Annotated in this window: 39 protein-coding genes (2 of these 39 cut by a window edge); 10 read left to right on the forward strand and 29 right to left on the reverse strand. The window is 75.6% G+C overall.

From position 1 onward, the window contains the following. The 8 genes from ACFYWL_RS03990 to ACFYWL_RS04025 all read right to left on the reverse strand — a co-directional run. Positions 1-66, reverse strand: partial view of a TauD/TfdA family dioxygenase gene (locus ACFYWL_RS03990; RefSeq protein WP_386967028.1) — the beginning only. It extends 951 nt beyond the left edge of the window; only the first 66 of its 1,017 coding nucleotides appear in the window; the start codon lies at positions 64-66; the stop codon falls past the left edge of the window. Continuing rightward, on the reverse strand, positions 63-1,160 hold the full coding sequence (locus tag ACFYWL_RS03995) for a TauD/TfdA family dioxygenase (protein ID WP_386967031.1): 1,098 nt from the start codon (positions 1,158-1,160) through the stop codon (positions 63-65). The genes ACFYWL_RS03990 and ACFYWL_RS03995 overlap by 4 nt, the downstream gene beginning before the upstream one ends. Further along, on the reverse strand, positions 1,157-4,447 hold the full coding sequence (locus ACFYWL_RS04000; RefSeq protein ID WP_386967034.1) for an amino acid adenylation domain-containing protein: 3,291 nt from the start codon (positions 4,445-4,447) through the stop codon (positions 1,157-1,159). The genes ACFYWL_RS03995 and ACFYWL_RS04000 overlap by 4 nt, the downstream gene beginning before the upstream one ends. A gap of 466 nt (positions 4,448-4,913) precedes the next feature. Further along, the gene (locus tag ACFYWL_RS04005) at positions 4,914-5,480 is read right to left on the reverse strand and encodes a GNAT family N-acetyltransferase (RefSeq protein WP_386967036.1); all 567 of its coding nucleotides are present in this window, start codon (positions 5,478-5,480) and stop codon (positions 4,914-4,916) included. A gap of 142 nt (positions 5,481-5,622) precedes the next feature. Further along, positions 5,623-6,036: a type II toxin-antitoxin system Phd/YefM family antitoxin gene (locus ACFYWL_RS04010; protein WP_386967038.1), complete on the reverse strand. Its 414-nt coding sequence runs from the start codon at positions 6,034-6,036 to the stop codon at positions 5,623-5,625. A gap of 56 nt (positions 6,037-6,092) precedes the next feature. Continuing rightward, complete coding sequence (locus tag ACFYWL_RS04015; RefSeq protein WP_386967041.1) at positions 6,093-17,117, reverse strand: MupA/Atu3671 family FMN-dependent luciferase-like monooxygenase; 11,025 nt, start codon at positions 17,115-17,117, stop codon at positions 6,093-6,095. Further along, the gene (locus ACFYWL_RS04020; RefSeq protein WP_386967044.1) at positions 17,114-18,406 is read right to left on the reverse strand and encodes an MFS transporter; all 1,293 of its coding nucleotides are present in this window, start codon (positions 18,404-18,406) and stop codon (positions 17,114-17,116) included. The genes ACFYWL_RS04015 and ACFYWL_RS04020 overlap by 4 nt, the downstream gene beginning before the upstream one ends. A 94-nt stretch (positions 18,407-18,500) precedes the next feature. Further along, positions 18,501-19,046, reverse strand: coding sequence for an RNA 2'-phosphotransferase (locus ACFYWL_RS04025; protein ID WP_386967047.1), 546 nt, complete (start codon positions 19,044-19,046; stop codon positions 18,501-18,503). Between the two features lie 102 nt (positions 19,047-19,148). On the opposite strand from ACFYWL_RS04025, the gene smpB reads away from it, so the two are divergent. Then, positions 19,149-19,637, forward strand: coding sequence for an SsrA-binding protein SmpB (smpB, locus tag ACFYWL_RS04030; protein ID WP_074479328.1), 489 nt, complete (start codon positions 19,149-19,151; stop codon positions 19,635-19,637). Between the two features lie 29 nt (positions 19,638-19,666). Here the strand turns inward: smpB and ACFYWL_RS04035 are convergent, their stop codons facing one another. Next, a complete protein-coding gene (locus tag ACFYWL_RS04035; RefSeq protein WP_386967050.1) occupies positions 19,667-20,866 on the reverse strand; it encodes an RtcB family protein in 1,200 nt (399 codons plus the stop codon). A 104-nt stretch (positions 20,867-20,970) separates the two neighbouring features. Further along, the gene (locus tag ACFYWL_RS04040; protein WP_386967053.1) at positions 20,971-21,369 is read right to left on the reverse strand and encodes a hypothetical protein; all 399 of its coding nucleotides are present in this window, start codon (positions 21,367-21,369) and stop codon (positions 20,971-20,973) included. A gap of 182 nt (positions 21,370-21,551) precedes the next feature. Here ACFYWL_RS04040 and ACFYWL_RS04045 point away from each other — a divergent pair, with 182 nt between their 5' ends. Then, positions 21,552-22,343 carry an alpha/beta hydrolase gene (locus ACFYWL_RS04045; RefSeq protein ID WP_386967055.1) on the forward strand — a complete coding sequence of 264 codons (792 nt, stop codon included), beginning with the start codon at positions 21,552-21,554 and terminating at the stop codon, positions 22,341-22,343. Here the strand turns inward: ACFYWL_RS04045 and ACFYWL_RS04050 are convergent. From ACFYWL_RS04050 to ACFYWL_RS04075, 6 genes are all read right to left on the reverse strand, one after another. Continuing rightward, entirely contained in the window at positions 22,335-23,141 is an 807-nt protein-coding gene (locus tag ACFYWL_RS04050) for a M15 family metallopeptidase (RefSeq protein ID WP_386967057.1), read from the reverse strand. The two genes, ACFYWL_RS04045 and ACFYWL_RS04050, sit on opposite strands and share 9 nt — an antisense overlap. A gap of 110 nt (positions 23,142-23,251) precedes the next feature. Continuing rightward, positions 23,252-23,998, reverse strand: a complete 747-nt coding sequence (locus ACFYWL_RS04055) for a peptidylprolyl isomerase (RefSeq protein WP_386967762.1) — start codon at positions 23,996-23,998, stop codon at positions 23,252-23,254. 107 nt (positions 23,999-24,105) lie between these two features. Next, positions 24,106-24,996 (reverse strand): DMT family transporter, encoded by an 891-nt coding sequence (locus ACFYWL_RS04060; RefSeq protein WP_386967060.1) that lies wholly within the window; start codon positions 24,994-24,996, stop codon positions 24,106-24,108. Then, entirely contained in the window at positions 24,993-25,757 is a 765-nt protein-coding gene (locus ACFYWL_RS04065; protein ID WP_386967062.1) for a polysaccharide deacetylase family protein, read from the reverse strand. Before ACFYWL_RS04065 ends, ACFYWL_RS04060 begins: the two co-directional genes overlap by 4 nt. Next, positions 25,739-26,926: a glycosyltransferase gene (locus tag ACFYWL_RS04070; protein WP_386967064.1), complete on the reverse strand. Its 1,188-nt coding sequence runs from the start codon at positions 26,924-26,926 to the stop codon at positions 25,739-25,741. Before ACFYWL_RS04070 ends, ACFYWL_RS04065 begins: the two co-directional genes overlap by 19 nt. Positions 26,927-27,048: 122 nt before the next feature. Continuing rightward, positions 27,049-28,287: a D-alanyl-D-alanine carboxypeptidase family protein gene (locus ACFYWL_RS04075; RefSeq protein ID WP_386967066.1), complete on the reverse strand. Its 1,239-nt coding sequence runs from the start codon at positions 28,285-28,287 to the stop codon at positions 27,049-27,051. Positions 28,288-28,649: 362 nt separating this feature from the next. Between ACFYWL_RS04075 and ACFYWL_RS04080 the strand changes: the two genes are divergently transcribed. Beyond that, positions 28,650-29,843 (forward strand): hypothetical protein, encoded by a 1,194-nt coding sequence (locus ACFYWL_RS04080; protein ID WP_386967068.1) that lies wholly within the window; start codon positions 28,650-28,652, stop codon positions 29,841-29,843. A 256-nt stretch (positions 29,844-30,099) separates the two neighbouring features. Continuing rightward, a complete protein-coding gene (locus ACFYWL_RS04085; RefSeq protein ID WP_386967071.1) occupies positions 30,100-32,373 on the forward strand; it encodes an ATP-binding cassette domain-containing protein in 2,274 nt (757 codons plus the stop codon). Positions 32,374-32,435: 62 nt separating this feature from the next. Here ACFYWL_RS04085 and ACFYWL_RS04090 read toward each other — a convergent pair whose 3' ends face one another. The 7 genes from ACFYWL_RS04090 to ACFYWL_RS04120 form a co-directional block, all read right to left on the reverse strand. Next, positions 32,436-33,977, reverse strand: coding sequence for a DNRLRE domain-containing protein (locus ACFYWL_RS04090; protein ID WP_386967073.1), 1,542 nt, complete (start codon positions 33,975-33,977; stop codon positions 32,436-32,438). A 58-nt stretch (positions 33,978-34,035) separates the two neighbouring features. Continuing rightward, positions 34,036-36,234, reverse strand: coding sequence for a hypothetical protein (locus ACFYWL_RS04095; protein ID WP_386967075.1), 2,199 nt, complete (start codon positions 36,232-36,234; stop codon positions 34,036-34,038). Then, positions 36,231-37,646 carry a phospholipase C gene (locus ACFYWL_RS04100; RefSeq protein ID WP_386967078.1) on the reverse strand — a complete coding sequence of 472 codons (1,416 nt, stop codon included), beginning with the start codon at positions 37,644-37,646 and terminating at the stop codon, positions 36,231-36,233. The genes ACFYWL_RS04095 and ACFYWL_RS04100 overlap by 4 nt, the downstream gene beginning before the upstream one ends. Beyond that, positions 37,643-39,286 (reverse strand): glycosyltransferase family 39 protein, encoded by a 1,644-nt coding sequence (locus ACFYWL_RS04105; protein WP_386967080.1) that lies wholly within the window; start codon positions 39,284-39,286, stop codon positions 37,643-37,645. The genes ACFYWL_RS04100 and ACFYWL_RS04105 overlap by 4 nt, the downstream gene beginning before the upstream one ends. Continuing rightward, on the reverse strand, positions 39,283-41,745 hold the full coding sequence (locus ACFYWL_RS04110) for a glycosyltransferase (RefSeq protein WP_386967083.1): 2,463 nt from the start codon (positions 41,743-41,745) through the stop codon (positions 39,283-39,285). Before ACFYWL_RS04110 ends, ACFYWL_RS04105 begins: the two co-directional genes overlap by 4 nt. A gap of 436 nt (positions 41,746-42,181) precedes the next feature. Then, positions 42,182-43,576, reverse strand: a complete 1,395-nt coding sequence (locus ACFYWL_RS04115; RefSeq protein WP_386967086.1) for a hypothetical protein — start codon at positions 43,574-43,576, stop codon at positions 42,182-42,184. 238 nt (positions 43,577-43,814) lie between these two features. After that, positions 43,815-44,426 (reverse strand): hypothetical protein, encoded by a 612-nt coding sequence (locus ACFYWL_RS04120; RefSeq protein WP_386967088.1) that lies wholly within the window; start codon positions 44,424-44,426, stop codon positions 43,815-43,817. Positions 44,427-44,957: 531 nt separating this feature from the next. Between ACFYWL_RS04120 and ACFYWL_RS04125 the strand changes: the two genes are divergently transcribed. The 3 genes from ACFYWL_RS04125 (at position 44,958) to ACFYWL_RS04135 (ending at position 48,007) form a co-directional block, all read left to right on the forward strand. After that, positions 44,958-45,350, forward strand: a complete 393-nt coding sequence (locus tag ACFYWL_RS04125; protein WP_386967090.1) for a hypothetical protein — start codon at positions 44,958-44,960, stop codon at positions 45,348-45,350. Continuing rightward, positions 45,347-46,009 carry a nucleotidyl transferase AbiEii/AbiGii toxin family protein gene (locus ACFYWL_RS04130; RefSeq protein ID WP_386967093.1) on the forward strand — a complete coding sequence of 221 codons (663 nt, stop codon included), beginning with the start codon at positions 45,347-45,349 and terminating at the stop codon, positions 46,007-46,009. Before ACFYWL_RS04125 ends, ACFYWL_RS04130 begins: the two co-directional genes overlap by 4 nt. A 186-nt stretch (positions 46,010-46,195) precedes the next feature. Continuing rightward, the gene (locus ACFYWL_RS04135) at positions 46,196-48,007 is read left to right on the forward strand and encodes a bifunctional metallophosphatase/5'-nucleotidase (RefSeq protein ID WP_386967096.1); all 1,812 of its coding nucleotides are present in this window, start codon (positions 46,196-46,198) and stop codon (positions 48,005-48,007) included. A gap of 48 nt (positions 48,008-48,055) precedes the next feature. Here the strand turns inward: ACFYWL_RS04135 and ACFYWL_RS04140 are convergent, their stop codons facing one another. The 3 genes from ACFYWL_RS04140 to ACFYWL_RS04150 form a co-directional block, all read right to left on the reverse strand. Beyond that, positions 48,056-49,129, reverse strand: coding sequence for a WD40 repeat domain-containing protein (locus ACFYWL_RS04140; protein ID WP_386967099.1), 1,074 nt, complete (start codon positions 49,127-49,129; stop codon positions 48,056-48,058). Between the two features lie 6 nt (positions 49,130-49,135). Further along, positions 49,136-49,936, reverse strand: coding sequence for a hypothetical protein (locus ACFYWL_RS04145; RefSeq protein WP_386967102.1), 801 nt, complete (start codon positions 49,934-49,936; stop codon positions 49,136-49,138). A gap of 207 nt (positions 49,937-50,143) precedes the next feature. Beyond that, positions 50,144-51,307, reverse strand: coding sequence for a geranylgeranyl reductase family protein (locus ACFYWL_RS04150; protein ID WP_386967104.1), 1,164 nt, complete (start codon positions 51,305-51,307; stop codon positions 50,144-50,146). A 154-nt stretch (positions 51,308-51,461) separates the two neighbouring features. On the opposite strand from ACFYWL_RS04150, the gene ACFYWL_RS04155 reads away from it, so the two are divergent. Together ACFYWL_RS04155 and ACFYWL_RS04160 are read left to right on the forward strand one after the other, a co-directional pair. After that, positions 51,462-51,698, forward strand: coding sequence for a hypothetical protein (locus tag ACFYWL_RS04155; RefSeq protein WP_007071258.1), 237 nt, complete (start codon positions 51,462-51,464; stop codon positions 51,696-51,698). Beyond that, positions 51,674-53,149, forward strand: a complete 1,476-nt coding sequence (locus tag ACFYWL_RS04160; RefSeq protein WP_386967765.1) for an MFS transporter — start codon at positions 51,674-51,676, stop codon at positions 53,147-53,149. Before ACFYWL_RS04155 ends, ACFYWL_RS04160 begins: the two co-directional genes overlap by 25 nt. Positions 53,150-53,230: 81 nt before the next feature. On the opposite strand, the gene ACFYWL_RS04165 is transcribed toward ACFYWL_RS04160, so the two are convergent. From ACFYWL_RS04165 to ACFYWL_RS04175, 3 genes are all read right to left on the reverse strand, one after another. Beyond that, positions 53,231-53,914, reverse strand: a complete 684-nt coding sequence (locus tag ACFYWL_RS04165; RefSeq protein ID WP_386967107.1) for a hypothetical protein — start codon at positions 53,912-53,914, stop codon at positions 53,231-53,233. A gap of 17 nt (positions 53,915-53,931) precedes the next feature. Next, the gene (locus ACFYWL_RS04170) at positions 53,932-55,719 is read right to left on the reverse strand and encodes a DUF4012 domain-containing protein (protein ID WP_386967110.1); all 1,788 of its coding nucleotides are present in this window, start codon (positions 55,717-55,719) and stop codon (positions 53,932-53,934) included. An 87-nt stretch (positions 55,720-55,806) separates the two neighbouring features. Continuing rightward, the gene (locus ACFYWL_RS04175; protein WP_386967113.1) at positions 55,807-57,066 is read right to left on the reverse strand and encodes a glycosyltransferase family 4 protein; all 1,260 of its coding nucleotides are present in this window, start codon (positions 57,064-57,066) and stop codon (positions 55,807-55,809) included. 114 nt (positions 57,067-57,180) lie between these two features. Here ACFYWL_RS04175 and ACFYWL_RS04180 point away from each other — a divergent pair, with 114 nt between their 5' ends. Further along, positions 57,181-57,671, forward strand: the 5' portion of a protein-coding gene (locus ACFYWL_RS04180) for a low molecular weight phosphatase family protein (protein ID WP_386967116.1). 64 nt of this gene lie beyond the right edge of the window; 491 of the gene's 555 nt are visible here — the first part of the coding sequence; it begins with the start codon at positions 57,181-57,183; the stop codon falls past the right edge of the window.

The raw sequence follows: 57,671 nt of genomic DNA on the forward strand, positions 1-57,671 counted from the left end.
CACCCGCCGGGTGACCGGCGCGGCGGCGGGCGCGGTGCCGCGCCGACGCGGCCCCGGCCCGCTCACGACCGGCCCCCGGCGGTCGCCGCCGCCGGCGCGCCGTCGCCCGCCCGCGCCCCGTCGGGCGGGGCCGCCGTCAGCTCGGGCGCGGTGACCGGGTCGGACATGGCGGTGAGGATGCGCCGGGGCGGGGTGAACGGCTCCCGGGCGTGCGCGGCGAGCATGTTCTCCACCAGCAGCACGTCGCCGCGCCGCCACGGGAACGACCGGGTCTCCGCCGCGTACGCGGCCCGCAGCTCGGCGAGCACGTCCGCGCCGATCGGCGTGCCGTCGCCGTACGCGGTCTGGTAGGGCAGGTCCTCCTCGGCCAGCGCCCGGCGCAGCCCCGCGCTGACCTCGTCGGGCAGCGACGTGACGTGGAAGAACAGCGCGTGGTTGAACCAGGTGCGCTCCCCCGTCACCGGGTGCTCGCGCACGGCGGGCCGGACCTGCCGGGTGCGCAGCTGCTCCTCGCCCACCCACTGCGCCTCGATGCGGGCGCGGGCGCAGTATGCCTCGACCTCGGCGCGGCTGTCGGTCTGGAACGCCGTCTGCCAGGACAGGCTGATCCCGGGCAGGTAGTTGCGCTGGTAGCACACGCCGCCCCGGCGCTCGAACCCGGCGACCGTCTCGGGGCGCAGCCGGGCCAGCACCCGCCGGCTGTCGGCCAGCGGCGTCCGCCCGCCCGCGGCGGGCTCGGTCTCGCAGAAGAACACGATCCGCAGCGGCCAGTTCAGCGTGTACGACTGCTCGTTGTGCAACACGATCGGCTGGTCGGCGGGGTGCTCGGTGGAGGTGTAGACGCCCTCGGTGACCTCGCTGCGCGGCGAGGACCGCTCGCCGTAGCTGAGCACGTCGCCGGAGAGGGCGGCCATCGCGGCCCGGAAGTCGGCGGGGCCGGTCACGGCGAAGCCCCGCAGCAGCACGGCGGCGTGCCGGCGGGCCAGCTCGTCGACGGTGTCCCGGTTGCCGGCCAGCCAGGCCGCCAGGTCCAGGTCCGGCACGGTGGCCTCGACCAGGGCCGGCAGCGGACCGCCCGGCCAGTCGGGGCGTACGTCGACCAGGGAACGGTCCCGCCGGCGGCGTCCGATGGCCGACGCCACCCGGCTCTGCTCAGTCATCTCTCGGTCCCCCAGGGGTCGTCGACACACTCGGCGAGGCTGCGTGCGGGGTCGGCCGCCGCCCGGCGGAGCACCCCGACGAAGTCGTGGTGCCACGCCTGCGCGCGGGGCCCGTCGAACAGGTCCGTCCGGTAGGTCCAGAGCGCGTCCAGGTCGCCCCGGCGCTCGTCGAGCCAGCAGGTGAGGTCCAGCCGGGCGGCGTCCGGCGCGAGTTCCACCCCCGCGAGGTCCAGCCCCTGGGCCCCGCGCCAGGTGGCCGCCGGGGCGTTCTGCACGCCGAAGGCGACCTGCACCAGCGGGTTGCGGTGCGGGTGGCGGGCCGGGCGCAGCCGCTCCACCACCGCGTCGAACGGCACACCCTGCCGCTCGCCGGCGAACAGGGCGGCGGCGCGGGCCTCGGCGAGCAGGTCGGCGAAGCCGCGCTGCGGGGCGGGGCGCAGCCGCAGCGGCATCGTGTTGACGAAGCAGCCGACGCTGTCCTCGGCCGCGACGCCGGTCCGCCCGGCGAACGCGGTGCCGACGAGCAGGTCGGTGCGCCCGGTGCGGGCCCCGAGCAGGGCGGCGAACGCGGCCAGCCCGACCATGTAGAGGCTGGCCCGGTGGGCACGGGCGAGCCGCCGCACGGCGTCGGCGGTGGCGGCGTCGACGGTCACCCGCAGGCTGGCCCCCTGCGGGCGGTCGGCGGCGTGCGGAGCGGGCGGGCCGGCCGGGCCGGGCGGAGACGGCGCGGGGGCGGCCGGCGGGACCGCCAGGTCGAGCAGGGTGGGCGCGTCGCGCAGCCCGGCGACCACCTCGTCCAGGGCGCGGCGGCCGGCCGGGCCGGCCAGCCACTCCCGCTGGGCCAGCGCGAACGCCGCCGGCCCCGGCACGGGCCGGGCCGGCCACGGTGGGCGGGGCCGGGTGACCCGCACGGCGGCCTCCCGTTCGCTGTCGTAGCAGCGGCCGAGGTCGCGCACGAGCACGCTGAACGACCAGTCGTCGCAGACGATGTGGTGGGCCACCAGCAGCAGCGCGAAGCGCGGGCGGTCGTCGGCGACGAGGTGCGCGCGCAGCAGCGGCCCGGCGGCCAGGTCCATCGGGGTACGGGCGCTGGCGGCGGCCACCCCGGCGACCCGCCCGGCCAGCGGCACCCCCGGCACGGGCCGCTCCAGGACCAGCTCGACCTGCGGGTCGTCGTGCACCCGCTGGACCGGGCCGGCGTCGGAGCTGGGAAACACGGTGCGCAGCGCGGGGTGCCGGGCGACGACCCGGCGCAGCGCCCGGGCCAGCGCCGCCCGGTCCACGGCGCCGTCCAGCTCGACCACGTAGGACACCAGGTAGGAGGTGTCGGTCGGGTCGAGCTGGTGCAGGAACCACAGCCGGCGCTGCGCCGCCGACAGCGGCGCGGGCCCGTCGGCGACGGGCGGGCCGACACCGGCCGGATCGGTGGCGGGCCGGGCGAGGGCCGGGGGCGGCGGGGCGGCGGTCGACGTGGCCAGGTGGGCGGCGAGGGCGGCCACGGTGGGATGGTCGAACAGCGCGGCCGGCGGCACGGGCCCCCCGGTGACGGTGGCGAGCCGGGCCGCGCAGCGCAGGGCGAGCAGGGAGTCGCCGCCGAGGTCGAAGAAGTCGGCCTGCGGCCCGGCGACCGGCACGCCGAGCACGTCCCGCCAGACGGCGGCGACCTGCCCGACGAGGCCGGCGGCGGCGGGATCGGTGGCGTCGGCGGCGAAAGCGTCGGCGTCGGCCGGGTGCGGCGGGTCGGCCGCCTCCCATTCGGCCGCTTCCCACTGCGGCGACGGCAGGGCCGCCCGGTCCACCTTGCCGCTCGGGGTGGTCGGCATCCGGTCCAGCCACACCACCGTCGCCGGCACCAGCGGGGCGGGCAGCCGCTCGCGCAGCCGGGCCGGCACGTCGTCGCGGCGCGCGCCGACCAGGTAGCCGACCAGGAGCGGGTCGCCGCTGGGCCCGGTGCGCACGGCGGCGGCGGCCTCCCGTACGCCGGGCAGGTCGGCCAAAGCCGCCGCGACCTCGCCCAGCTCGATGCGGTAGCCGCGCAGCTTGACCTGGTCGTCGAGGCGGCCGAGGAACTCCAGTTGCCCGTCGGGGCGCAGCCGGACCCGGTCCCCGGTGCGGTACATCCGCTCGCCGGGGCGGAACGGGTCGCGCAGGAACCGGGCGGCGGTCTCGTCCGGCCGGTCGAGGTAGCCCCGCGCCAGGCCCGCGCCCGCCAGGTACAGCTCCCCCGGGGTGCCGGGCGGCACCGGCATCCCGTCGGCGGCCAGCACGTACGCCCGGGTGCGCGGCAGCGGCCGGCCGATCGGGGGGACGCCCCCGTCGGCGGTGATCTCCGCCCAGGTCGAGTAGGTGGTGTCCTCGGACGGGCCGTAGAGGTTGAGCAGCCGGCGCACCCCGGGACGGGCCAGGACACGGGCGGCCAGGGCCGCGGTCAGCGGCTCGCCGGCCAGGCACACGGTGCGCACGCCGGCTGGCAGGGCGTCGGCGGCGAGCAGCTCGCTCATCGCCGAGGGGACGGTGTTGACCAGGGTGACCGGCAGCGCGGCGGCATCGGGGCCGGCGAGGGCGAGGACGTTGTCGACCAGCAGCACCCGCCCGCCCCAGCACAGCGGGCCGAAGATCTCGAACACCGACAGGTCGAAGCAGACGCTGGTGGCGGCCAGCACGCCGCTCAGTTCCTGCACCGAGAAGGCGGACCGGGCCCAGCCCATCAGCGCCGAGGCGGAGCGGTGTTCGATGGCCACCCCCTTCGGCAGCCCCGTGGAGCCGGAGGTGTAGATGACGTAGGCGAGCCCGGCCGCGTCGGCGTGCGCCTCCGGGCGGTCGGCGGGCGTCGCGGCCGCATCGAGGGTGTCCAGGGGCAGCGCGGCGGGGCCGAAGCGGTCGGCCAGGGCGGCGCGGGTGAGCACCAGCCGGGCGCCGGAGTCCTCGGTCATGAACGCCACCCGCGCCGGCGGGTACGCCGGGTCGAGGGGCACGTACGCCGCGCCGGCCTTGAGCACCGCCAGCAGGGCCACCACCAGGTCGGCGTCGCGTGGCAGGCAGACGCCGACCCGCTCCTGGCCGGTGACGCCGCGCGCCAGCAGGATCCGGGCGAGCCGGTTGGCCGCCTCGTCGAGTTGCCGGTATGTCAGCGCCCGGTCACCGGCGCGCACCGCCTCGGCGTCGGGAGTCCGCTCCACCTGGGCCTCGACCAGACGGTGCAGGCAGACGCCGGTGGGTGGGACGTCGGGGACGCGGGGTGCGCTGGCCCGGCGCACCGGCCCGGCGGGCCGGGCGGAGATGGTCACTTCCGCCCGCGATTCGTCGTGCGCGTGCAGCCAGACACCGAACGGCCCCCAAGATCGTAACGGTACGTGTGCCCTGGATGACCCCTCGGCAGGTCAGCGCCCCGGACTCCTCACGCTGTGCTACTTAAAGCGATCAATCGATTGCTCTCCGCTGAGAGATTCCACGAGCGCCGATGGGAATGCCAAGAGCCCTCCCAACATGTGGGAGATCGGTGGCGGAATGCGAACCAGGCGTTCCACCCGTCGAGCGACCTGCCCGCCGGGCGAGGAGCGTGCTGAGCAGGGTCGATGCTCCGGGCGGGGTCGCCAGCCGCCGGCTGCGCCGGCCCGCGGCTGTCGGGAAGCCGCCACGCCCCCGAAGAGGTCCGGCCGCGCCCGCGCGACCGGCAGGTCGCCGTGCGCTCCCGACCGACAGGTCGCCGTGCGCGCCGGCCGCCCGGTGACGCCCCGGGCACCGGGCGGGCCGTCAGGCCGGCCGCCGCCACTCGTCGGCGAGGACCGACCAGACGTCGATGTCGACGCGCCCGCCCGGCCCGGGAACCGCCTGGCGCAGCGTGCCGTCGCGGCGCATGCCCAGCCGGCGGGCGACGGCGATGCTGCGGGCGTTGCGCGGGTTCGTCCGCCACTCGACCCGGTGGATGCCCCGCTCCCGCACCGCCCAGTCGACGATCAGGCCGGCGGCGCGGGTGATCAGGCCCCGCCCCTGCGCGGCCGGCTCCAGCCAGCAGCCCGCCTCGCACACGCCGAGCGCGGCGTCGAACAAGACGAACATGACCCCGCCGACCAGCGTCGGCTGTTGCGGGGCCGGGCCCGTGAGCCAGATGCCCCAGATCCCGCCGGCATCGCGGGCTTGCGCGTCGGCGTAGCGTTGCAGGACGGCCCGCGCGGACGCGAGGTCGGTGGCCACGAACGACGCCCCCACCCAGGGCGCGATGTGCTCCCGGGCCCGGTCGAGGTGGCCGAGGAACTCCTCGGCGCGCCACGGCTCCAGCGGACGCAGCTCGGCGTCGGCGGTCAGGGGGCGAGCGAACACCGGGCCTCCCGGGGGTGCGGGGCGGGACCGGTCCAGCAGACCATACCCGGGTGTGCGGTCGCACCCGGCCCGCCGGAGGCGGGAACGCACGTCGGTCCGGCGCTCGGGCCGCCGGGGCCGAGCGCCGCCCCACCAAGCGGGGTCAGTCGCGCAGGAGGTCGGCGTGGGCGGCGCGGAGCCGGGCCAGGGCCGGGTCGCTGCCGGGGGCGACCCGGCGGTCGAGCTCGGCCCAGACCTCGGCGAGCGCCTCGGTGACGGCCCGCAGCTCGGCGGCGTGCCGCCGGCTGCTCTGCCGGTGCGACTCCTCGAGGCGGCGGGCCCAGCCCGCTGTCACCGTGGCGAGCCGGTCGGCGTCGGCCCGCGCCTGGGCCGCGCTGCGGGCGGCGGGGGCGGGCACGATCGCGGCGATCGGGCGGGGGTCGCCGTCGCGGGTGACCAGGGTGACCGTGTCGGTCAGCTCGGCCATCGCGATGAGCTGGGTCAGCCGGGTGCGGGTCTCGCGCAGCGACAGGGCACGCGGCGGGGTGGGCTCGTGAGCCAGTGCGGGAGCAGCCATGACTCCATACTGCGACGGGGGTATGACAAGAACCGTCCACGGTGGCCGGTCGGGGTCTACCCGGCCGCCCGGGCGAGGATGTCGACGTACCGGCGGCACCGGCCGGCGACGGTCGGCTCGTCGTACAGCTCCGTTGCGTACTCGACGACGCCGAGCAGGCCACCCCCGGTGGGGGTGAGCATGATCGACCAGTCCCGCCGGGCGCAGTCCAACCCCTGATCGGTGACCTCCGCCGTCAGCCCCGGCAGGCGCAGCGGCGGCATCCCCGGGTTCCAGGTGAACAGCGCCCCGGCGAACGGCGGCGGGTCACCCATCCGCCAGCCGGCGTCCACGGTGGCGTAGAGGGCCGGCAACGGGGCCGGCTGGTGTCGCACCGCGTCCAGGAACGCCGCGTCGAACCGGGCCGCCAGTTCGGTCAGGGGCTCGCCGTCGCGCAGCACCACCCGCACCGGCAGGGTGCCGGTGAACAGGCCGACCACCGCCTCCAGCTCCCGGCGGTCGCGGTGCGCGTAGGGGCAGGCGAGCAGGACGTCACGGGCGCCGGTCAGCTCGCCGACAAGCCGCGCGTAGGCGGCGGCGAGCAGCGGGAACAGCGTCAGGCCCGCGTCGGCGGCGAGCCGGTTCAGCCGGTCGGTCAGCGCGGCCGGCAGCGTGAAGGCGTACTCCGCGCCGACGCCCGAGGGCACGGCCGGACGGGGCCGGTCGGTGGGCAGCGGGACGGCCCGCGGCAGGTCGGCGAGGACGTCCCGCCAGTGCCGCAGCACCTCCGGCGGCACCCCGGCCCGGCGCTGCCGGCGCGCGTGCTCGACGTAGCGCAGGGCCGGGACGCGCTCGGGCGGCGCGCCCGCGTACGCCCGCCCCAGCTCGTCGAGGAGCTGGAGCATCGACCAGCCGTCCCCGCACAGGTGGTGCACGACCATCGACAGCACCCACCGGTCGTCGGTCAGCCGGGCGAGCCGGGCCCGCAGCCACGGCCCGTCGGCCGGGAAGGGCTCCCGGCCGGCCGCCACGCACCACGCCCGCACCGCGTCGGCGTCGGTGGCCGCCAGGTCGACCACGGGCACCACCACCGGGCGGTGGGGCAGCACCTCCTGCGCCGCCCCGCCGTCGCCGGCCACGATGCGGGTGCGCAGCGCCTCGTGCCGGGCCACCAGGGCGTCGACCGCCGCCGTGAGGGCGGGGACGTCGAGCGGGCCGGTGAGGTCGACGCGTACCGCCATGTGCACGGCCGCCGGGTTCGGGGCCTGGCGCTGGCGGTGCCACATCAGCTCCTGCTGGTACGTCGCCGGCGCCCGGCCGGCCGGGTCGACCGCCGCGGCCATCGCCCGCACGCCCGGGCTGCGCAGCACCCGGTCCACGCCGACGTCGACGCCGAGCGCCTCGCGCAGCCGGTTGGCCAGCCGCACCGCGCCCAGGGAGTCGCCACCGGCGGCGAAGTACGAGACGTCCAGCGGCACCCGGGACACGCCCAGCTCCGCGCACCACGCGTCGTGGACGAGCCGTTCCACGCCCGGCTGCGGCTCCTGGCCCGCGGGCGGCGCGGCGGGCGCGGGCAGCCGGGACACGTCGACCTTTCCGGTGTCGCCGACGGGCAGCGCGTCCAGCACCACCCAGGCGCGGGGCACCAGGTGCTCCGGCAGCCGCTCCCCCAGCTCGGCGGCCAGCCGGGCGGCGTGGGCGGCCGGCGGCCCGGTGCCGTCAGCGGTGTCGGCGTCGAGGGCGACGTCGGCGTCCGGGACGACGTACCCGACGAGGTAGGGCTCGGCCCGGTCGTGCCGGGCGACGACGGCGGCCTGCCGTACCCCCGGCAGCAGCGCCAGCGCGGCGGCTGCCTCGCCCGGCTCCACCCGGTGCCCGGCGATCTTCACCTGGTCGTCGACCCGGCCGCGGAACTCGATCGTGCCGTCGCCGCGCAGCCGGACCAGGTCGCCGGTGCGGTACATCCGGGCCCCCGGGTCGGTGGCGAACGGGTCCGGCAGGAACGCCGCCGCCGTCGCGCCGGGCCGCCCCAGGTAGCCGCGGGCGAGGCCGGCGCCGCCGACGTGCAGCTCGCCGACCGCGCCGGCCGGCACCGGCGCGCCGTCGCGGCCCAGCACGTAGAGGCGGCGGTGGTCCACGGGGCGGCCGATGTCGATCGGGCCGGCCCCGCCGGGCGGGACCGGACCGGCGGTGGTGACGATCGCGGCCTCGGTCGGGCCGTAGGCGTTGAGCACCTCGGCCGGATAGCCGGCGGGCGGCCGGCGGCGTAGCTGGCTGCCCCCGACCACCAGGGCCCGGACGGTCGGTGCCGGCGGCACCGCGAACACCAGTTCGGCCAGGGGCGCCGGCAGGAAGGCGACGGTCACCCCGGCCCGCCGCCATTGGTCGACCAGCCGCGCCGGGTCCGCGCGCACCCGCGACGGCACGAGGTGCAGGGTCGCCCCGGCGGCCAGCGTCGGATGGATCTCGGCGAGGTTCGCGTCGAACCCGAGGCCGAGCGCGTGCGCCACGGTGTCCGTGCCGGTGAGGGCCAGGGCGCGGGCGTGCCAGTCGACGACGTCCACGGCGGCGCGGTGCGGCACGCCCACCAGCCGGGGCCGCCCGGTGGAGCCGGAGGTGTAGACGCACCAGGCGAGGTGGCCGGGGCCGGCGGCGTCGACCGGATCGGACAGGGCGGGGTCGCCGGGGCGGTCGACCAGCACCCGCGCCGGCGGTGCGGCCCCGGCGGTCCCCGCCGCGGGGTCGACGGCGTCGACGCCGGCCCCCGGGAACGGGTCGGCGACGTCGGCGGCGGTCAGCAGCAGGCGGGCCCCGCTGTCGGCGAACAGGTCGCGCAGCCGGGCCGCCGGCAGGTCCGGGTCCAGCGGCAGGAAGGCCGCGCCGGCCAGCAACGCGCCGAGCTGCGCCGCGACCAGCTCCGCCCGGCGCGGCAGCAGCACCGCCACCAGGGCGTCCGGGCCGACGCCGTGCGCCGCGACCCGGCGGGCCAGCGCCCGCGCCCGGTCCCGCAGTTCCCGGTACGTCCACCGCCGCTGCCCGTCGACCACGGCCACCGCGTCGGGGGTCCGGTCGGCCTGCCGGAGGAACAGGTCGTGCAGCCGGTCTGCGGCGGGGGCGGGGCGCGGGCCGACCGGCCGGGCGGCGGGGTCGTCGAGCCGGGCGGCCAGCCGGGACAGGGGCTCGCCCGGCGCGCGGGTCAGCACGTCGAGCAGCCGGTGCAGGTGGTCGAGCAGCCGGTCCACGGTCGCCCGGTCCAGCACGTCGGTGCGGTACTCCACGTGGCAGCGCAGCGTCTCGCCGTGCGACAGGTAGACCATCAGGTCGACGGGGGCCTTGGCCAGGCCCAGCGGCAGCGGCTCGGCGGTGACGCCCGGCAGGTCGAAGGCGAATGCAGCCGGGCCGCTCTCGTACTCGACCACCACGTCGAACAGGGGGTGGCGGCCGGCCTCCCGGTGCGGGGCCACCGCCTCGACCAGCGCGTCGAACGGGACGCGGTCGTGCTCGTACCCGTCGGCGGCGGTGACCCGCACCCGGGCCAACAGCTCGCGGAAGCTCGGGTCGCCGGTGAGGTCCAGCCGCAGCGGGAGGGTCCGGACGAAGAACCCGACCAGGCCGGCGGTCCGCTCGTCCCGGCCGCTCGTGCCGGTGCCGATCACCAGGTCGTCCTGGCCGGTGAACCGGGACAGCAGCACCCCGAACGCGCTCAGCAGGGTGGTGAACGATGTGACCCCCTCGGCGCGGCTGAACCGCCGCACCCGCTGCGCCAGCTCGGCGGGCAGCTCGCGGAAGACGCTCTCGCCGGCCGCCGACGGCAGCGCCGGGCGGGTCAGGTCGGAGGGCAGGACGAGGGTGGGCGGGGCCGGGTCGAGCTGGGCCCGCCAGTAGGCCAGGTCCTTGTCGTCGGGCTCGCCCTCGCCGGCCGCCGCCAGCTCCGGGTAGGTCACCGGCAGCGGGGGCAGCCCCGCCGCCACGCCGGCCACCCGGGCCCGGTAGCGGGCCGAGACCTCGTCGGTCAGCACGGCGTACGAGCCGCCGTCGGTGGCCAGGTGGTGGAAGGCCAGCACCAGCACGTGCCGGGTGGCGGAGAAGCGCAGCAGGGTGAAGGCGAACACCGGCCCGTTGGCCAGGTCGAACACCCGGCGGCTCTCGGCGGCCAGCGCGGCGCGGACCGCCTCGTCCTCGTCCCCGCCGGTGTGCTCGCGCACCGGCAGCTCGACCGGCACCCGGTCGCGGACGACCTGCCGGGGCTCCCCGGCGACCTCGGCGTAGTGGGTGCGCAGCGGGGCGTGCCGGTCGACCACGTCGCGCAGCGCGCCCCGCAGCGCGGCGGGATCGAGGGGGCCGACGAGCCGCACGGCCGCCGCCTCGTTGTAGGCGGGCGTGCCCGGGTGCAGCCGCTCCATCAGCCACAGCCGGCGCTGCGCCGACGACAGCGGCGCGATCCGCTCGCCGCTCCGGTGCGGCGGGTCGACACCGGGCGGCCCTGCCGGCACGTCGTCGGGCTCCCGCGCCGGAGCGGCGTCGGTCGGCCCGGCGGGCCGGCGCGGGGTGGCTTGGCGCAGCGCGTCGAGCACCGGCAGGCCGGCCCGGACGGCGTCGGCGGGCAGTCCGAAGTCGACGAAGCAGGCGATCTCGTCGGCCCCCGCGTCGAGCACCGCCTGCACCACGGACCGGCAGCTCTCGGGTGAGCCGATGAGGGCCCGCTGCGCGCAGTACCGCTCGTACGCCCGGGACAACACGAACCGCACGTCCTCGTCGGGGACGCCGGCCAGGTCGATGTTCATGCCGAGGCTGTTGACCACCTCCCCCAGCAGGCGCAACGAGGAGCGCAGGTACGCGCAGAACGGCTCGAACGCCTCGGCGCGGGCCCGCTCGGCGTCCGCGCCGAGGTAGGTGTGCAGCAGCACCACCACGCGACCGCCGGCCGGGTCGAGGCCGTGCTCGGCGCGGGTGCGCCGGTAGAGCGCCACGTTCTCGGCGAGGCTCGCCACGTCCTGCGTCATCAGGTTCGTCACCACGCCGACGTCGCGGCGGGCGGCTTCCCGGTAGCTGTCGGGGTTGCCGACGATCGCGGTGAACACCGGCGGCTCGGGCTGCACCGGGCGGGGGAACAGGCGCACGTCGAGCGCCTCGCCGCTGCCCGAGCGGGCCGGCACCGCGTCCCCGCGCCACAGCCGCCGGACGGTCTCCAGGTGCTCGTACATCACCTGCTTGTGCCGGCCGAAGTGCTCGGGGTGGAAGACGAAGTCGTTGGCGTGCCAGCCGGGCGCGCAGCCCAGCCCGACCCGGCCGCCGGAGAGGTTGTCCACCATGGACCACTCCTCGGCGACCCGGACGGGGTGGTGCAGCGGCAGCACGACCGAGCCGGCGTTGAGCCGTACCCGGCGGGTGCGGGTCGCGAGGGCGGCGGCGAGGACGGACGGGTTGGGAAAGAGGCCGCCGAAGGAGTGGAAGTGCCGCTCGGGCAGCCAGACGGCGTGGAAGCCGTGCGCGTCGGCGAACTCCGCTGCGTCGAGGACGACGGCGTACTTGTCGTCGCGGTCCTGGTCGGGGTAGTCGCCGAAGAAGTAGAGGCTGAAGTCGACGGTCTCCGGCACCGTCGTCGCCGCGCCGGCGGCGGGGCGCGGGCGCGCGGCGGCCGGCGCGGTCGCGGGTGGCGCGGGGGGCGGCGGCGCGGGGGGCAGGGGCGCGGGCGCGGGTGGCGGCGGCGCGGGTGCCGGAGCCGGTGGCGGCGCGGCGGTGGGCGGGTTCGCCGGCAGGCCGGCGGTGGGCGGGTTCGCCGGCAGGCCGGCGGCGACGCCGAGCAGGGCGAGCTGCTGCCGCATCAGGTCGAGCTGCTGCCGGACGACGCCGACCAGCTCGCCCGACGCCGGCCGGGCCTCGTCGCCGGACGGTCCGCCCTCGGCGGCGGGTGGGGACGTTGCCGGCCCCGGGGCGTCCGAACCGGTCGGCGGCGCGGCGGCGGTGATCGCCGCGGCCAGCCGGCGTGGCGTGTCGACGGTGGTGAACAGGTCCCGCACCGGCACCCGGACGGCGAAGTCGCGCTCGATCTCCCGGGACATGGTGATCAGCAGAAGCGAGTCGGCGCCCAGGGCGAAGAAGCCCGCGTCCGGTTCGACCTCGGCGGGGGCCAGGCCGAGCCGGTCGGCCGTCAGGGCGCGCACCCGCTCCAGCACCGCGTCCGCCGGGGCCCCCGGCACCGCCGACGCCGCCGCGTTCGTGCCCGCATCGCCGACGGGGGCAGCGGCCACGCCGGCAGGAGCCGGGGCGGGGGCAGCGGCGACGCCGGCGGGAGCCGGGGCGGGGGCAACCTCCGGGGTGGCCCAGAAGCGGCGGCGCTGGAAGGGGTAGCCGGGCAGCGTCACCCGGCGTCCGCCGTGGCCGTCCACGAGCGCCGACCAGTCCAGCGGCACGCCCGCGACGTGCAGCTCCGCCACGGCCCGCCACAGCCCGGCCGCCGGGTCGAGCCCTCGCCGCTGGGACGGCACCCAGCGCGCCCCCGCCCCGGCCGTCCCGTCGACGGTGGCGGCGACGCCGGCCGCGCCCGCGAGGGCGGTGAGCACGCCGCCCGCGCCCGCCTCGACCACCGTCGCGACCGCCTCGGCGGCCAGGGCGCGGACCGCGTCGTGCCAGCGCACCGGCTCGCGGGCGTGGCGGCACAGGTACACGGCGTCGGGCCGCCAGCCGGGCGGGCGGACCCGGCCGTCGAGGGCGCTGACCAGCGGCAGCCGGGTCGGCCGGAACTCGGTCGCGGCGGCCAGCTCGCGCAGCGGGCCCAGCACCGGCGTGACCGCCGCCGAGTGGAACGCCCGGTCGACCGGGAGCAGCCGGGTCGCCACCCCGATCCGGGCGGCCCGGTCGGCGGCGGCGTCGACGGCGTCGGGCGGGCCGGCGAGGACGTGCTGCGTCGGCCCGTTGACCGCCGCCAGCTCCAGCGGCGACCCGGCGGCCAGCGCGTCCACGGTCGACCGGTCGGCAAGCACCGCCAGCATCGCGCCGGGCGGCAGGTGCTCGGCCATCAGGCGGCCCCGGTGGGCGGCGAGCCGCACGGCGTCGGCGAGGGTCAGCGCGCCCGCGACGACCAGGGCCGCGTACTCGCCGACGCTGTGGCCCAGGACGTGGTCCACGGGCAGGCCCCACGAGCGCCACAGCTCGGCCAGCGCCACCCCGACGACGACCAGCGCCGGCTGGGCGACGTCGGTGGGCCGGCCGGTCGTCGGGCGGTCCGCGCGCAGCAGGGCGACGAGGTCGCCGCCGACCGCCTCCCGGTACGCGTCGGCGGCCTCGTCGAGCACCGCCCGGACGACCGGGAAGCGGGCGGCCAGCGGAAGCAGCGCGTCGCGGACCTCGCCCTGGCCGGGGAAGGCGAGGGCGACCGGCCCGGTGGTGTCCCCGCCGGCCTCGCCCGTCACCACGTCGGCGGGCAGGCCGGCGGCGTGCCGGTGCAGGGCCTCGGCGAGCGCGGCGGTGCAGCCGCCGAGGGCGACGAGCCGGTGGCGCAGGTGCCGGCGGCCGGTGCCGGCGGTGTGCACGACGTCGGCCAGGGCCAGGTCGGGGTCGGCGCGCAGCCGGTCCCGGTGGCGCAGGGCGAGCGCGGCCAGCGCGGCGGGGTCGGCGGCGGAGATGGGGAGCAGCCCGGGGACCCGCTCCGGCCGGTCGGCGGGGCGCGGCAGCGGGGGCGGCGGCTGCTCGACGACGACGTGGGCGTTGGTGCCGCCGACGCCGAGCGCGCTGACGGCGGCGCGCCGGGGCGACCCGGTCGCCGGCCAGTCGGCGGCGACGGTGGTCACGGTGAACGGCCCGTCGGCCAGGCCCAGCGCGGGGTTCGGCCGGGCGAAGTTGACCTGCGGCGGCACCCGGCCGGAGCGGACGGCGAGCACGGCCTTGATCAGCCCGGCCATGCCGGCGCAACTGTCCAGGTGACCGATGTTGGCCTTCACCGAGCCGAGGAACGCCCGCGCGGGCGCGTACGCCTCGGCCAGCGCGTGGTGCTCGACCGGGTCGCCGAGGGCGGTGCCCGTGCCGTGCGCCTCGACGTACCCGATGGAGGCGGCCGGCACCCCGGCGTCGCGCAACGCCCGCCGGACCACGTCGACCTGCCCTGGCACCCCGGGGGCGGTCCAGCCGACCTTGCCCGCCCCGTCGTTGTTGACGGCCGAGCCGAGCAGCACCGCGTGGATGCGGTCGCCGTCGGCCAGCGCCCGGTCCAGCGGCTTGAGCACCACCGCGGCGACCCCGTTGCCGCCGACCGTGCCGTCGGCGTCGGCGTCGAAGGGCCGGCACCGGCCGGACGCCGACAGGATCGACCCGGGGGTGTGCCGGTAGCCGGTGACCTGCGGGACGTGCACCGCCACCGCGCCCGCGACGGCGACGTCGGCGTCACCGGCGAGCAGGGCGCGGGCGGCCAGGTGCACCGCGACCAGCGAGGTGGAGCAGGCGGTCTGCACGGTCACGGCGGGTCCGGTCAGCCCCAGCCGGTACGCGACCCGGGTGGCCAGGAAGTCGGGCTGGTTGCCCAGCGCCGCGCCGATGGCGGTCGCCGGGTCGGCGGAGGCGACGGCCTGCGGGAGCTGGTGGCGCAGGTAGGTGTGGTGCGGGTAGAGGTTCATCCCGCCCCCGGCGAAGACGCCGATGCGCCGGCCGTCGGCCTCGCCGGGGCAGCCGGCGTCCTCCAGGGCGTGGTGGCAGGTCTCCAGGAACAGCCGGTGCTGCGGGTCCAGCAGTTCGGCCTCGCGGGGGCTGACGCCGAAGAAGCCGGCGTCGAAGCCGGCGACGTCGTCCAGCACGCCGCTGGCCGCGACGTACCCCGGGTCCCGCGCGAGGTGTTCGGGCACCCCGGCGGCGGCCAGCTCCGCCGGGGTGAAGGCGCGGACGCTCTCCACGCCGGCCAGCAGCGCCGCCCAGTACTCGTCGACGTCCGCCGCGCCGGGGAAGCGGGCGGCCATCCCGACGACGGCGACCCGCCGGTCCGCCGATGGCCGCGCCGCCTCGGGCGTGGGGGCCGGGCCGGTGGCGGCGAGGTGCGCGGCGAGGGCGTCGACGGTCGGGTGGGCGAACAGCGCGGGCTGCGGCACCGGGCGGCCCAGCGTCTCCTCCAGCCTGGCCCGCAGCGCGACGATCTCGACCGAGCCGACGCCCAGCTCGTAGAAGGGCCGGTCGGCCTCGACCGGTCGGCCGAGGACGTCGGCGAGCGCGGCGCGGACGACGGCGCGTACCGCCGCCCGGCCGGGGGCCGCCGGGGCCGCCTCCCCCGCCGGGGCCGCCCCGGGGCCGTCGGTGGCAGCGTCGTCCGGCTGGCCCGGCGGCGGGAAGCCGCCGGCGAGGAACCGGCGGCGCAGCACCGCGCGCTGGATCTTGCCCCCGGTGGTACGCGGGAAGTCGGCCTCGCCGACGACCACCACCCGTGCCGGGGCGACCTGCCAGCGCCGGGCCACCGCCGCCGAGACGGCTTCGGTCACCCGCCCCGCCCCGGGCCCGGTCGCCGCGTGCGGATCAGCGGGAGCGACGGCGTCGCCCCCCTCGGTGTCGGTGACGGCGAAGACCACCAGGGCCTCGGTGCCGGCACGGGCGTCGGGCACCCCGACGGCGGCGACGAGCCCGGCCCGCACCCCCGCGACGGCCCCGACGACCCGCTCGATCTCGTGGCAGGGGATGTTCTGCCCGTTGAGGACGAGCAGGTCCTTGGCCCGGCCGGTGATGGTCAGCGCGCCGTCGCGCAGGTAGCCCAGGTCCCCGGTGTCCAGCCAGTCCCCGTCGGGGAACGCGGCGCGGTTGGCCTCGGGGTCGCCGAGGTAGCCGGGGGTGACCCGGGCGGAACGCACCTGCACCCGGCCGACGCGGCCCTCGGGCTGCACCGCGCCGTCGGCGTCGACGATCCGCAGGGTCGCCCCGGGCGCGGGCCGGCCGACGGAGAGCAGCTCGGTGACGTCGCCGCCGGCGGCGTCCTCGACCCATTCCACGTCGCCGTCCAGGCTGGCGGTGCGGACCACCTGCCGGCAGCCCGGCTCGGTGAACGACGCGAAGGTGATCCCCGTCGACGTCTCCGACATCCCCCAGGCCGGGGTCATCGCCGCCGCCGGCACCCCGGTCGCGGCGACGAACGCACGGAAGGTCTCCGGCAGGCACTGCTCGCCGCCGCTGACCATGCGCCGGACCCCGCCCAGCTCCCAGCGCCGGCCGCCCGGGGCGCGGGCCACCACGTCGGCCACCAGCCGCAGGCCGAAGTTCGGCGACCAACCGTGGGTCACCCCGTGGCGGGCCATCAGGTCGAGCCAGCGCGTCGGGTCCGCCAGGACCCGCCCGGTGGCGACGTGCACGGAGGACGCGCCGAGGAACACCCCGCCGAGGTGGTAGAGGAGCAGGCCGGCGACGTGGTCCAGGGGCAGCCAGTTGAGCAGCACGTCGCCGGGGCGCACGTCGAGCAGCACGCGGGCGCCGACGGCGTACTCGGACAGGCCCCGGTGGGTCAGCGGGATGATCTTCGGGGTGCCGGTGCTGCCCGACGAGAGTTGCAGGATCGCCACCGCGTCGGGCGCGGGCTCGGCGTCCGGCGGTTCGACCGCTGCGTCGGCCGTCGCCGGTTCCCCCGCCGGTCCCGGCGCGTCGCACGCCGCCAGCTCCGCGACGTCGACCACCCGGCCGGCCAGCGGCAGCCCGGCCAGCCCCGCCACGTCCGCCGGCCCGGCGAGCACGACCGGGGCGTCGAGGGCCCGCCAGGCGTGCAGCAGCGCGGCGACGGCGGGGCTGTCCGCGTCGTAGCCGGCCGGCGCGCCGACGGTCAACGGCACGACGCCGCCGAGCACGCAGCCCCAGAACGCCGGCCAGTAGTCCACGCCGGAGTCGACCCGCAGGATCGCCGACGAGCCGGGGGCCACCCCGCGTGCCCGCAGGCCGGCCCGCACGGCGCGGGCCCGGACGAGCAGCGTCGCGTGGTCGAGCAGGGTCTCCGTGCCGTCCTCGGCCACGACGCGGATGCCGGCATCGGGGAAGTCCCGTGCCGCACGCCGCAGCGCCGCGCCCAGCGTCCGGGGGTGCTCCGGGTCGGCGGGCAGGTCGCCGCCGTGGCTGACGGCGGGCCGGCGGACGGGCGGTACGGCGGTCACGGCGTCACCTCGGCGGGTCGGTGGGTCGACGGGTCGTCGTGCCGGTCGGCGCCGGTCGGCGGGTCGCGCCGGCCGGACGGCCGCACCGTCTGGGCGAGCAGGAAGGCGAGGGCCACGGCGCAGGCCACCCCGTGGGCGGCGACGACGACCGTGAACGGGGCCGCCCGGTCGAGCGCGGCGGCGCAGCCGATCATGCCGAGGCCGAAGCCGGCGTTCTGCGCCGCGCTGGCGAACCCGAACAGCCGGGCCCGCTGGGACTCGTCGACGCCCTGGAGCCTGGTCGTGTAGCTGATCTCGGCGTAGCCGTCGGCCGCGCCCGCCGCGAGGGTCAGGGGGATCAGCAGCCACAGGGGCGGATCGGTGAAGGCGAGCACGAAGAACAGCGACATGAGGCAGGTGGCCACGCCGAAGGCGCGCGGCGAGCCCACCTGACCGGTGCGGGCGGCCACCCGGGCGCACCACCGGCCGGCGGCGAGGCTGCCCACCGCCCACGAGGTCAGGAACACGGCGGCGTACGCCGCCGGCGAGTCGGGGCGGACCAGGCTGGCCTGCACCGGGATGCCGACGTTGTGGGCCGCGGAGCCGAACGCGTCGGCGGCGCGTACGCCGATCATCGCCGCCACGACCGGCGCGACCGCCCGCAGCACCCCGACGCCCGCCCACGCCCGGGGCCCGGCGGGCGCGGCGGCACCCGGCGCGGCGGCGACCGGCCGGCGGGCCGGCACCCGGGCCAGCAGCCCGGCGGAGAGGGCGTACGTGCCGGCGTCGAGCAGGAACGCCAGCTCGTAGCCGAGCCCCGCGACCAGGACGCCCGCCGAGGCGAAGCCGAGCAGCATCGCCACCGACCGGGCCGCGACGAGCCGGGCGTTCGCGCGGGCCCGCCGGTCCGGCCCGGCCAGGTCGGGCAGCTCGCTGCGCAGCGCGACGCCCCACAGGGTCTGCCCACAGCCGAGCACGACCGCGAGCGCGTAGAGCGCCGCCGGTCGGGCCCCGGCCGGGGCGGCCACCAGCAGCGCCAGGGTCACCGCCGAGAGCACGTCCGCGCCGATCATGAGACGGGTGCGGCGGTAGCGTCCGGCGAGCAGGCCGCTGACCGGCCCCATGAGGAACCCGGCGGCCAGCCGGACGGCCATGAACAGGCCGGTCTGCGCGGCGGAGCCGGTGAGCTCCAGGACGAACAGGCCCAGCGCCACCAGGTTCAGGTAGCTGCCGTAGGTGGAGACCGCGTGCGCGGCCACCACCAGCCGCAGGTCACGCGCCGCGCGCCCCGCGTCGGCCGCCTTCGCCACTGAGTGTCCCCGTCACTGTCGTCTCACCGGTTAAGACGATCTTGCCGGGCGGACGGACGAGTTTCAATGCCGGGCCGGGGTTTGCGGGGTGCCCCTACCCGCCCGCGCTCAGGTAGCGGGCGGGGACGGCGTCGGTCAGCCAGACGCCGTTGGCGCTGCGGTGGAAGGCGTGCCCGGCGCGGGCCATCGCCGCCGCGTCGACGGTGAGGACCACGACCGGGCCGCCGCGCCGGGCGCCGACCCGACGGGCCGTCTCGACGTCGGCCGACAGGTGTACGTGGTGCCGGCCGCCCCGGTGCAGCCCGGTGGCCCGGATCGAGTCGAGGACAGCGGCGGCGGTGCCGTGGTAGAGCAGCGCGGGCGGCTCGACCGCCGGCAGCCCCAGCTCGACGGGGATCGAGTGGCCCTGGTTGGCGCGGATCCGCTCGACCCCGTCGGGGCCGCGTTCGACCGCGAAGCGCTGCTTGTCGTTGCCGGCCACGACCGCGTCGAGGTCGGTCCGCCCCACCCGCAGGGCGGCGAGCAGGTCGTCGACCGGCACCCAGCCGGCCCGGTCGGGCGTGAGGCCGAGGCGGTAGGGCTCGTGCCGCAGCGCCTTCGACATCCGCTTGCTCAACGTGACCATGGTGCGGTGGTCCATGGCGGCATTGTGGTCGTCGCCGCCGCGCGGCTCCACCGGATTCCCGGCGGCGCGGCTGCTAGCCTCTCGCCTCGGGGCGCAACCACCAGCGGGAGGCCGACCGTGCCCAGGGAGACCGGACGCACGCTCGTCGCGTCGAACAAGAAGGCCCGCCACGACTACGACATCCTCAAGACGTACGAGGCGGGGCTGGTGCTCGCCGGCACCGAGGTGAAGTCGCTGCGCGCCGGGTACGTGTCGCTGGTCGACGCCTTCGCCCAGGAGCACGACGGCGAGCTGATGCTGCACGGCCTGCACATCGCCGAGTACGGCTTCGGCAGTTGGACCAACCACCAGCCCCGGCGCACCCGCAAGCTGCTGCTGCGCCGCATCGAGATCGACCGGATCCTCGACCGGGTACGCGAGGGCGGGCTGACGCTCGTGCCGCTGTCGCTGTACTTCTCCAACGGCTGGGCGAAGGTGGAGCTGGGCCTGGCCCGGGGCCGGCGGTCGTACGACAAGCGGCAGGCCCTCGCCGAGCGCGACGCCAAGCGGGAGATCGCCCGGGAGCTGGGCCGCCGCCTCAAGGGCGCCCAGGGCCGCCGCCGGTAGGCACGACGGCCCTGCGGCGGCGACCCCGCTCAGCCCTTGACGCAGACCACCTGCCTGAGGTGGGCGACGACCTCGACCAGGTCCTCCTGCTGCGCCATCACCTGCGTGATGTCCTTGTACGCGGCCGGGATCTCGTCGACCACCCCGGCGTCCTTGCGGCACTCCACCCCGGCGGTCTGCGCCGCCAGGTCGGCGGTGCTGTACGTCCGCTTCGCCTGCCCGCGCGACATCCGCCGCCCCGCCCCGTGGGAGGCGGAGCAGTACGCGTCGACGTTGCCCCGGCCGCGCACGATGTACGACCCGGTGCCCATCGACCCCGGGATGATGCCCAGGTCACCGACGCCGGCCCGGATCGCGCCCTTGCGGGTGACCAGCACGTCCACCCCGCCGTAGGTCTCCTCGGCGACGTAGTTGTGGTGGCAGCTGATCGGCTCGTCGAAGCCGACGTGGCCGACCGCGTCGCGGACCACGCCGCAGAGCAGGGCCAGCATCACCGCGCGGTTGCGCCGGGCGTACTCCTGCGCCCACCACAGGTCCCGCCGGTATGCCGCCATCTCCGGGGTGCCGGCGAGGAAGACCGCGAGGTCCCGGTCGGGCAGCCCCGCGTTGTGCGGCAGCCGCCGCGCGATGCCCATGTGCCGCTCCGCCAGCTCCTTGCCGATGTTGCGGGAGCCGGAGTGCAGCATCAGCCAGACCCGGCCGGCGTCGGGCCCGCCGGACTCCAGGCAGACCTCGATGAAGTGGTTGCCGCCGCCGAGGGTGCCCAGCTGCTGCCGGGCGCGGCCCTCCAGCGGGGCCACCCGCTCGTCGAGGGTGGCGAAGCGCGCCCAGAAGTCGGCCCAGCCGCGCTGCTCCAGCCCCCGCACGCGGCGCGGGTCGACCGGGTCGTCGTGCCTGGCGAAGCCGACCGGGATCGCGGCCTCGATCGCCGAGCGCAGCCCGGCGAGGTCGTCGGGCAGGTCGGCGGCGGTCAGCGAGGTGCGCACGGCCGACATGCCGCAGCCGATGTCCACGCCGACGGCGGCCGGGGAGACCGCCTGCCGCATCGCGATCACCGAGCCGACGGTCGCGCCCTTGCCGAAGTGGACGTCGGGCATGACGGCGACGCCCTCGACCCACGGCAGGGCGCCGATGTTGCGCAGCTGCTGGGCGGCCTGCGGCTCGATCGCGTACGGGTCGGTCCAGACCCGCACGGGCGCCCGGGTGCCGTGCAGCGGGGTGAAGGCCATCGTGTCTCTCCTCGTCGGACGGGAAGTCACTCCCCGTCGGATGAGGAAAGGTAGGCCGGGGGCGCGACGACCGGCAACGGATAATCGGCCCCGCCGCCGGGTGGTCAGGCGCGGGCGACGCCCTCGCCGACCGGCTCGGAGACGTGGTCGAGGAACGGGAAGCGGGCCCGCAGCTCGCCGAGGCTCGCCCCGCCGCGCCAGGCGTCGGCGATCCGCACGACCTGGTCCAGGTCGGTGGTGTCGCCGTCGGCCCGGCAGCCGTCCGCGCCCGCGATGTCGACCATGAAGTAGCGGGCCTGCGCGCCCAGGCCCACGCAGACGGTGCCCCGATCGGAGCGCAGCTCGGCGCAGGTGAACCGGCCCCGCCCCTGCTCGGGGGCGCTGATGCGGCCCACGTCGGCCTGGCACCGGGTCGCGGCCAGGGCCAGCGCGGACGCGAGCCCGCCCAGCTCGACCAGGTCGGGGTAGAGGCGCACACCCAGCGCCGTCGACACGTCGGTCACCACTGACTCCCACTTCTCTGTGACGGATCCAGCAGCGCGGACGTTACAGCCTGGTAAACCCGGCAGCTACCCTCGCGGGCGACTCGGGACGAAATTCCTGTGCCAACCGGACCAAGGTCCCGCCCCGGCCGGCGGGCTCCGCCCGCGCCGCCGCGGCCCTCCGGCGCGTAGCATCCACGCCCATGGCATTGATCCGGTGCAACTTCCACTCCGAGGCGCTGGGCATGGGCACCTCGATGACGGTGCTCCTGCCGGACCCGGCCGGCGTCGGCATCGGGCTGTCCGGCGGCGCGCCGGCCGGCGACCCGCCCGTGCTGTACCTGCTGCACGGCCTCAGCGACGACGACACGATCTGGACCCGGCGCACCTCCGTCGAGCGGTACGTCGCGCCGCTGGGCCTGGCCGTGGTGATGCCGCAGGTGGGGCGGAGCTTCTACACCGACGAGGAGCACGGCAACCGGTACTGGACGTTCCTCAGCGAGGAGCTGCCCGAGGTCTGCCGGTCGTTCTTCCGGCTGTCCGACCGGCGGGAGGACACCTTCGTCGCCGGCCTGTCGATGGGCGGCTACGGCGCGGTGAAGTGGGCGCTGCGCGAGCCGGGGCGGTTCGCGGCGGCGGCGAGCCTGTCGGGGGCGCTGAACGTCGCCCACCGGCGGCACCATCCCACCCACCCGATGGACCCGGCGGTGTGGCACACCGTCTTCGGCGACCGGGCGGTGTCCGGCAGCGACGACGACACGGTGGCGCTGCTGGAACGCGCCGGCGACGACCTGCCGGCCCTCTACGTCGCCTGCGGCACCGAGGACTTCCTGTTCGACGACAACACCCGGTTCGTCGAGACGGCCCGGCGGCGGGGCGTGCCGCTGACCGTGGACTTCTCCCCCGGCGACCACGACTGGGCGTACTGGGATGCGAAGATCTCCGACGTGCTGGCCTGGCTGCCGCTGCGCGCCCCCGCCACCCGGTCACAGTGACGAGCGGGCCACCGGGAAGTCGAAGTACGTGTCGGGGTACGGCTCGTCGGCGAGGCGGTAGTGCCACCACTCGCGCGGATAGTTGGTGAAGCCGGCGTCGGCCATCAGCCGCCTGAGCAGCTCGCGGTTGTCCCGGGCGACGCCGGTGATCCGGCGGTCGGCGGTGTGGGCGCGCGGGTCGAAGCAGTCGAAGCCGGTGCCCATGTCGACGCCGTTGTCCGCGTAGCGTTCCCCGGCCGGGGCGGTGCACGCCACCAGCGGCGCGCCGGGCGCGTACGGGGGCTGCTCGGGCGGCGGGTCGGGCACGAGCGTCAAGTCGACGGTGCTGCCCCGGCTGTGCGCGGTGGGCGCGCCGAGGTAGCCGTCGGCGAACAGCCGCGACTTGGCCACGTCGGGATAGAACTCGGCCTTCATCCGCTGTTCGCCGGGCCGCCCCGCCCAGTCGACGAAGTCGTCGACGGCCCGTTGGGGCCGGTAGCAGTCGTACACCTTGAGGCGGTGACCGGTGGCGCGGGCGGCCTGCTGCGCCCGGCGCAGCGCGTCGGCGGCGGGCCCGGTGAGCAGGCACAGCGGTTCCCGGTAGCCGGCGATCGGCCGGCCGACGAAGTTGTGGGCCCCCGCGTACCGGATGTCGGTCACGACGGTCGGGTCCACGTCGGACAGGTCGACGAACCCGGCCGGGGCGCGCGACCCGGCGGCCGTCGGGGTGGCCGGGGCGGACGGGGCCGGCGCCGGGCGCTGCGGCGCGGGGCAGCCGGGCAGCAGCGCGGCGACGGCCACGACGGCCGTGACCGGCACGGTGGCACGGGTGGACCGTCCCGCCCCGCGCCGCCGCCCCATACCCACCGTTCTAGCAGCATTTCGGCTGGTAGGCGGCCACCGGCCGAATCCGGCGGCCGGCGGCGGGGTCAGCGTCCGCGCACCGCCCGGCGGATCTCCACCGGCAGCGCGGGCGCGCCGTCGACGGGGGCCGGGTCCTCGGGCGTGGGGGCGATACCGCCGGCGGCGATCCGGTCCAGGGTGGCCAGGCCGGCGGCGTCCACCTCGCCGAAGACGGTGTAGTTCGGGCGCAGCGCCGAGTCCGCGTACACCAGGAAGAACTGGCTGCCGTTGGTGTCGGGGCCGGCGTTGGCCATGGCGAGCAGGCCCCGGGCGTAGACGCGGCGCGCGCCCGTCGGGTCCGTCGGGGCGGGCGGCAGGTCGGTGGGCAGCTCGTCGGCGTACCGGTAGCCCGGCCCGCCCTCGCCGGTGCCCGACGGGTCGCCGCACTGGAGCACGCTCAGCGTGGGGTACGCGGTGAGCCGGTGGCACGACGTGCGGTCGTAGAACCGGTGCCGGGCCAGGTGCAGGAAGCTCTGCACGGTGCAGGGTGCCTGCCCGCGGTCGAGGGTCAGCCCGATCGGGCCGTAATTGGTGCGCAGCGTGACCCGCACGGAGCCGTGCTCGGGCGTCCGGCGGGGGTCGGGCGGCAGCGGGACGGGCCGGGCCGGCGGCTCGTCGGGGGTCTCGGTGTACGCGCACGGCCCGGGCGTCGCCGGCGGCGGAACCTCGGTGACGGCGGTCCCGGTGGCCGACGGCGGCGCGGCGACGGCGACGGCGGCGCTGCCGCCGACCAGCCCCGTGGCGAGCAGCGCGACCCCGGCGAGCCGGGACAGCGCCCGTGGCCTGCGGCGACGGGCCGGGGGCGGCGGAACCGGCTGCCGGCGGGATGACCTCGACACGTGGCGTCCTCCTGGGCGCGTGACTCCAGAAAGATCGCAGTCTATGGATTGCGCCGCCCTCCTGTCGACGCCGACACGCGCCCGGGGCCCGGCGACGACGTCGGGGCGGTGCCGGCGAGCCAGACCCCGGCCGCGATGGCCGCCACCGCCAGGGCCAGCACGATCACCCGGGGGCCGCCCAGGGTGATCGTCTCCTGGAACACGGTCACCCCGAGCACCACGCTCACCACCGGGTCGGCGAGGGTGAGCGCGGTGAGCGGGGCGGCGATCCGGCCGCTCTGGAAGGCGCTCTGGTTGATCACCAGCCCCGTCAGGGCGACCACGGCCGAGGCGGGCAGCAGCGGGTCGAGCACGAGGGCGCGGGGATCGCCGGGTAAGCCGGCGGTCAGCGCCTTGACCAGGGCCGCGGCGACGCCGTAGAGGGTGCCGGCGGCGAAGCCGAGCAGCGCGCCCCGGGACGCCCCGGTCACCAGCGCCGACAACGCCAGCGCGACCGCGACGATCCCGCCCACGCCCAGCGCCACCCGCCACCAGGCGTCCGTCGGCGGCGCAGGGACTCCCGCCTGCGGCTCGGCGACGGTCAGGAAGGCCGCCAGGCCGACCAGCCCCACCGCAGCGCCGAGCAGGTCCCGCGCGCCCGCCCGCCGCCGGTTCCAGCCGGCCTCGATCAGGATCGCCATGAACAGGCCGCTGGCCGTCAGCGGCTGGACGAGCGCCAGCGGCCCGGACCGCAGGGCCACCGCCTGTAGGCAGACGCCGGCGACGTCGGGCGCCCAGCCGAGCCGCCACAGGCGCGTGCGCAGCAGCCGCAGCAGCAGCCGGGGGTCGAGCGGGTGGTGCCGCCGCTGCCGCTTCGCGGCCCGCTGGTGCATCGCCGTGGACACCGCGAAGCAGAACGCGGCGCCCAGGGCGCACGCCACCGCCAGGCTCACGACCCCGGACCCGGCCCCCGGTGCTCGCCGAGCGGGCCCACGGCCCAGCCCCGGCGGCGGCACTCGGCCAGCAGGCGGGGCAGGGCGGCGAGGGTGGCCCGCCACGCGCCGGGGGCCGCGGCGCAGTCCGCGTCGTGCAGCAGGACGGTGTCGCCGCCGGCCAGCCGGGCGGTGACGGCGTCGAAGACCGAGTCGGGGGTCGCCGACGTCGTCCAGTCGCGGCCCCAGCGGGTCCACAGCACGGGCGTCAGCCCGAGCCGCGCGCTCGCCAGCAGCGCCGGGCCCGTCAGCACCCCGTACGGCGGGCGGAAGAAGCGGGGGACCCGGCCGGTGGTGGCCTCGACCAGCGCCCGGGCCCGGCCCAGGTCCCGGTAGGTGGCCAGCGGGCCCCGGCCCAGCAGGTTGCGGTGCTCCCAGCCGTGCACGGCCACCTCGTGCCCGGCGGCGACGAGGTCCGCCGCCAGCCAGGGCGACCGCACGAGCATCGTGCCGAGCACGAAGAACGTGGCCCGCGTCCGATGCTCGGCGAGCACGTCGAGGAAGCGGGGGGTGGACTCGGGGTCGGGCCCGTCGTCGAAGGTCAGGGCGATCCGTCCGGGCCGGCCCGCGCCGCCGAGGCGGGGGAAGACCCGGCGGCGCACCGGCCCCACGGCGGTGGTCGCGGGGCCGAGGTGGGCGGCGAGGGCGACCGCGGCGGTGCCGGCCAGCGCCAGGGCGGGCCGCCGACGCCCGCGCGGCGCGGTCACCGCCCGCCCGTCCACCGGATCGAGGGCAGCACCGTGGCCAGCACGCCGACCGCCTCGTCGACCGCGTCGAGAAGGGCCCTCCTCCTGCGGTACACGGCGCAGCCGGCGTCGGCCTGCCGCCCCGCCTCGTCGGCCACCAGGCCGGCGGGGTCCGCCCAGCCGCCCGTCCACCCGTCGGGAGACGGCGGCTCCGGCGTGGCCAGCGCCCGCCGCAGCTGCTCGGCGGACGGGGCCCAGCGGGTCAGCCCTGCGTCGGCGAGGATCGCCGCGTTGGCCCGGCCGTGTCCCGGCAGGGGGCGGTAGGTGATCACCGGCAGCCCGCAGCTCAGCGCCTCCTGGCAGGTCAGCCCGCCCGCGTTCTCCACCACGACGTCGACGGCCCGCATCAGCGTGGGCATGTCGTCGACCCAGCCGAGGACGTGGTGGGTGAGCCCGCGCAGCCGCTGGCGCAGGGTGGCGTTTCGGCCGCAGACGACCACGGTGCGCACTCCCTCGGCCGCGGCCACGTCGGCGACCGTCGCCTCGATGTCGCCCGTCCCCCACGCCCCGGCCACGATCAGCACGAGCCGTTCCCGCTCCGGCAGCCCGAAGCGCCGCCGGGCCGCCCGGCGGCTCGTCTGCGTCGCCGCCGGGAAGTCGGCCGAGACCAGCGGCGCGACCGTGCGCACGTCGAGTGGCTCGCCGGTTCCCGACGCGTGGTGCCGGGCGTGCCGCAGGGTGCAGTAGATGTCGACTCCGGGCGCGACCCAGGTGGGGTGCACGACGAAGTCGGTGACGTAGGTGACCAGGGGAACGGGGAGCAGCCCGCTGCGGCGCAGCGGCCCCAGGAGCTGGTTCGCGAACGGGTACGTGGTGACGACCGCCCGGGTGCCGGCTGGGACGGCCCGCCGGGCGCGCCCGCGCAGCGGCGCGAGCGCGCCCCGCAGGACGGCCACCACGAGCCGGGACCGGCCGGTGACGGTGAACAGCGCGTTGTAACCCCACGGCGCCCAGCGCAGGACGCCCCGGTACGCCTCGCGGAGCGCCCACCGCGCCGGGCGGGGCAGGAGGTCCAGGAAGTTCACCCGGTGCACCGCGAAGCCCCGGTCGGCGAGCCGACGGGTCAGCTCGGCGGCGGCCGAGTCGTGCCCGGCCCCCACGTCCGCCGACACGACGACGATCGTCCCCTGGTGCTGCGCGTTCACCGCGCGCGCTTACCCGTTCGGAGCGGCCTGACTCCCCGCAGCCGCCTCGGGTCCGGCGTCGGGGGCGCGGCAGCCTCAGGCCCGGCGACGGCGGCGCGGCAGCCTCAAGCGGCGCGGCAGCCTCAGGCCCGGCGTCGGCGGCGGTGCAGGAGAACGGCGGCGAGCAGGCCGGCCACGGCGACGGCCGCGGCGACGAACGGCCAGGACGCCGCCCAACCCGACGGGGCGACCCGGTGGGCGGCCACCGCGCGGGGCTCGGGGGTGACCGCCGCGCCGGCCGTCGGGGACGCCGCTGGCGCACCGTTGGCGGCCGTCTCCCCCGGCGCGACGAGGCGGCCCACCGAGGCGTCGCGGGGCAGCGAGAAACCCCAGTCGAGCAGCGCGGCGCCCTGTTCCCAGCCACGCATCGGCCGGGGCTCGGCGCCGAGCAGGGTGACCACGAGCCGCCGGCCGCCGCGCTGCGCCGCGCCGACGTAGGTGTGCCGGGCGTAGTCGGTGAAGCCGGTCTTGCCGCCCAGCGCGCCCGGGTAGCGGTAGACGAGCTGGTTCTCGTTCTGGATCTGGAAGCCCTTCCGGCGCAGCGCGGGCTGGTCGGGAATCCGGGCCTGTTCGGTCAGCGCGTACCGGCGGAAGGTGGGGTCGGCGAAGCAGGCCCGGGCGATCAGCGCCAGGTCGTACGCGCTAGTGAACTGGCCGGGGCCGTCCAGGCCGGACGGGGTCACCGCGTGGGTCTGTAGGGCGCCGAGGCGGCGGGCCTCGGCGTTCATCGCCCGTACCCCGCCGGCCGCGCCGTCGGGACCGCCGATCAGCCGGGCCAGCACGTTGGCCGCCTCGTTGCCCGACTGCATCAGCAGCCCCAGGAAGACGGTCTCGACGGTGTAGCGGCCACCCTCCAGCAGGCCCACCGCCGAACTGCCGGGGGCGATGTCCAGGTCCTCGTGGGTCACCGTGACCGTCCGCTTCGGGTCCAGCCTCGGCAGCGCGGTGGCGGTCAGCAGGAGCTTCTGCACGCTGGCCGGCGTGGCGTACTCGTGTGGGCCGCAGCCGCCGAGCACCGCCCCGGTGTCCAGGTCGGCGACCAGCCAGGAGGTGGCGGTGACCGCCGGCGGCGCGGGCGCGCCGGCCGGCGCGACGAGGGCCGGGGTGGCCAGCGCCGGCCCGCCCACCGCCTGCTGTTGCGGCACCGACGGCGGGGGCGTGGGCCGTGGGGAGCGCTCCACCTGCGGCGCCTGCGCCCTGGGACAGGGCACCGGGGCGGCGGGCGCGGCGGCCTGCCGCGTCGGGTCGGCGGAAACCGGCGCGGACGCCCCGGCCGTGCCGAGGACGACGGCGGCGGCGAGGGCCAGCACCGGAGCTCTCATGCCCTGCACCCTAACCGGGCGACCGGCCGTCGTCCGGTGTGCGACGTGCGAGGCGGGCGGCTCTCGCGTTCGGCCCCGGTCGGTGCGGCGGCGGCGGAAATTCGTCGGGGAAAGAGTTGAACGATCGCCGGCGAAGATCCGTACTCACCGGCGAAGGAAAACGGGTCGTCCGCGATTGCCATGCCGGGGCTGTCACGACGTATCCGCCTGTCCGTGGAACCGTCCGGAAGCATTCCGGGAACGGGCGTGACGCCGTTCCCGCCGGCCGGTCTCCGGTTTCTTTCAATCGTCACGGCACATCGCCGACGACGGGTTCGGACATTGACTCCGGACGTTGCGGCGGTCAGGACAAGGAGAGGTGCATGGTCAGGCGCACGCGAAAGAATGCCGTCCTGAAGCTCGGCGGGGTCGGTGCCTTCGCGGCACTGGTGCTCGGTGCCGGCCTGTCGCTGGCGTCCGCCGGCGAGAGCACGGCGACGGCGGTGTCGGTCACCTGTCCGACCGTTGCCGACAAGCTGGGCGCGGTGCCGGCCGCCGCGAAGGCGGGGGTGGACCAGGAGCTGCGCAACCTGGAGACCCAGATCGCCAACGTCAACGCCCGGCTGGCCCGCGAGCCGGGAGCCGCGTCCGGCCAGCTCAACGACATCGCCGGCAAGCGCCGGGCCGTGCTCGACCGGATCCGGCTGAACATCACCCGGGTCGGCGGCACCGCCCCGGCGGGCCTCGACCAGCTCGCCACCTGCACGCTGCGCAACGGCGCGGCCCCGGCCAACGCGGGCGCCAACAACGGCAACGCCGACAACAACGGCGCGGTCGCCGCCGGTGGCGCGCAGACCGTGAACTGCCCGGACGTACGCGGCCAGCTGCCCGCCGTGCCGGCCGGCGCGGCGGCGGGGGTCCAGCAGGAGCTGGCCAACCTGGACCGGGAGATCGCCGCCGCGAACGCCCGCCTCGCCCAGCTCGCCGTGCAGCCCGAGGGCGGACCGAACTTCGTCAACAACGCCGTCCTCGGCCCGCTCAGGAGCAAGCGGATCGCCGTGCTCGACCGGATCGCGCTCGACATCGCGCGGGCCGGCGGCCAGCGCCCCGACCTGTCCAGCCTCGCCACCTGCGGCCTCAACGCCGGGGCGGGCAACGCGGCCGGCGGCAACAACGGCAACGCGGGTAACAACGGCAACGCGGGCAACAACGGTGGCGCCGCGGGGGCCGGCAACAACGCGGGCAACGGCAACGCGGGCAACGGCAACACCGGCGTGGCGCAGACGGTGAACTGCCCGAACGTGCGCAACCAGCTCGACGCCGTGCCCGCTGCCGCCGCCGGCCAGGTGCAGAACGAGCTGAACCAGCTCGACCAGCAGATCGCCGAGGCCAACGCCCGCCTCGCCCAGCTCGCGGTCCGGCCGGAGGGCGGCCCGAACTTCGTCAACAACGCCATCCTCGGCCCGCTGAAGGACAAGCGGGTGGCGGTGCTCAACCGGATCGCCACCGACATCGGCCGGGTCACCGGCCAGCGCCCCGACCCGCGCCTGGACCTGGCCACCTGCGGCCTGAGCTGACCGGCCGACACGCGCGACCCGGCGGGCCCCGCCCGGTGGAATCCCCACCGGGCGGGGCCCGCCCGCGTCCGCCGGACGCCGCCCACCCCGGGCGGATGTCTCCGGTTTGAGACTTTCCCGCCGCCCAACGCCTCCGAGCAGGAGCAACGGCGAGACAAGTCTTCACGGGCGGTCGAATGAGACAATTGAAGCGACCAGGCCCCGGGGCGACCGCAGGTCGGGGTCGCCCTGCCCGTCGCTCGCGTGAAGGGTTCGTATGCAGCAGCCAGCACGGTCCATCGCCGACAGCCACGACATGATCGAGGTGCGCGGCGCCCGGGAGAACAACCTCGCGTCCGTCTCGGTGGACATCCCCAAGCGCCGCCTCACGGTCTTCACCGGCGTCTCCGGCTCGGGGAAGTCGTCGCTCGTGTTCGGCACCATCGCCGCCGAGTCGCAGCGCATGATCAACGAGACGTACAGCGCCTTCCTCCAGTCGTTCATGCCCAGCCTGTCCCGGCCCGACGTCGACTCGCTGCGCAACCTCAGCGCCGCGATCGTCGTCGACCAGGAGCGGATGGGGGCGAACTCGCGGTCCACCGTCGGCACCGCGACCGACGCGTACGCGATGCTGCGCATCGTCTTCAGCCGGCTGGGGCAGCCGCACGTCGGCCCGGCCGGCGCGTTCAGCTTCAACCTCGCCGAGGGGATGTGCCCCACCTGCGAGGGGCTCGGCCGGGTCTCCGACCTCGACGTCGACCAGCTCGTTGACGTCGAGCGCTCGCTCAACGACGGGGCGATCACCGTGCCGAACTTCGCGGTCGACTCGTGGTACTGGCAGAGCATCGTCGGCTCCGGCCTGTTCGACCCCGACGTCAAGCTCCAGGACTTCACCGCCCAGCAGTGGCAGGACTTCCTGCACAAGCCGGCCACCAAGATGAAGGTCGGCAACCACACCATCACGTACGAGGGCCTGGCGGTGAAGGTCCGCCGGCTCTACCTGAGCAAGGACAAGGAGCCGACGCAGCCGCACATCAGGGCGTTCGTCGAGCGGGCGGTCACGTTCGCGACCTGCGGCGGCTGCGCAGGCGCGCGGCTCAACCGGGCCGCCCTGTCCGCGCGGATCGCCGGGCGCAACATCGCCGAGTGCAGCGCGATGCAGATCAGCGACCTCGCCGCGTTCGTGCGCGGCATCGACGACCCGTCGGTGGCCCCGCTGGTCGGCAACCTGCGGGAACTGCTCGACTCGCTGGTCGAGATCGGCCTGGGCTACCTCAGCCTCGACCGCGAGTCGGGCAGCCTGTCCGGCGGCGAGGCCCAGCGGGTCAAGATGGTCCGGCACCTCGGCTCCAGCCTCACCGACGTCACGTACGTCTTCGACGAGCCGACGGTCGGGCTGCACCCGCACGACATCGCCCGGATGAACGGCCTGCTGCTGCGCCTGCGGGACAAGGGCAACACGGTGCTGGTGGTGGAGCACAAGCCGGAGACGATCGCGATCGCCGACCACGTGGTCGACCTCGGCCCGGGGGCCGGCCCGGACGGCGGCCGGATCTGCTACGCCGGAGACGTCGCCGGGTTGCGCCGCGCCGACTGCCTGACCGGCCGGCACCTGGACCACCGGACGCGCCTGCGGGAGCACGCCCGCACGCCCACCGGGCACCTGCCGATCCGCGGCGCCAACCTGCACAACCTGCGCGACGTCGACGTCGACGTGCCGCTCGGCGTGCTGACCGTCGTCACCGGCGTGGCCGGCTCCGGCAAGAGCTCGCTGATCCACGGCTGCCTGCCCCGCCGTGCGGGGGTGGTCGTCGTCGACCAGTCCCCCATCCGCGGCTCCCGGCGCAGCAACCCGGCCACCTACACCGGCCTGCTCGACCCGGTCCGGTCCGCCTTCGCCAAAGCCAACAAGGTCAGGCCGGCCCTGTTCAGCGCCAACTCCGAGGGCGCCTGCCCGAAGTGCAGGGGCATCGGCGTCGTCTACACCGACCTCGCGATGATGGCCGGGGTCGCCTCGGTGTGCGAGGAGTGCGAGGGCCGCCGGTTCACCCCGCAGGTGCTCGCGTACACGCTGCGGGGGAAGAACATCAGCGAGGTGCTCGCCATGTCGGTGACCGAGGCCCGGGGCTTCTTCCCGAGCGGGCCGGCCCGGTCGGTGCTGGACCGCCTGGCCGACGTCGGCCTGGGCTACCTCAGCCTCGGCCAGCCGCTGACCACCCTCTCCGGGGGCGAGCGGCAGCGGCTCAAGCTGGCCATCCACATGGGCGAGAAGGCGCACACCTACGTGCTGGACGAGCCCACCACCGGCCTGCACCTGGCCGACGTCGACAAGCTGCTGGCCCTGCTGGACCGGCTGGTCGACGCCGGCAACACCGTGGTCGTCGTCGAGCACCACCAGGCGGTGATGGCGCACGCGGACTGGATCATCGACCTCGGCCCGGGCGCCGGCCACGACGGCGGCCGGATCGTGTTCACCGGCACCCCGGCCGACCTGGTCGCGCGCGGGGACACGCTCACCGCCACCCACCTGCGCGAGTACGTCGGCAGGTGAGGCCGGGTCGGGTCCACCGCCGCCAGCGGTGGTGGACCCGACCCGCCCCGCCGGGGCGTTGGCTACCCGTGGACCGTCCCGGTGCCGGCGTCCCGGATCGCCCCGGACAGGTTGCCGGTGAAGCTGTTGCCCGGCCCCACGACCGTCGCCAGGCAGCCCGCGGAGGCGATGTTCAGGCCGTACCGCTGGGTCCTGTCGGGCTGGGTGTCGGTGGCCACGTCGCCGGCGACGACGTTGCCGGAGCAGGGCACCGCCGTCGCCGTGGTGATCCGGATGCCGTCGCGGCCGGCGGTGTCGTCGGCGCTGTTGGTGACGTGGTTGTCGACGATGTGGTTGCCGGTGCCGCCGTCGACGTTGATGCCGTCCTGGCCGGCCTGGTCGATCCGGTTGTCGCTGACGACGTTGTCGTCGGCGGTCTTGTTGGGCTGGTCGGCGCTCGGCGAGGACCGGTTGATCTGCACCCCGTGCCCGCCCACGTCGGTGATCACGCAGCCGGTGACGGTGTCGCCGCTGGTGGCCAGCAGCTCGATGCCGTCGCTGGCGGTGCCGCTGACCTGGCAGTCGCGCACCGTGTTGCCCATCGAGGTCCAGCTCTGGTTCTTGCCGTCGAAGACGATGCCCCGCCCCCGCGACGCGGTCACCCGCACCCGCTCCACCAGCATGTTGTTGCCGTCGTCGAAGTCGAGGGCGTCGCTGGTGGTGCGCGGCGGCCCGCCGGCCGACACGGTGAGGTCGCGGACCACCGAGCCGTCCATCCCCTTGGTGTTGAACGGCTCGGTGTCCGCCGCGGCGGAGCTGTCGTTGCGGATCAGCGTCAGGTCCATCCCGGCCCCGGCGAAGGTCACGTTGCGCAGCCCCTCCAGCTTGAAGAACTCGTTGCCCAGGTCGAAAGTCCCGGCGGTGAACGCGATCGTGCCGCCGCCGAGCCGGTTCACGTCGGCCGCCGCGCTCTCCACCACGCTCTTGAGGCTGCCCGTCCAGGTCTGCCCCGTCACGTCGGACACGGCGCTGTAGGTGGTGGCCCCGACGCGGCTGATCGTGTAGGGCGACGGGTTCGGCGGGGCGGGGACGATCAGTTGCGGCCGGCGGCTCCCCGTTCCCTCCCGGCTGGCGAGCCGGAAGCCGGTGTCGTTGGTGGTGGTGAGGGCCAGGGTCACCGGCCCGTCCCCGGTGACCAGCGACGACACGTCGACGGAGAGCCAGGTGTCGGCGGCCGTCGGGCCGCTGCTGGCGACGACGGGGCCCATCGGTGGCGCGTTCTGGTAGGTCAGCGTGTCCTCCCGCCAGTCGCCCTCGGAGACGCCGTGCACGCTCAGCCCGGTGCTGCTCGCGGTCTCGGCGTACAGCCGCAGCACCGCCGACGGCTCGTCGCCCGCGCCGGTGACGTCGAAGCGCAGGTACGCGACCTGGCGCGGCGAGCCGTCGACCCGCAGCGAGGCGGCCCCGCCGTGGTTGCGGGTGGGATACGCGGCGTCCACGGTGGCGTCGGCCGCCGGGGTCAGGGTCGCCGGCGCGGCCACCGCGGCGGGTCCGACCAGGGCCGCGCCCGCCAGCAGCAGGACCGCCGCCACGCGGCCCGCGACCCTCCGGTGTTCACTTGTCATGACTCCTCCAGCCCCATCTGCGAAGGTGGGGCGACACCCGGGTGGGGCGGTCGCCCCGTCAGCTGTCCACGGGCGCCTCCACGTCGTGGTCGGCGCCGCGCTGCGCCGGTGACGCCGCGCCGTCCGGCGAGCGCCGGCGGCGGAGGAACACCCACAGCGGCAGGAGCGCGAGTACGCCGCCGCTGGCCACCACGGCGCCCCAGGCGGGCAGGCCCCAGTGGTCGTCGTGCTCCTGCTGGCTGTCCATCGCCACGTCGTGGTCGATGTCGACGCCCAGCAGGTCCGCCAGCACCTCCAGGTATCTCGCGCCGAACCGCTCGCTCGGTTCGACATGGGTGTTCTCGCTGAACTCGTTCCAACTGATCACGCCGAGCGCGTCGGGTTGGGACAGCCGGGCGGCGGCGAAGGACGCCCGCAACGTCTCGCCGTCGCGGCGGGCCACCTCCCGCTGCCCGCCGAGCTGGCGGGCGTCGTACCCGGGGGCGACCGGGGCGATCCAGAGCCCGCCGTGCAGGTGCACCGCCCGGGACATCGCCGCCAGCCGGTCCTGGGTGCGGCCGTCGACCGGATCCGCCGACGACCAGTAGTACGCCTGGCCGTCGAGCGCCGTGCCGTACGTCGCCACCTCCTCGGTGGACTTGGCGGCGCCGAGGACCAGCAGCCGCTTCCGTGCGGCACGGACGGTGTCGGCGACCTCGGCGGCGGTGAACCGGTCGCTGCCGTTCCAGACCACCACCGGCTTGTCGAAGACGTCGAAGACCTCGTCGGTGGCGTACCGGGTGGCGAAGAGGTCGAGGTCGGCGCGGACGGTGGCCAGGGGCAGGGGCTTGCGGCTGAAGTCGAGCCCCTGGTAGACGATGCCGAGCCGGAAGCTCTCCGCCCGGGCCACCTCGACCAGCTTGGCCAGCCGGCCGTCGAGCTGCGGGGTGTGCTTCCAGGAGACCAGGAAGCCGGTCACCCCGGCCGCCTTGGCCATCCGCACGTGCCGCCGCATGATCTCGGTGTCGTCGCTGGAGTACCGCCCGAGCTGCGGATAGTCGATCTTCGCCCGGTTCCACGAGGTCGGGTTGAACCAGATGTAGTAGTGGGCGAACACGGGCACCGGCGCGGCGGCGGACGGGGCCGGCGCGGGGCCGTCCGCCGCCCGGGCGGGCCGCGACGCGACCACGCCGACGACGGCGGCCAGCAGCAGCAGCGCCACGACGGACCCGAGCCCGACCCGCAGGGGCCGCCGCCACCGGCCGCCCCGCTGGTGTGCCGGGCGCGCCCGGCGCGGCAGCCGGATCCGCAGCCGCCGCCGCAGCGCCGGCCGGCCCACCAGGACCAGGCCGACGGCCACGCCGAGCGCGCCGAGCACCACCAGCGCCAGGTCGACGGGGCTGATCACGCTGAGCGTCACCTGCTGGTCGCGGCTGATGCTCACCGGCCGCCCGAAGGAGACCCCGCCGCCCAGCACGGTCACCGTGTAGGTGCCCCGGGGCAGGTCGGGCACCAGGACGCTGCCGTCGGCCGCGAACGGCAGGCGCTGCACCCGCCCGTCGGCGCGGGTGAGCCGGATGCCGTCGCCGGCCCGTTGGGCGAAGAACATGTCGTCGGCGGAGAAGGACACCTTGAAGAAGAGCAGCTCGATCAGCCAGTCCTGGCGTTCCCACGGGACGAACTTGTGGCCCGCCCGGTTCACCACCGACGTGCCGTCGACCATGACGGTGTCGACCACGTAGTAGAGCTGCTTGGAGGCCAGCCCCCGGGGGCCCTGCTGGGTGCGGCTCTCGGCGACCCACAGCGGCCGGGCCAGGTCCGCCCCGGTCAGCTCGATCACCTCGCCGGTGTTGCTGCGCAGCCGCATCTCGGTCACCCGCCCGAGGGGGACCGGCGCGCCGTCGCGGTCGGCGTAGCGCCACGAGACGCGGCGCTGCGTGCGCAGCCCCACCTCGACGGTGCGGCTGTGCACCCCGTGGTCGAGGCTGCCCCGGAACCGGTCGAACAGCACCCGGCGGTCGGGGCTCACCTCGGTGGGCACCACCGTGAGCCGCTGGTCCAGGCCGGTGAAGTTGCGCACCCGCACGCGCAGCAGTCCCTTGGGGTCGGAACGGGCCGTGTTGCCGTCGACGGTGACCACCACGCCCTTGATCGGCGGGACCATCTGGATCTTCAACGTGCCGGGCAGCGCGGAGGCGGGCGCGGCCACGGCGGGGGCCGGCAGGAGCAGCACCGCCAGCACGCCGAGCAGCAGCGGCAGCAGCCGCCGGGCGGTCACCGGTGCCTCCGCCGGCCGCGCAGCGCCGCCGCCGCGACCAGCGCCGCGACCAGGCCGACCGCGACGGCGTACGACGCGTAGACCGGCCGGGGGTCGGGGCGGTGCACCGCCACCGGCACCCGCTCGGCGCTGAGCAGCACGCCGGGGCGCGGCGGCGCGTCGAAGTCGAACGCGCCCAGGAACGTCTGCGCCTTGGCGTCCCGGCTGGCCAGCGGCTTCACCCCCCAGTTGACCTCGATGAACTTCAGGGCGGAGGTGAAGTCCAGGGTGGTCGAGTCGACGTGCCCCCGGCGGGCGTACGGGCTGACCAGCAGCGCGGGCACCCGGAAGCCGTAGCCGTAGCGGTCGACCTGGGGCGGGGTGACGTGGTCGTACCAGCCACCCCAGTCGTCGTAGGACCACAGGAACGCCGAGGACGACCAGTTCGGGGAGCGCATGAGCTGGGTGAGCAGCGCCCGCACGAGGTTCTGGCCGGAGCCGACGTTGCCGGGCGGGTGCTCGCTGTTGCCGGCCGGGGCGATGAAGGACACGGCGGGCAGGTCGCCCCGCGCGGCGTCGGCGTAGTACTCGTCCAGGTTGACGATCCTGCGGGACAGCCGGGGGTCGTCGACGTAGCGGGCGTACGCGAGCAGCGGCACCCAGATCACCTGCGCGCCCCGGTCGATGTTCTCCTCCTCCACCCGCGACCGGAAGGTGATCGTCGGGTCGTAGTTCTGCACGTAGAACTTCCAGCTGATCCCGGCCGCCTCCAGCCGGTCGAAGATGGTGGGGACGTCCCCCCAGCCCTGCGCCGGGATGGTCTCGGCCTTGCCGGTGGCGCCCGGCCCGCCGGTCACCCGGTACATGTGGTTGCGGATGCTGCCGGAGTTGGAGGAGCTGAAGAAGCGGTCGAACAACACGTACTCGTCGGCGATGTTCCAGTAGTAGGGCAGGTCCCGCTCGTCGTAGTAGGCCATCGCCATCCGGCCGTCCTTGCCCTGCTTGCTCACCCCCTCGACGAAGCCGTCCATCCGGCCGCCGTTGTACTGGGTGCGGAACGCCTCGGCGGAGTGGTCCAGGTCGATCGCGCCGAGCTTGCCGATGTGGAACGGGGTGACGCAGGGCTCCGGCACGCCCCGCTGCACGGGCATGCAGACGTCCTTCGGGAACCCGTCGACGCCGGGCCGGGTGCCGAAGTAGTTGTCGAAGGTGTGGTTCTCCTGCATGAGGAAGACGAAGTGCTCGACGGGCGTCGTCGTGCGGGGGGACGCCGGGGCGCTCGGGGCCGGGGCGCTGCGGGTCGGCGCGGGCCGGGCCAGCGCCGCCGACGGGCAGGCCGCCAGGGCCAGGCCCGCCAGCACGGCGACGAGCGACGTCCGGCGGGCCCGCCGCGGCACGGCGGCGGAGGGGAGGACGGGGGTCGGACGGATCATGGACGCACCTCGTAGACGACCACCACGGGCACCGGCGTCACGCGGCCCGAGGCGCCGGCGGTCCCGACGTACTCGGTGTGCACGACCCGGCCGTGGTACCGGCGGACGAGCGTCATCAGCCGGTCGGCGAAGAAGGGGGACCGCCGCGCGGAGAACGAGTCCCACACGACGTAGTGCAGATTGTTGTTGCGCAGCCACCCGTCCGGGTTGTTCAGCGGCACGTAGGACGGGTTGCGGTGCAGCGGGTTCGGGCTCACCGACAGGCCGTAGCTCTGCCGCTGGCTGTAGAACCGCACGATGTTCGACATGGACGGGCCCAGCGTGAGGATCACCGAGCCCTCCGGGGTGTGGTCGGTGATCCACCGGCCCGCCTCCCGGCCGCCCGGCACGCCGCCGGAGCCGGCGAGGAACGTCGAGCTGCCCTGGTGGCTGACCGCGCCCCAGGACGAGGCCCCCAGGCTCCAGGCGACCAGGGCGACGGCGGCCAGCCGGACCAGGCGGCGGGCCCGGGCCGGCAGCGGTCGGGCCGCACCGCCCCGGCCGGGCCAGCGCAGCCGCGTCGGCACCGGCAACAGGACCAGGGCCCGCGCGCCGAGCAGCGCCACCGGCACCGCCACCGGCAGCAGGTACTGGAAGCCCTTCACCGGCCAGAGCTGGAAGAACACCACCGGCACGGCGATCCACGACAGCAGCAGCGTCTCCCGCCAGCCGTTGCGCCTGCGGGCCCACCAGAGGCCGCCGGCCGCGGCGACGATCAGCAGCACGCCCATCGCCGTCGGCACGTTCTCCAGGTAGAAGGACATGGGATGGTTGGGCCGGCGGAACAGCTGCCACACCAGGTAGTTGCGGCCACTGTTCGACCCCCCGGCCAGGGCCTGGGAGACGGGGTGCGCCGCGAAGACGACGGCGAGCGCCGGCAGGACCAGCAGGGTGGCCCGCACCGGTCGCCGCACGCGCGGGGTCAGCGCCAGGAACGCGTAGACGCTGCCGGCCAGCACGATGCTGGTCTCCTTCGCCAGCATGGTGAGCCCGAGCATCCCGGCGGTCGCCAGGTACCAGGCCAGCTCCTGCCGCTGGACGTAGCGGACCATGCAGTAGAGCGTCAGCGTGCTGAGCAGCACCATCGGCCCGTCCAGCAGGATCTGCCGGGTCACGATCACGTGGTACGGCATGACGGCGAGCAGCAGCGCGGCGAGCAGCCCGACCCGGCGGCCGTAGAGGCGGGCCCCGAGCGGGTACACCGCCAGGACGGTGAGCACCCCGATCACCGCGACGACCCACCGGCCGCCCATGCCCACCTCGCCGGCGCGCAGCAGCGGGGACAGCAGCGCCTGGAACAGCATCGGGTGCGCCCGGAACACCGGGAACAGGTCGGTGTAGCCGGGGTTGCCGGCCAGGGAGGCGGCCTGCCCCGCGTACACCACCTCGTCGCTGTTGAAGCCGAAGAGGTCGATCCGCCAGGACCGCACGAGCAGGGCCAGCCCGCCGATCGCGGTCAGCGCGGCGGCCACCGCCCACCGCCGGCGGGTCAGCGCCGGCAGCCAGGCCGCCGGCGACGGGATCCGGCGGCGGACCGGGCCGTCCGGGTGGTCCCGCCGCTGGCCCGGCACAACGGCCGTGACCGTGTCCGGCTGGCTCACGCGGGCTCCCCGGCGACCGTCAGGTCCCCGCTCCAGCGCGGCCACGCCTGGGCGGGCGCGACGCGGGCCGGCGTCGCCCCGCGCTCGCCGCGCAGCAGCCGGGGGATGTCGTCGGCCCAGCCGAACCGGTCGGAGACGAGCACCCGGCTGCGGACGTGGGACAGGAAGCCGGCCAGGATCTCCCGCTCCCGCACCCGCAGCTCCGGGTAGTGCAGGCCGTCGATGGCCAGCGACGGCGCGAGATACCGGAAGGGCGGGAAGCCGTACGCGTCGTCGGTGTTGCGGATCATCCGGTTGACCGTCTCGTCGTGGTCGAGTTCGCTCATCGCGGGCCGGCCGCGCTCGATGACGAAGAGCTCCTCGACCCGGGTGGTGGTGCCGATGCGGCACGGCACCAGCCGGTCGACGCTGTACTTCGGCGGCGGCACCAGCAGCTGGGTGAGGGCGTTGATGCCCATGATCGGCAGGTTGAACCGGGCCAGGGTCAGCGCCAGCGACCGGCCGCCCTTGGAGTGCAGCCGGCTCTGCACCTGCAACCGCCGCCACTCCCGGGGCGTCAGGTCCTGCGCCTGCACGGCCCGCAGGGTGTGCGCGCTGATGGTCAGCGGCTTCGGGAAGCAGGTCGCGGTGCCGTCGGGCCGCACGATCGTCATGTCGTCGGAGAGGAACAGCCCGCCGTGGTCGCGCAGCAGCCGCAGCACGGTGGCGGTCTTGCCGGTGTCGGTGAGCGCGGAGAGCATCACGCCGACCCCGTCGAGGGTCACGCAGGCCGAGTGCAGCAGCATGTGGCCCCGGGCGACCATCACGAACCGCAGCAGCGCCTCGACGATGTTCGTGTAGACCACGTGCGGGGACCGGGCCAGCAGCGGGCCGACCTGGATCTCGATGGGTGAGCCGAGCTGGATGCGGAAGTTCGCGCCCAGCCGCCCGAGCTGTTCCTCGTAGCGCAGCACGGACCGGTCGGCGTACTGGGTCAGCGCGGCGCGGCGCTGCGGGCCCCGCCCGCCGACGTCGCTGACCCGCACCGCGATGTCCACGTCGGCGTCGGCGACCCACTGGGCCCGGAAGAACTCCAGCTCGGGCAGCATGATCTGGGAGCCGATGGTCACCACCCCGGCCACGTCGTAGCGGTACTTGAGGTACTGGTAGCGCCGGCGCGACGGCGGGGTGACCGCCTCGGCGGCGCCGGAGGCGATCAGCAGCCGGACCGGGTCGCGCCGGCCTCGGTCCAGCGCCGCGTAGATGACCTGGTCGTTGACGAGGAAGCGGACCAGGAACAGCGCCGCCAGGGTGGCCGCGTTCGCCACCAGCACCCCGACGCCCGCGAACACCAGGGCCTGCAACACGGGCAGCCGCAGCAGCAGCAGGACGTTGTTGAGCAGGAAGAACCGCACCGCCCGGGCGGGCAGGGAGCCGACCCGGGTGCGCCGGTAGATCAGGTTGTCCACCAGCAGGAAGTTCCACGAGGTCGACAGCTGGGTGGCCAGCGCCGCGCCGAGGAGGTGGTGCAGCCTGGCGGGCTCGTAGAAGAACCAGAGCGCCGCGGTGTTCACCACCATCCCGGAGAGCCCGACCAGCCCGAAGCAGACCATCCGGACGAGCTGGCGCAGCCGGTCGGCCGGGGTGCGCGGGCGACGCCGGATCTGCCCGACCAGTCGCCGGCCGCGCAGCCGCGCCAGGTGCCGCAGGAACGTCACCCCCTCCCGCAGGGACGCCTTGGACCGGCCCTCGTGCCGGGGCGCCATCTCGTACGCGACCTCGGCCACCCGGGCGCCGGGGTGCCGCACCAGCAGCTCCAGCAGCACCTTGAAGCCGAGCGGATTCATCCGGTCCAGCCGCACGGCCGCGCGCCGGAACGCGAAGAGGCCGCTCATCGGGTCGCTCACCGTCGCCAGCCGGCGCGGGAACATGGCCTTCACCAGCCGGGTGGCCGCCGACGAGGTGGCCTCGCGCAGCGGGCCGTCCAGGCCGGCGGTGGAGCCCCGGCCGGCGTACCGGGTGCCGATCACGACGTCGACGTCGTGCCGCATGGCGACCGCCGCGAGCGTCGCGGCCGACTCCGGCGGGTGCTGTAGGTCCGCGTCCATGACCAGGACCCACTCGCCTCGGGCGTGCCGGGCGCCGAGCAGGACCGCCCCGCCCAGGCCGCCGGTCCGCGCCTGCGGCGGCCTGTGCATTAGCCGTACGGGCGTCGGGGCCCCGGCCGACGCCCCGACGATGACCCCGTCGGTGCCGTCGTCGCTGTCGTCGACGAACAACAGCTCCGCGCGCAGGGGCACCAGCAGCGGGGCGAGGCGTCCCACCAGCACGGGGATGTTCTCCGCCTCGTTGCGGGTCGGCACGATGACGGTCAGCCGGGGCGGCGGCGCGCCGTCCGGGACGCGCAGCTCGCGTGGCCGCGGCGCGGCGTCTTCTCCGACGGCTTGCCGTGCGCGGGCGTCCGGCCCGTGTCCGATCATGGGTAACCTCTCCAGCCTCCGGTTCCCGAGCAGCCCGGAGCCATTAACAGTCATTGGAAATAAGCGGCAGAGGAGCGCAGGAATGCATTCACGTACGCGCTGAATGCCGGCGCGATCGCCGGCCCCAGAGGTTCGCTCGGATACGGGAGAGGTTATGGGGAATGACCAGCAGAGGTCCAACGCCTGAACAGTCGGCAAATTGACATAGCCACGATGCGCATTCGGTTGTCCGATTTACGAAAGCCGAGCAGGCGATAGCAGGAAATGCGTGAGCCGCGCATTTCCGCCGACCCACTTCCCGCAGGCCGGATGCCCGCAACTTCCACGAAAATGCGCGACGCCGAACGGGAGACGGATTCCCGTTCGGCGTCGCGGCGAGTCGACCGACAGCTGACGCGGGGCCCGGGTCGGCGGGCCGGCCGGCATGCGGAGAGGGTCAGGAGGCGGCAGTCCCGCGGCCCGACCCGACCGCGACCGCGTCGGCGTCGGCGTCGGCGCTCGCGAGCGCAGGCAGTTGGTCGTGCAGATCGCTGATGAAATCGGACCGGCCCGCACCGCTCCAGTCGCACCATGCTCCCGCCGGGGCGGGGCTGCGACACCCCCGGGAACTCTCGATCGCGGTCCCCTCGCCCCACTCGTTGTAGGTCGTCACGAGCTGCCAGGGCGCACCCGAGGCGTTCATCCGGGCCAGCCCCGCCCGCCAGCGCGCCCGGTCCCGGGACAGGAACTGCCCCTCGCCGTACGGCGTTCCGGCCTTCCAAAACCCCGGCGAGACGGTGTAGGAGCCCTCACCGGGGGCACGGCTGAAGTCCTGCTCCGCCTGGGCCGGCCCGTACTGGTGCCACCCCGCCACCCCCGCGGTCCCCGGACAGCCCGCGTAGCCGGGAAAGACCTTCAGGTTGACGTGGACACTCTCCCCGAACCGCCGCTGGAGCAACGACTGGGCCTGGTTCCAGCGGTCCACCGTGGCGCAGCCCTGCGCGGTCGTCAGGTCCCCGGCGTTGTACACGAAGACGGGCATGCCCCGGTCGGGCAGCACGGCCAGCGCCGAGCCCTGCCCGCCATAGGTGGTGCGGAGATAGTGCAGGTCGTCGGCGATGCGCTCGGGCGTCGGGTCGGACCTGCCCTCCGGCTCGTAGTAGGGCGCCCAGGCGAACCCGGTGCCCTGGGCCGCCCGGACCATCGCCGGCCAGTGCCCGTCCGTCACCGTGCCCCGGCCGAACCACGACGCGATGCCCATGGTGATCCCGCCGTAGCGCATGTCCGCGACCTGGGACCGCACCACCGGCTCCTCGATCGCGTACCACCCCCGGGCCGGCACGTAGTTGGTGAACGGGTCCAGGCCCTGCTGCCGCCATGCCTCCGGGAACCACGGGTAGTAGAACGCCGCCCTGATCACCGCCGGGGTCCGCACCACCAGACGGAAGACGACGGTGTGCCGGGCCGACGCGCCGACGCCGGTGACCACCAGGTCGTACGTGCCGGCTCGGGTGGACACCGAGGTCCGCACGGTCAGCACGGCCGACCCGCCGGAGGCCACCACCGCCGGCTCCACGGTCGCGGCCGTCCCCGCGGGCAGGCTCCCCACCGAGAGAGAGACCGTCTGCGCCGCCCCGGTCGTGACCGCCGTCCGCACCGTGGCCTGGACCAGGTTCCCGGCCACCGTCGAGGCCGCCCCGGGCACCACGGCCAGGGTGAAGTCGTCACCCGCGGTCGGGCGGGACGCCGTGCTGCCCGCGTCCGGTCGGACCGGCTCGGCCGGTCGCGTCGGACCGGCGACGAGTTGGCCACAGGCGACGAGACTCACGACCAGCAGCGCGGCACACGACATCAGCTCACTCCCGCCGACATGGGTCGACCAGGCTGCGACCCGACACCAGACAGAACGCGGCGGGCCGCCAAACGTCACTGCCCACCCCGCCACCCGCAAGGAAGGGCCCCTTGTTAACGCTTTCTGTAGAGGAAGGGCCCCTTGTTAACGCCACGCTGGGCGGGGTGGTGGGGACGCCGACGGCCGGGCCCCTTGGTGGTCGGGGGTCCGGCCGTCGGCACATGTGCGTGTGCGTGTGTCAGCTGTTCCAGTGTTGGGTGACGAGGTCGGCGGCCTGCTGTTCCCACTGCGCGTACGCGTCGGGGTACGCGGACACCTGCACGGTCTGGGCGGCGTCGGTCAGGGCCATGTCCTGCCAGCCGTCGACCTGCCTGAGGCCCTTGAGGAACGCCGTGGTGGCGTACTCGGGGTCGGTGATCTGCTCCGGCGAGCCCCAGCCGCTGGAGGGGCGCTGCTGGAACAGGCCCAGCGAGTCGTGGTCGTTGCGGTCGCCGAGGTGGCCCAGGTTCTGCAGCTTCGACTCCTGCAGGGCGGTGCCGATCGAGATGACCGCGGCCCGCTCGTCCAGGCCGGTCTTCTTCGTGGCGGCGATGATCGCCTTGGCGTTGGCGGTCTGTTCGGTGTCGAGGTCGATGCGCGACTGCGCGCCCTGCACGCCGTGGGGGATGAGCTTGCCGGTGTCGACCCCGGCGGTGGGCTTGTCGGCCTGCACGGCGGCGACGGGCCGGGCGTCGACCGCGCTGGTGCCGGCGTCGGGGGTGGTGGTGTGGAGGGGTCCGGCGGCGATGCCGCCGGCGAAGGCGAGTCCGGCGATGCCGAGGATGCTCTTGCGCAGGATGGTCGTGTTCATGGGGGTGTCTCCAATCCGGGGGTCGGCGCACCCCACGCCCGGAAGGGGGGATGGTGGGGGTGCGCGAGCACCGCGTCGAGGCGCCCGAACAACGAACTCAGAACGAACGAGCGAGCGGGGGTGGCTGCCGTGCGGCGCCGGGTCCGGGTGTAACGACCGGCGGCCGGCCCGCATTCCGGGGGGTGACGACACCCAGGGGGCGGGGGCCTGCCGGATCGCAGGGGTGCGGGGGCCTGCTTCGGTGGTCCGTCAGGTGTAACGACCCCGGCCCGGCCGGGATTCCGGCCCCGGGGTGCCGCCGGTCACCCCGCCCCGCCCCACGCCACCCCGCCAGGCCGGACAAACCGCCCAACCCGGCCGAGGGGTGACGGGATGCCGGGGAGAGATGGGGGTATCAACGGGACGGGACACCGCCACCTGCCCGACATGAAGACGATCAACCGGGCGATGCCGACCCGGCGGGCCCAGCCGGGACAGGCCGTCCGGCGGCTGTCGTGCCGCGTCGGCCCGACCAGGCGCTACCCTGACACCATGCAGGGCGTCGTCTCCCCCACCGTGACCGGCGGGTCCTTCCTGGCCCGCCCGGGCCGCCCCGCTGTCGTCACCGCCACCCTGACCGAGCTGACGGGTCCGACCCGGGGCGTCGTCGAGCTGCCCGTACGCCTGATGTGGAGCGCGGACCGCACCTTCGACCTCGGCGACCCGGACGACCTGCTCTGGATGTACGAGAACGTCCTGCGCGAGACCACCCGCGCGGCCGATTTGCGCCAGTTGGTCAACGGTCACCTGCTGCGCCAGGTCTGGTGCCTGCTCAACCTGCCCCGTGGGGTACGCGAGGCGTGGGAACGCCGCCACCGGGTCCTGCGCCACGAAGGCGGCGGGCCGGCGATCCAGGCCGGCGACCTGGCCCTGCCGGCGGCGTGACCGGGGCCGCGCCGCCGGACGACTTCTACCGCGAGGTCGCCCGGGTGGCCCTGTCGGTCGCCGGGCGGCACCGGTTCGTGCTGGGCGGCGGTGTCGCCTGGGCCGCGCACGGGCTGTTCTCCCGCCCGACGGAGGACGTGGACCTCTTCGCCGACGTCGAGGGGGCGGCGGCTGCGGCGGCTGCCGGGGTGCGTACGGCGTTGGAGCGCGCCGGGTTCGAGGTGAGCGACGCAGACCCGGACAGCGACCTCGCGGAGTTGTTCGCCGGGTTCGACCGGGACATGAAGGACTTCGTGGTGAGCCGGGGGTCGCGCCGGATCCGGCTGAGCCTGGGCCGGCTCGACCGGTACCGCAGCCCGGTGGTGATGGACCTCGGGCCGGTGATGGACGTCCGTGACCTGGTTGCCAACAAGACGGCTGCCCTGGTCAACCGGCGGGAGGTCCGGGACTTCATCGACGTGGCGGCGGTCCTCGACCACTATTCGGTCGCGGAGGTGCTCGACCTGGCCCGGCAGCTCGACCCCGCGCTGGACCCGCAGGACGTGCGGGCCGCCGGCCACTACCTGGACCGGCTGCCGGACCGTCGTTTCGCCCGGTACGGGCTGGACGCGGCGCAGGTCGCCCGGCTGCGGGCCCGGCTGGCGGACTGGCCCCGCTGACGCCCGCCGCACCGGCATCCTCACCACCCGGCTGCGGGCCACCGGCGGCCGGGTGACGGTCGGTGGCGTCGACGTGTAGCCCGGCGAACCAGCGGCCCGTCGGGCCGCTGTGGCAGGAGTGACGGGGGCTCGTTAGGGTGCGCAACGGCGCCCACGAGGCGCTCCCTTCCCCTGGAAAGGCACCCCATGACCTCCTCCTCCGGCGCTTCGCGCCGCCAGGTGCTGGCCGTCGCGGCCGTCGCCGCGACCGCGCCCCTGATCGCCGCCGCCCCGGCCCGGGCGGCCGAGTCGAAGGACCCGAAGACGTCGAAGGGACCGAAGACCTGGGACCTCACCGTCCTGGGCACCTCGGACACCCACGGGAACGTCTACAACTGGGACTACTACCGCGACGCCGAGTACGACGACAGCAAGCACAACGACGTCGGCGTCGCGAAGCTGGCCACCCTGGTCAACCAGATCCGCACCGAGCGCAAGGGCAGGGCGACCCTGGTCCTCGACGCGGGCGACACGATCCAGGGCACCCCGCTGGCGACGTACTACGCCAAGCAGGAGCCGATCACCTCGACCGGTGAGACGCACCCGATGGCCAACGCGATGAACATCCTGAAGTACGACGCGGTGACGCTGGGCAACCACGAGTTCAACTACGGCCTGCCGCTGCTGGCGAAGTGGATCGGCCAGCTCGGCTTCCCGGCGCTCGCCGCCAACGCGGTCAACGCGGCGACGGGCAGGCCGGCGTACCTGCCGTACGTGATCAAGGAGGTCCGGCTCGGCGGGCACGGCGCGCCGAAGCTGAAGGTCGGGATCCTCGGCCTCACCAACCCGGGGGTGGCGATCTGGGACAAGGGCAACGTCGAGGGCAAGCTGGTCTTCGCCGACATGGTGGCAACGGCCGCGAAGTGGGTGCCGGTGATGCGGGCGCGCGGCGCGGACCTCGTCATCGTCTCCGCGCACGGCGGCGACAGCGGCACCTCCAGCTACGGCCCGGAGCTGCCCAACGAGAACCCGTGCACGATGATCGCCGAGCAGGTCCCGGGCATCGACGCGATCCTCTTCGGGCACGCCCACAACGAGGTCGTCGAGAAGTTCGTGACGAACACGCGAACGGGCGCGCAGGTGCTGCTCTCCGAGCCGTCCAAGTGGGGGCAGCGGCTGACCCGGATGGACTTCACGCTCTCCCGCGAGCGGGGCTGCTGGAAGGTCGTGTCGAAGCACGCGACCATGCTGAACACCAACACGGTGGTCGAGGATCCGGCGGTGCTCGCGGCCGTGCGCGGCCAGCACACCAAGACCGTCTCGTACGTCAACACGGTGGTCGCCCGGTCGACGGTGGAGCTGTCGGCGGCCGAGTCGCGGTACAGGGACACCCCGATCCTGGACTTCATCAACCACGTGCAGACCGAGGTGGTCACGGCGGCGCTGGCCGGCACGGAGCACGCGACCCTGCCGGTGCTGTCGATCGCCGCGCCGTTCAGCCGCACGGCGGTTTTCCCGGCCGGTGACGTGCGCATCCGCGACGTGGCCGGGCTGTACGTCTACGACAACACTTTGGAGGCCGTGGTCCTCACCGGCGCGGAGGTCCGCGCCTACCTGGAGTACTCGGCGAAGTACTTCGCGACCCTCGCGGTGGGTGCGCCGGTGGACCCGGCGACGATCAGCGACCCGGCGGTGCCGGACTACAACTACGACGTCTTCTCCGGCCTCGACTACGACATCGACGTCAGCCGGCCGGTCGGCCAGCGGATCTCCCGCCTGGTCCTGCCCGGCACCGACGCCCCGGTCGCCGACGACGCCCGGTTCGTGGTCGCGGTGAACAACTACCGGCGCAGCGGCGGCGGCAACTTCCCGGGCATCGTGAAGCCGCAGGTCTACAACGCGCAGCAGGAGATCCGGCAGTTGCTCATCGACTGGGCGCAGGAGCGCGGCACCATCGACCCGGCGGACTTCTTCGTGCCGAACTGGAAGCTGGTGCGCGAGGGCGTGCCGGTCTTCTGATCCCCGCGCCCACGCGGTGTCCCCGGGTGGGCGGCCGGTGGTGGCCGCTCACCCGGGGGCGGGGAACCGGGTGAAGCCGGTCAGGGTGTCCAGTGCCCAGAACTGCACTTCGGAGGGTGGGGGGTTCGGGTCGGCCAGCGGCGCGTACCCGTCGCGGGGAGCGATGAGCGCGCGTCCGCCGTCGTGGTCGAGCGCGAGATCCCACCCGTGGGTGGTGCCGCCGTCGACGCCCGGGACGATCTTCCACCCGGTCATCGGCCGCAGCTCGGTCTTGTCCCAGGTGCGCAGGTCCCAGTAGGTCACAAACTCGTGGTAGGTGGTCCAGTGCCGGTAGCCGACGAGCGCGGTGTTGCCGTCGCCGCTGAGGGCGATCGCGTCGGCGGAGGTGTATCCGCCGTTGCGGAGCAGCGCATACGCTTGCGGGTCGGACCGGTCCGACAGGTCGTAGATCATCACGCCACCGTCGCCACCGCCGCCGTCGTCCGACCGGTAGTTGACCAGAGCGCGGTTCGCGTCGTCGCTCAGGGCGACGTCGTACCAGTAGGTCGGGTCGCCGGTCCCCAGGAGCCTCGTCTTCCGCACCTGGTCGGGGTTGGCGAGGTCCCAGAGGTGGACCCCGTCGTCGCCGCCGGCGATGGCGTAGCGGCCGTCGTAGTTCAGATCCAGTGACGTCACCCCTTCGGCGGCCAGGGTCCGGGGCGACGGGTGCGCGGGGTCGGCGAGGTCCCAGAGGGTCAGCTCACCCCGCGCGTGGAAGGTCGCCGCGCGCCTGCCGTCGCCGCTCAGGGCCACCTCGACCGTCGTGCCCCCGTGATCGGGCACGAGTGGGGTGGCACGGGGCCTCAGCGGATCGGTCAGGTCCCAGAGCGTCACGGATCCGTGCGGAGGATCGGCGAGTTCCTCCACGGAGCTCGTGAGGGCGCGTTCGCCGTTGCTGCTCAGGGCGACGCCGTGGGTGAACCTCGCGTGCTCCGACAGGAGGGTGACCCGGAAGTCCTTCGGCGGCGGGGCGGGGGGCGGGTTCGCGGCTCCGCTTCCGGTCTTACCTGCCGAACAGGCCGTGCCCGTGGCGAGGAGGACCGCCGCCGCGCTGACGAGCCCGGCCAGGAAGACGCGCCTCATGTCCCCTCACCCGCCGCACGGGGCGGACGTCGACGCCCTGGTCCAGCCCCGCTCCGACGGTTGGTACACCTGCCGGTAGGCGGAGCAGTCGACCTCGCCGCCCCGGACGACCAGGGCCGTCACCCGGAACGGCTCGCCCTGGTTGTCGACGGTCATCGAGCCGGGCCTGCCGTCGGCCAGGTACTCCAGCTCAAAGGTGTATTCGCAGTATCGCTTCCTGGTCACGGCGGAGAGCCGGAAGGTGGCCTGCTCGCCCAGCTTGAGCGCGTACTTCTGGTCGGCGAAGTAGTTGCCGGTCAGCCGCGGCAGCATGTCGTTGTCGTCCGTCCGGGCCTCCTGCGCGAAGACGGGATCGCGGTCGAGGTCGTAGCCGACCTGGACGGTCTCCGCGGTTCCCTGCGGGGGCGCGTCGAAGAGCGCGCCCGTCAGCGGCGCCCGACAGCGCGGGCGGACGGCGATGTCGGTCAGCCGCACGGCCTTCTCGCGGTTGCCCTCGAGTTCCAGCTCCACGGTGGAGACGCCCTTCTCGACGCCGCCGTGGGAGCGCATGATGTCGTGGCTGCTCCTCTCGTACGCCTGGAACTCGTCCTCGATCTGCCCGAGGGTCTGCGCGCCGACCGCCTCGGGAAACACCCAGGTGTTGTCGTTGTCCCTGGGTACGAGGGTGATCTTATTGATCTTGATCGGATCGCCGCTGGGAGCGGGCGACGGCGTGGGCTTGTCGCCACCGAGGTCGAGCCACTTCTGGCCGGCGGCGAGACCCAGGCCGCCGACCACGGTGACGCCGACGGCGACGGCAGCCGCCACGAGCTCCCGCGACAGCCACCGGTCGCGTGGGGCCGGCTCGTTCTCTCGGACCTCCGGCCGTCGCCGTCGGGTGGCCGGCTTCCTGCCAGGCAACTACGTCACCAACCTTGGGTGGAGAGCCAATGGGGACGTTGCCGCCCCATCGTAGCGCCGCGTCACCACTCGGTATGAGACGGTGACGACGGGACCTGTGCCGCGCCCGCCAGCTCAGCGGGACGCGGCCGGGGCGGGGCGGACCTGACGGGCCGGCGGGAGCCGGTCCAGCAGCGCCAGCGCCGCCCGCACCGGGGCACGGGTCAGCGTCTCGTCGAAGCTCGCCCGCCCCTGGCAGAACCGGACGAACATCCGCCACCCGGCGGGGGTGGCCAGCAGGGCATGGAAGACGTCGGGCCGGCGGGAGAACACCTCCAGCAGCCGGTGCCCGGCGCGCATCGACGGCACCAGGTCCCGGTCCACCGCCTGCCGGTAGCCGTCCAGGTCGCCGCCGGCGACGGCGGCGCCGGCGAGCGCGCCGGAGCGCAGCGCGTAGCTGATGCCCTCCCGGCTCCACGGCTCCAGCAGTCCGGCCGCGTCGCCGGCCACCAGCACCCGGCCGTGACGCAACGGCGAGTCGTCGGCCCGGCACCGGGTGAGGTGCCCGGAGTCGTGCTCCGGGTCCACCCCGGCCAGGCCGAGCCGGTCGACGAAGTCGCGCAGGTACGCCCGGGTCCGCTCCCCCGCGCCCCGGGCGGCGATGACCCCGACGGTCAACGTGTCGCCCTTGGGGAACACCCACGCGTAGGAGCCGGGGATCGACCCCCAGTCCAGCAGCAGCCGGCCGCGCCAGCGACGACGGTGCGCCTCGGGCACCGGAAGCTCCAGCTCGAGGCCGAGGTCGACCTGCCGGTACCGCACGCCGACGTGCCGGGCGGTCACCCCGGAGGAGCCGTCGGCGCCGATCACCGTACGCGCGTGCACGACGTCGCCGTCGGCGAGCCGCAGGCGTACCCCGTCGGGGTCCTGTTCCACGGCGCGGACCGCCACCCGCTCGCGCAGCCGTGCCCCGGCGGCGACGGCGGCGGCCCGCAGCCGGTCGTCGAACTCGTCGCGGCGCACCATCGCGATCAGCGGTCCGGCGGCGTGCCGGCGGGTGAACTCGCGCCGCCCGTCGCGGGTGAACGTCACCCGGTCCACGCGGTCGTGCGCCGGCACGTCGATCCGGTTGGCGACGGCCGCGAGGGAGGTGCCGATCAGGCCGCCGCCGCAGGTCTTGTACCGGGGATGCGCGGCGCGCTCGACGACCAGGGTGCGCAGCCCGGCGGTGGCCGCGACGTGGGCGGCGGAGAGCCCGGCGGGGCCGCCGCCGACGACGACAAGGTCCCAGTTGATCACGGATTGCAGCCTAGGGCACGGCCGGTGCGCGAGGCCGGCCGCCACAGCGGTGCGACGCGGGCCGAATCCGGCGGGCGGGCATCAACGGCGGGCCGGCGGGTAACCGCGCAGCGCAGCTCCGCCCGCCGCGCGGGCGGCGACCGAGGAGGAAGCCATGCAGCAGGTGCGTCTGTCGGACGTCGAGGAGCGGGTGTACGAGGCGGTGGCGGCGCTGGAGGCGCGCGGGCAGGTGCCCTACCCGGACCTGATCGCGCAGGAGTCGGGCCTGACCGAGGAGGAGGTGCACGCTCCCCTGCGGCTGCTGACGGAGAAGAACCTGCTGCACCGGGAGGACTCCCCGATGGCCGGGTTGGACTTCGGTCCGCGCTGGTGCGCCCGCCAGATGGCGTGAGCCGTTCGGCGGGCCGGATCGACGAGCGACGTCGGTGGCAGGCGCTCGGGGTCGGCCTGGTCGCCGCCTTCATGACGCTGCTCGACGTGAGCATCGTCAACGTGGCGGTCCCGTCGATCGACCGGGCGCTCGGCGCCACGCCGAGCGACCTGCAGTGGGTGCTGTCCGGCTACGCCCTCACGTTCGGGCTGGTGCTGGTGCCGGCCGGGCGGTTCGGCGACGCCCGGGGCCGGCGCACCGCGTTCGTCGTCGGGATCGCCCTGTTCACCCTGACCAGCGCCCTGGCCGGGCTGGCCCAGTCCCCCGGCTGGCTGATCGCCGCCCGGTTGCTGCAAGGGGTCGCCGCCGGAATCGTCAACCCGCAGGTCACCGGCCTGATCCAGCAGCTGTTCCGGGGCCCGGAACGCGGCCGGCCGTTCGGGCTGCTCGGCGCGACCATCGGCGTCTCCACCGCGATCGGGCCGCTGCTCGGCGGGCTGCTGATCCAGGCCGGCGGCGAGCAGGAGGGCTGGCGGTGGGTCTTCTTCGTCAACGTCCCGGTGGGGATCGTCGCGATCGTCCTCGGCTGGCGGCTGCTGCCGGCGCAGCCGGCGGGCGCGGCGCAGGGGCGGCGGCTCGACCCGGTCGGGGTGCTGCTGCTCGGCCTCGGCGTCGTGCTCGTGCTCCTGCCGCTGGTGCAGAGCGAGCAGTGGCACAGCCCGTGGAAGTGGGTGCTGGTGCCCGCCGGGCTCGCCGCGCTCGCCGTCTTCGGGCTGTGGGAACGACGGTACGCCCGGCGCGGCGCTCCCCTGTTCGACCTGCGGCTGTTCGGCGTCCGCTCGTACGCCCTGGGTTCGCTGATCGCGCTGATCTACTTCGGCGGGTTCACCGCGATCTTCTTCGTCTTCACGCTCTACCTGCAGAACGGCCTCGGCTACCGCCCGCTGGTCGCGGGCCTGGCCATCACGCCGTTCGCCCTCGGCTCGGCCGCCGCGGCGGCGGTCGGCGGCCGGATCGTCAACCGGTACGGCCGGCCGCTGGTCGCCGTCGGCCTGCTGGTCGTGCTGCTCGGCCTGGGCGCGGTGGTGTTCGTGCTGCGCGGCGAGCCGCACGGGTCGGTGCCGCTGCTGACGGCCGTGCCGCTGCTGGTCGCGGGGCTGGGCAGCGGCCTGGTCATCACGCCCAACCAGACCCTCACCCTGGCCCAGGTGCCGGTGCCGCAGGCGGGCAGCGGGGCCGGCATGCTCCAGACGGGCCAGCGGATCGGCTCGGCGGCCGGCATCGCCGCCGTCGGCTCGGTGCTGTTCTCGGCGCTGTCCGGCAGCGGCGGGGACTGGTCGACGGCGGTGCGGCACGCGCTGCTGCTGGCCATGGGGATCATCGCGCTCGGCCTTGTCGCCGCGTTGTTCGACCGCAGGCACGCGCGCGACGACCGCAGGCACGCGCGCGACGGCGGCGGGCGCGCGGGATGACGGCGGCGACGCCCGCCCGGGGGGGGTCCCCGGACGGGCGCCGTCGTGCTCCCTGCGCGGGCACTGCCCGGCTCGGCGTGGTCAGCGCGTCGACCCGCCGAAGCGTCCCCGACGACGCCAGGCCAGGCCGGCGAGCGTCAGCACCACACCGACCCCGAGGAGGCCCCCGCCGACCGCGAGCGGGGTGCCCAGGTTGTCACCCGTCACGGGCAGCTTGCCGCCGTGCGGCGGCCAGGGCTTGTGCGTCGGGTGGTAGGTCGGCGACGGCGACGGCTGAGACCGCGAGAGCACGGTCAGCGTGGCGCTCGCCGTCCGGCCCGTGGTCTGGCCGACCGCGGTGAACAGGTACTGCCCGGGTGTGTCCGGCGTGTAGGTGGTGGTGAAGCTCCCCTCCCCATCGGTCACGACCGTGAAGTGCGTCGGGGCCGCCGCCCGGAACGCGACGGGCGCCATCGCGACGGTGCTGCCGTCGCCGCGCCGCAGCGTGGCCTGGCCGGGCAGGCCGGCGGCCAGCGGCGTGATCGTGACGGTGATGTCGACGACCTCGTTCGGCCCGAAGCCGGCGCCGGTGAGGGTGACCGCGTCGCCGACGTAGATCGTCGACGGGTTCACCGTCAGCACGGGGGGCTGCGGCGGGTACGGCGGCGGCTGTGGTGAACCGGTCGGCGACGGTGTCGGCTGCGGCTGCGCCGCCCCCGCCGCGGTCGGCGCGGCCACGACGGCAAGGCCGATCGTGAGCGCCATGATGATGCGGGATAGCCGCATGATGGGTTCCCTCCTAGCTAATCGCAGTGTGGTGCGGGATCAATGTGGGTGGTCCATGGGGTGGCGGTCGGAGTGAGCCAGAGGTCGCCTTCGCCGCTGGCGCTGCCGGTCCTGCCGCTCAGCACGTCGACCTCGAGGGTCCGGGTGGCGCCGGGGGGCACCTCGACGTTGGCGACGACGACCTGCCGGCGGCGTTCGGCGCCGCTGCCGACGGGCACCTCGGCGCCGTCGAGCCGGGTGCGCTGCACGGCGCCGCCGGCCGGGCTGTAGACGGAGACCAGCGTGCGGGCGGTGTACGGGTCGCCGGCGAGGCCGAGGCCGAGCACCGACGTCGACAGCCCACGCCGCGGCGCGGTCGAGTGCAGCGTGAACCGCAGCCGCAGCTCGCGGCGGCCGTCGGGGCGGCACTGCCCGACGGTCAGCGTCGCGGCCGGCCGCAGGTAGTAGCCGAGCTTCGCGCCACTGCCGTCGTTGAGGAACACGCCGACGGTGGGCACGTCCTCCTTCTCGGGCAGCGAGCCGGCGAGCCGGTTGCCCTCGATGACCCGTTGCTCCTCGGGGTGGGCGCTCCAGAACAGGACGCGCCGTTCGGTGATGGCCCGGTCCAGCGCGGACAGGTACGCCCGGGGGTCCACCTCGCGGGTGAAGAAGGTGTCGAAGGCGGCCGCCGCCGAGGCGGCGAAGAACTTGTCCTGCTCCTGCGCGTCCATCTGCTGGTAGGCGTCGGAGAGCAGCGTCCGCACCGCCTTGTCGCCGACCAGGGTGGTGTGGCCCGGCACCGGGACGGGGCCGGTGGCCTTGAGCAGGTAGGACAGCACCACCGGGTCGACCGCGAGGACGCCGTCGACCGTCTCGCCGGTGCGTTCGCGGTACATCTGGCGAAACAGCGCGGCGGCGGTCGGGAAGTGCGGGGTCAGGTTGACGTCCGCCGGGTACGTCCCCGGCAGGTCGGTGTAGAGGTTGCGGATCTCCGGCTGGAGCTTCAGGGGCGGGTCGAAGAGGCCCAGTTGGGCGCTGGTGCCCTGGGCGCCCATCCGGAGCTGGCCGTCCCGGGCCTCGATCAGGGCGTACGCGCCGAACATGCCGCCGGTGGCGCGCAGCTCCGCCGGGTTCTGGGACACCATCAGGTAGCTGCGGGGGCCGGCCGCGCCGAGCAGGGGCGGCAGCAGCCGGGCGGCGCCATCGGCCGCCCGGGTGAGCGTGGCGAGCCGGTCGATCTGCGTACGCAGCTCGGCCACCGCGTCGCGCACCGGCGTGAGCAGGGCTTCGTCGGGTACGGCGGCGAGGCGGGCGTGGGCGCGCTGGACCACCTGGTCGGTGGTGGTGAGTTCCGCGGCGACGGCCTTCAGCCGGCGCACGTCCAGCCGCCCCTTGCCGGGCAGCAGGGTCGACAGGTCGGTGCGCAGCAGGGTGGGGAAGGCCTGCCGGGCGAGGTCGTCGATCGCCACCGCGATCTGGCGCACCGCCGCCAGGTCGTCGCCGGCGTACGGGGCGTGCTGCCCGGCCCGCCAGCCCGGGTCGTCGGTGGCGGCACGCGCCGCGCCGGCCTGCTCCTGGAGGGCCGACAGGGTGCGTTGGGCCCGCTCGGTGTCGGCTCCCACCACCTCGGCGCTGAGCTGCTGGGCCAGGGCGGCGGCATTGAGCAGGTGGGTGCGGGCCTGCCAGCCCCGGAAGCCCACCCAGCCGGCGCTCAGCAGCGCCAGCGAACCGACGACCAGGCCGGCGAGCAGGGCGCGACGGGCGCGTGCCCTGGCGCGCCGCCGGGACCGTCGCCCCCGGCGGCGAGGCTGCTCAGTTTCACTCAACGCCAGCTCCACTCATAAAACGGACAGAAATGACGATTCATCACTTTCTAGCACGCTTTTCGACCGCTTCGAGCCGTTATGGTGGATTTAAGCCTGGGGTTCCGCACGTCGCGCCCGCTCGGCGGGCCGCCGGCCGCGCCGCGCGTCGACCGCCTCGTGGAGCAGCCGCTCGACGCGGTCCACCCCGCCGCGCAGCGACATGTCCCGCAGGTAGACCTCCCGGCCGCGCCGGCCCATCTCCAGCCGGGCCGCCGACGGGATGGTGGCGGCCAGCCAGAAGCGGTCGGCCAGCGTGGCCCAGTCCTCCGGCGGGCAGGACAGCCCGGCCCGGGCGCGCTCCACGATCTCGACGGTGTCGCCGCCCGCCGAGGCCACCACCGGCGCCGCGCAGCCGAACGCGGCCTGCAACTTGCCGGGAACCGTCCCGCGCAGCTCCGGCAGGTCGCGCAGCATCACCAACTGGTAGTCGGCGGCGGCGTACAGGTCGGCCATCTCCAGGGGCGAGCGCCGCGCGACGAAGCGGACGTTGTCGGCCCCCAGCTCCGCGGCGAGCCGCCGGACCCGCTCCTCGCCGGGGCCCGAGCCGACCAGGACCAGGTCCATCGTGCCCCGCAGCGGCGCGGCGGCGCGCACGGCCGTCTCCAGCCCGTGCCGGGCGTCGATGGTGCCGGCGTGCATCACCACGCAGCGCCCGTCGCCCCGCACGAGGCGGCGCGCCTCCCGGGTCGGCTCGGCCGGGTGGAACAGCCGCTCGTCGGTCCAGTTCAGCACCAGCCGCACCCGTCCCGGATCGGCGCCGCCGGCGACCACCAGGTCACGCATGCCGGGCGCGGCGACCGCGACGAGGTCGGCCGAGCGGTAGAGCCACCGGGTGGCGGCGGCCACCCGGGCGCCCCAGGGCGTCGGCGTCGCGCCCTGGGCGTCCAGCTCCGGATGCACGTCCTGCACGTGCAGCACCGTGGGCACCGCGCCCAGCAGCCGCAGCAGGCCGGCCGCCGCGAAGGTCGCGGCGGGAAGCTGGTGCACGTAGAGCGCGTCGACGCCGGCCAGGTGGCCCCGGCCGATCGTGCCGGCGCTCGCGGCGAAGGAGAGCCAGCTCGCCACCCGGGCCCGCACGGAGGCGTCCCCGACCGACCAACGCGGCACCCGCCTGACCGTGAGCCGCTCGCTGCGGGTCTCGTACCGCCACCGCTGCCGCCAGCCCGGATAGACCTGACCGCCGGGATAGTCCGGGAAACCGGTCAGGACGCGGACCTCGTGGCCGCGCGCGGCCAGCTGCTCGGCGAGGCTGCCGGGGACGAACGCCGGCTCGGGCGGGAAGTGGTAGGACAGAATGCCGATCCTCACCGGACCCTCCCCGCACGACGATGACGCAACGGCGTGGCGCGGACACGGAACGTGCCGGCTGACGCATACGATTCCACGGGCCACACCGCGACGGGAACACTGGGAGAACCGCCGATGGCCGACCGCATCCTGTTCGTCTGCCACGCCAACCTGTGCCGCTCGCCCATGGCCGAATACCTGGCCGCCCAGCTCATGGCGAAGCTGCCGGTCGAGGTGGCCAGCGCCGGCACCGACGCCGTGGACGGCCGGCCCATGCACCCGTACGCGGCGGAGGTGGCCGCCGAGACGGGGCGCGACCCGGGCGAGTTCCGCAGCCGGGCGCTGACCACCGCCCACCTGGCCGACGCCGCGCTGGTGTTGACCTCCACCCGACGCCAGCGGTCGGCCTGCGTCGCGCGCCTGCCCGCCGCCCTGCACCGCACCTTCACGCTGCGCCAGTTCGGCCGGCTCGCCGGGGCGGCCGGGACGCCGGACGGCGCGGACGTCGACGCCCTGCGGGCGGCGGTGCGGGCCGCGACCCTGGCCCGGGGGCTCCTGCAACCGGTCGCCCCGGCCGAGGACGACCTGCTCGACCCGATCGGCGGCGGGCCAGCCGACTTCCGGCG

It is taken from the genome of Micromonospora sp. NPDC002575, assembly GCF_042889525.1.
In the GTDB taxonomy this organism is placed as follows: Bacteria; Actinomycetota; Actinomycetes; order Mycobacteriales; family Micromonosporaceae; genus Micromonospora; species Micromonospora carbonacea.

Bases quoted from the DNA above. Each gene is read 5' to 3' on its own strand.
- ACFYWL_RS03995 (WP_386967031.1), bottom strand. From the start codon at position 1,160: ATGACTGAGCAGAGCCGGGTGGCGTCGGCCATCGGACGCCGCCGGCGG.
- ACFYWL_RS04010 (WP_386967038.1), bottom strand. From the start codon at position 6,036: ATGGCTGCTCCCGCACTGGCTCACGAGCCCACCCCGCCGCGTGCCCTG.
- ACFYWL_RS04025 (WP_386967047.1), bottom strand. From the start codon at position 19,046: ATGGACCACCGCACCATGGTCACGTTGAGCAAGCGGATGTCGAAGGCG.
- ACFYWL_RS04035 (WP_386967050.1), bottom strand. From the start codon at position 20,866: ATGGCCTTCACCCCGCTGCACGGCACCCGGGCGCCCGTGCGGGTCTGG.
- ACFYWL_RS04045 (WP_386967055.1), top strand. From the start codon at position 21,552: ATGGCATTGATCCGGTGCAACTTCCACTCCGAGGCGCTGGGCATGGGC.
- ACFYWL_RS04075 (WP_386967066.1), bottom strand. From the start codon at position 28,287: ATGAGAGCTCCGGTGCTGGCCCTCGCCGCCGCCGTCGTCCTCGGCACG.
- ACFYWL_RS04080 (WP_386967068.1), top strand. From the start codon at position 28,650: ATGGTCAGGCGCACGCGAAAGAATGCCGTCCTGAAGCTCGGCGGGGTC.
- ACFYWL_RS04085 (WP_386967071.1), top strand. From the start codon at position 30,100: ATGCAGCAGCCAGCACGGTCCATCGCCGACAGCCACGACATGATCGAG.
- ACFYWL_RS04090 (WP_386967073.1), bottom strand. From the start codon at position 33,977: ATGACAAGTGAACACCGGAGGGTCGCGGGCCGCGTGGCGGCGGTCCTG.
- ACFYWL_RS04100 (WP_386967078.1), bottom strand. From the start codon at position 37,646: ATGATCCGTCCGACCCCCGTCCTCCCCTCCGCCGCCGTGCCGCGGCGG.
- ACFYWL_RS04110 (WP_386967083.1), bottom strand. From the start codon at position 41,745: ATGATCGGACACGGGCCGGACGCCCGCGCACGGCAAGCCGTCGGAGAA.
- ACFYWL_RS04115 (WP_386967086.1), bottom strand. From the start codon at position 43,576: ATGTCGTGTGCCGCGCTGCTGGTCGTGAGTCTCGTCGCCTGTGGCCAA.
- ACFYWL_RS04120 (WP_386967088.1), bottom strand. From the start codon at position 44,426: ATGAACACGACCATCCTGCGCAAGAGCATCCTCGGCATCGCCGGACTC.
- ACFYWL_RS04125 (WP_386967090.1), top strand. From the start codon at position 44,958: ATGCAGGGCGTCGTCTCCCCCACCGTGACCGGCGGGTCCTTCCTGGCC.
- ACFYWL_RS04135 (WP_386967096.1), top strand. From the start codon at position 46,196: ATGACCTCCTCCTCCGGCGCTTCGCGCCGCCAGGTGCTGGCCGTCGCG.
- ACFYWL_RS04140 (WP_386967099.1), bottom strand. From the start codon at position 49,129: ATGAGGCGCGTCTTCCTGGCCGGGCTCGTCAGCGCGGCGGCGGTCCTC.
- ACFYWL_RS04155 (WP_007071258.1), top strand. From the start codon at position 51,462: ATGCAGCAGGTGCGTCTGTCGGACGTCGAGGAGCGGGTGTACGAGGCG.
- ACFYWL_RS04165 (WP_386967107.1), bottom strand. From the start codon at position 53,914: ATGCGGCTATCCCGCATCATCATGGCGCTCACGATCGGCCTTGCCGTC.